This window comes from Nonomuraea sp. B1E8 (assembly GCF_039871515.1).
Classification (GTDB): Bacteria; Actinomycetota; Actinomycetes; order Streptosporangiales; family Streptosporangiaceae; genus Nonomuraea.
In genome coordinates, this window is record NZ_JBDPLS010000008.1 from 1 (window position 1) to 55,962 (window position 55,962).

At 71.8% G+C, this 55,962-nt stretch carries 55 protein-coding genes and 1 pseudogene (1 of these 56 only partly in view); 37 read left to right on the top strand and 19 right to left on the bottom strand.

Going from position 1 to position 55,962, the window contains the following annotated elements; genetic code table 11:
* Positions 1–264, top strand: a pseudogene (locus tag ABGA98_RS25315) (hypothetical protein); the annotation flags it as partial.
* 115 nt (positions 265–379) lie between these two features.
* Here ABGA98_RS25315 and ABGA98_RS25320 read toward each other — a convergent pair.
* The 3 genes from ABGA98_RS25320 to ABGA98_RS25330 form a co-directional block, all read right to left on the bottom strand.
* Positions 380–517, bottom strand: coding sequence for a hypothetical protein (locus ABGA98_RS25320; RefSeq protein ID WP_347620891.1), 138 nt, complete (start codon positions 515–517; stop codon positions 380–382).
* 202 nt (positions 518–719) lie between these two features.
* A complete protein-coding gene (locus ABGA98_RS25325; protein ID WP_347620892.1) occupies positions 720–1,352 on the bottom strand; it encodes a TetR/AcrR family transcriptional regulator in 633 nt (210 codons plus the stop codon).
* On the bottom strand, positions 1,349–2,854 hold the full coding sequence (locus ABGA98_RS25330; protein ID WP_347620893.1) for an FAD-dependent monooxygenase: 1,506 nt from the start codon (positions 2,852–2,854) through the stop codon (positions 1,349–1,351). The genes ABGA98_RS25325 and ABGA98_RS25330 overlap by 4 nt, the downstream gene beginning before the upstream one ends.
* Positions 2,855–3,022: 168 nt before the next feature.
* On the opposite strand from ABGA98_RS25330, the gene ABGA98_RS25335 reads away from it, so the two are divergent.
* Both ABGA98_RS25335 and ABGA98_RS25340 read left to right on the top strand, forming a co-directional pair.
* A complete protein-coding gene (locus ABGA98_RS25335; protein ID WP_347620894.1) occupies positions 3,023–3,448 on the top strand; it encodes a CocE/NonD family hydrolase in 426 nt (141 codons plus the stop codon).
* A gap of 48 nt (positions 3,449–3,496) precedes the next feature.
* Positions 3,497–3,643: a hypothetical protein gene (locus ABGA98_RS25340; protein WP_347620895.1), complete on the top strand. Its 147-nt coding sequence runs from the start codon at positions 3,497–3,499 to the stop codon at positions 3,641–3,643.
* 45 nt (positions 3,644–3,688) lie between these two features.
* On the opposite strand, the gene ABGA98_RS25345 is transcribed toward ABGA98_RS25340, so the two are convergent.
* From ABGA98_RS25345 to ABGA98_RS25360, 4 genes are all read right to left on the bottom strand, one after another.
* Positions 3,689–3,955: a hypothetical protein gene (locus ABGA98_RS25345; protein ID WP_347620896.1), complete on the bottom strand. Its 267-nt coding sequence runs from the start codon at positions 3,953–3,955 to the stop codon at positions 3,689–3,691.
* A 69-nt stretch (positions 3,956–4,024) separates the two neighbouring features.
* On the bottom strand, positions 4,025–4,876 hold the full coding sequence (locus tag ABGA98_RS25350) for a helix-turn-helix transcriptional regulator (RefSeq protein WP_347620897.1): 852 nt from the start codon (positions 4,874–4,876) through the stop codon (positions 4,025–4,027).
* 57 nt (positions 4,877–4,933) lie between these two features.
* Positions 4,934–5,194: a hypothetical protein gene (locus ABGA98_RS25355; protein WP_347620898.1), complete on the bottom strand. Its 261-nt coding sequence runs from the start codon at positions 5,192–5,194 to the stop codon at positions 4,934–4,936.
* Positions 5,195–5,380: 186 nt separating this feature from the next.
* On the bottom strand, positions 5,381–6,181 hold the full coding sequence (locus ABGA98_RS25360; RefSeq protein ID WP_347620899.1) for a GNAT family N-acetyltransferase: 801 nt from the start codon (positions 6,179–6,181) through the stop codon (positions 5,381–5,383).
* Between the two features lie 63 nt (positions 6,182–6,244).
* On the opposite strand from ABGA98_RS25360, the gene ABGA98_RS25365 reads away from it, so the two are divergent.
* On the top strand, positions 6,245–7,228 hold the full coding sequence (locus tag ABGA98_RS25365) for an ROK family protein (RefSeq protein ID WP_347620900.1): 984 nt from the start codon (positions 6,245–6,247) through the stop codon (positions 7,226–7,228).
* Here ABGA98_RS25365 and ABGA98_RS25370 read toward each other — a convergent pair.
* The 7 genes from ABGA98_RS25370 to ABGA98_RS25400 all read right to left on the bottom strand — a co-directional run bounded on the left by ABGA98_RS25370 (position 7,184) and on the right by ABGA98_RS25400 (position 17,648).
* Entirely contained in the window at positions 7,184–8,989 is a 1,806-nt protein-coding gene (locus tag ABGA98_RS25370; protein WP_347621294.1) for an acyclic terpene utilization AtuA family protein, read from the bottom strand. The two genes, ABGA98_RS25365 and ABGA98_RS25370, sit on opposite strands and share 45 nt — an antisense overlap.
* On the bottom strand, positions 8,986–9,756 hold the full coding sequence (locus ABGA98_RS25375) for an enoyl-CoA hydratase-related protein (protein WP_347620901.1): 771 nt from the start codon (positions 9,754–9,756) through the stop codon (positions 8,986–8,988). Before ABGA98_RS25375 ends, ABGA98_RS25370 begins: the two co-directional genes overlap by 4 nt.
* Entirely contained in the window at positions 9,753–11,660 is a 1,908-nt protein-coding gene (locus ABGA98_RS25380; RefSeq protein WP_347620902.1) for a biotin carboxylase N-terminal domain-containing protein, read from the bottom strand. The genes ABGA98_RS25375 and ABGA98_RS25380 overlap by 4 nt, the downstream gene beginning before the upstream one ends.
* A complete protein-coding gene (locus tag ABGA98_RS25385) occupies positions 11,657–13,246 on the bottom strand; it encodes a carboxyl transferase domain-containing protein (RefSeq protein ID WP_347620903.1) in 1,590 nt (529 codons plus the stop codon). The genes ABGA98_RS25380 and ABGA98_RS25385 overlap by 4 nt, the downstream gene beginning before the upstream one ends.
* Positions 13,247–13,313: 67 nt before the next feature.
* Positions 13,314–13,463 carry a TetR family transcriptional regulator gene (locus ABGA98_RS25390; protein WP_347620904.1) on the bottom strand — a complete coding sequence of 50 codons (150 nt, stop codon included), beginning with the start codon at positions 13,461–13,463 and terminating at the stop codon, positions 13,314–13,316.
* Between the two features lie 86 nt (positions 13,464–13,549).
* Positions 13,550–16,108 (bottom strand): protein kinase, encoded by a 2,559-nt coding sequence (locus tag ABGA98_RS25395; protein WP_347620905.1) that lies wholly within the window; start codon positions 16,106–16,108, stop codon positions 13,550–13,552.
* A 178-nt stretch (positions 16,109–16,286) separates the two neighbouring features.
* A complete protein-coding gene (locus ABGA98_RS25400; RefSeq protein ID WP_347620906.1) occupies positions 16,287–17,648 on the bottom strand; it encodes an FAD-linked oxidase C-terminal domain-containing protein in 1,362 nt (453 codons plus the stop codon).
* Positions 17,649–17,757: 109 nt separating this feature from the next.
* On the opposite strand from ABGA98_RS25400, the gene ABGA98_RS25405 reads away from it, so the two are divergent.
* A complete protein-coding gene (locus ABGA98_RS25405; protein WP_347620907.1) occupies positions 17,758–18,309 on the top strand; it encodes a hypothetical protein in 552 nt (183 codons plus the stop codon).
* 1 nt (position 18,310) lies between these two features.
* Here ABGA98_RS25405 and ABGA98_RS25410 read toward each other — a convergent pair whose 3' ends face one another.
* A complete protein-coding gene (locus tag ABGA98_RS25410; RefSeq protein ID WP_347620908.1) occupies positions 18,311–19,516 on the bottom strand; it encodes an aminotransferase class I/II-fold pyridoxal phosphate-dependent enzyme in 1,206 nt (401 codons plus the stop codon).
* A 202-nt stretch (positions 19,517–19,718) separates the two neighbouring features.
* On the opposite strand from ABGA98_RS25410, the gene ctaD reads away from it, so the two are divergent.
* The 8 genes from ctaD (at position 19,719) to ABGA98_RS25450 (ending at position 29,041) form a co-directional block, all read left to right on the top strand.
* Positions 19,719–21,470 (top strand): cytochrome c oxidase subunit I, encoded by a 1,752-nt coding sequence (gene ctaD / locus ABGA98_RS25415; protein WP_347620909.1) that lies wholly within the window; start codon positions 19,719–19,721, stop codon positions 21,468–21,470.
* 65 nt (positions 21,471–21,535) lie between these two features.
* Entirely contained in the window at positions 21,536–21,769 is a 234-nt protein-coding gene (locus ABGA98_RS25420; protein ID WP_347620910.1) for a hypothetical protein, read from the top strand.
* Positions 21,770–21,774: 5 nt separating this feature from the next.
* Complete coding sequence (frdA, locus tag ABGA98_RS25425; protein ID WP_347620911.1) at positions 21,775–23,508, top strand: fumarate reductase (quinol) flavoprotein subunit; 1,734 nt, start codon at positions 21,775–21,777, stop codon at positions 23,506–23,508.
* 54 nt (positions 23,509–23,562) lie between these two features.
* The gene (gene sdhB / locus ABGA98_RS25430) at positions 23,563–24,324 is read left to right on the top strand and encodes a succinate dehydrogenase iron-sulfur subunit (protein ID WP_347620912.1); all 762 of its coding nucleotides are present in this window, start codon (positions 23,563–23,565) and stop codon (positions 24,322–24,324) included.
* On the top strand, positions 24,321–24,749 hold the full coding sequence (locus tag ABGA98_RS25435) for a hypothetical protein (protein WP_347620913.1): 429 nt from the start codon (positions 24,321–24,323) through the stop codon (positions 24,747–24,749). Before sdhB ends, ABGA98_RS25435 begins: the two co-directional genes overlap by 4 nt.
* Complete coding sequence (frdD, locus tag ABGA98_RS25440; RefSeq protein ID WP_347620914.1) at positions 24,746–25,087, top strand: fumarate reductase subunit FrdD; 342 nt, start codon at positions 24,746–24,748, stop codon at positions 25,085–25,087. Before ABGA98_RS25435 ends, frdD begins: the two co-directional genes overlap by 4 nt.
* A gap of 210 nt (positions 25,088–25,297) precedes the next feature.
* Positions 25,298–27,952: an immune inhibitor A domain-containing protein gene (locus ABGA98_RS25445; RefSeq protein WP_347620915.1), complete on the top strand. Its 2,655-nt coding sequence runs from the start codon at positions 25,298–25,300 to the stop codon at positions 27,950–27,952.
* A gap of 150 nt (positions 27,953–28,102) precedes the next feature.
* Positions 28,103–29,041 (top strand): diacylglycerol kinase family protein, encoded by a 939-nt coding sequence (locus ABGA98_RS25450; protein ID WP_347620916.1) that lies wholly within the window; start codon positions 28,103–28,105, stop codon positions 29,039–29,041.
* 28 nt (positions 29,042–29,069) lie between these two features.
* Here the strand turns inward: ABGA98_RS25450 and ABGA98_RS25455 are convergent, their stop codons facing one another.
* Positions 29,070–29,858, bottom strand: a complete 789-nt coding sequence (locus ABGA98_RS25455) for an SWIM zinc finger family protein (protein ID WP_347620917.1) — start codon at positions 29,856–29,858, stop codon at positions 29,070–29,072.
* Positions 29,859–29,860: 2 nt separating this feature from the next.
* Positions 29,861–32,938 carry a DEAD/DEAH box helicase gene (locus ABGA98_RS25460; RefSeq protein WP_347620918.1) on the bottom strand — a complete coding sequence of 1,026 codons (3,078 nt, stop codon included), beginning with the start codon at positions 32,936–32,938 and terminating at the stop codon, positions 29,861–29,863.
* 148 nt (positions 32,939–33,086) lie between these two features.
* On the opposite strand from ABGA98_RS25460, the gene ABGA98_RS25465 reads away from it, so the two are divergent.
* The 9 genes from ABGA98_RS25465 to ABGA98_RS25505 all read left to right on the top strand — a co-directional run bounded on the left by ABGA98_RS25465 (position 33,087) and on the right by ABGA98_RS25505 (position 39,744).
* Positions 33,087–33,254 carry a hypothetical protein gene (locus ABGA98_RS25465; RefSeq protein ID WP_347620919.1) on the top strand — a complete coding sequence of 56 codons (168 nt, stop codon included), beginning with the start codon at positions 33,087–33,089 and terminating at the stop codon, positions 33,252–33,254.
* A 76-nt stretch (positions 33,255–33,330) separates the two neighbouring features.
* The gene (locus tag ABGA98_RS25470) at positions 33,331–33,711 is read left to right on the top strand and encodes a phage holin family protein (RefSeq protein ID WP_347620920.1); all 381 of its coding nucleotides are present in this window, start codon (positions 33,331–33,333) and stop codon (positions 33,709–33,711) included.
* Positions 33,708–34,628, top strand: coding sequence for a DUF3618 domain-containing protein (locus ABGA98_RS25475; protein WP_347620921.1), 921 nt, complete (start codon positions 33,708–33,710; stop codon positions 34,626–34,628). Before ABGA98_RS25470 ends, ABGA98_RS25475 begins: the two co-directional genes overlap by 4 nt.
* Positions 34,629–34,700: 72 nt before the next feature.
* A complete protein-coding gene (locus tag ABGA98_RS25480; protein WP_347620922.1) occupies positions 34,701–35,408 on the top strand; it encodes a DUF1838 family protein in 708 nt (235 codons plus the stop codon).
* Entirely contained in the window at positions 35,405–35,824 is a 420-nt protein-coding gene (locus tag ABGA98_RS25485; RefSeq protein WP_347620923.1) for an HIT domain-containing protein, read from the top strand. The genes ABGA98_RS25480 and ABGA98_RS25485 overlap by 4 nt, the downstream gene beginning before the upstream one ends.
* 11 nt (positions 35,825–35,835) lie before the next feature.
* Positions 35,836–37,017: a histidine kinase gene (locus ABGA98_RS25490; protein WP_347620924.1), complete on the top strand. Its 1,182-nt coding sequence runs from the start codon at positions 35,836–35,838 to the stop codon at positions 37,015–37,017.
* A 33-nt stretch (positions 37,018–37,050) separates the two neighbouring features.
* Positions 37,051–37,800 (top strand): LytTR family DNA-binding domain-containing protein, encoded by a 750-nt coding sequence (locus ABGA98_RS25495; protein WP_347620925.1) that lies wholly within the window; start codon positions 37,051–37,053, stop codon positions 37,798–37,800.
* Positions 37,797–38,225 (top strand): hypothetical protein, encoded by a 429-nt coding sequence (locus tag ABGA98_RS25500; RefSeq protein ID WP_347620926.1) that lies wholly within the window; start codon positions 37,797–37,799, stop codon positions 38,223–38,225. Before ABGA98_RS25495 ends, ABGA98_RS25500 begins: the two co-directional genes overlap by 4 nt.
* A 31-nt stretch (positions 38,226–38,256) precedes the next feature.
* Positions 38,257–39,744 (top strand): cation acetate symporter, encoded by a 1,488-nt coding sequence (locus ABGA98_RS25505; protein WP_347620927.1) that lies wholly within the window; start codon positions 38,257–38,259, stop codon positions 39,742–39,744.
* Positions 39,745–39,811: 67 nt separating this feature from the next.
* Here the strand turns inward: ABGA98_RS25505 and ABGA98_RS25510 are convergent, their stop codons facing one another.
* Entirely contained in the window at positions 39,812–40,342 is a 531-nt protein-coding gene (locus tag ABGA98_RS25510) for an HD domain-containing protein (protein WP_347620928.1), read from the bottom strand.
* Positions 40,343–40,569: 227 nt separating this feature from the next.
* Between ABGA98_RS25510 and ABGA98_RS25515 the strand changes: the two genes are divergently transcribed.
* The 12 genes from ABGA98_RS25515 to ABGA98_RS25570 all read left to right on the top strand — a co-directional run bounded on the left by ABGA98_RS25515 (position 40,570) and on the right by ABGA98_RS25570 (position 51,877).
* Positions 40,570–41,484 (top strand): phosphate/phosphite/phosphonate ABC transporter substrate-binding protein, encoded by a 915-nt coding sequence (locus tag ABGA98_RS25515; protein WP_347620929.1) that lies wholly within the window; start codon positions 40,570–40,572, stop codon positions 41,482–41,484.
* Positions 41,481–42,242 (top strand): phosphonate ABC transporter ATP-binding protein, encoded by a 762-nt coding sequence (gene phnC / locus ABGA98_RS25520; RefSeq protein ID WP_347620930.1) that lies wholly within the window; start codon positions 41,481–41,483, stop codon positions 42,240–42,242. The genes ABGA98_RS25515 and phnC overlap by 4 nt, the downstream gene beginning before the upstream one ends.
* Complete coding sequence (gene phnE / locus ABGA98_RS25525; protein ID WP_347620931.1) at positions 42,239–43,957, top strand: phosphonate ABC transporter, permease protein PhnE; 1,719 nt, start codon at positions 42,239–42,241, stop codon at positions 43,955–43,957. Before phnC ends, phnE begins: the two co-directional genes overlap by 4 nt.
* An 83-nt stretch (positions 43,958–44,040) precedes the next feature.
* Complete coding sequence (locus ABGA98_RS25530; protein ID WP_347620932.1) at positions 44,041–44,760, top strand: GntR family transcriptional regulator; 720 nt, start codon at positions 44,041–44,043, stop codon at positions 44,758–44,760.
* Entirely contained in the window at positions 44,757–45,197 is a 441-nt protein-coding gene (gene phnG / locus ABGA98_RS25535; RefSeq protein WP_347620933.1) for a phosphonate C-P lyase system protein PhnG, read from the top strand. The genes ABGA98_RS25530 and phnG overlap by 4 nt, the downstream gene beginning before the upstream one ends.
* Complete coding sequence (gene phnH, locus ABGA98_RS25540; protein WP_347620934.1) at positions 45,194–46,078, top strand: phosphonate C-P lyase system protein PhnH; 885 nt, start codon at positions 45,194–45,196, stop codon at positions 46,076–46,078. The genes phnG and phnH overlap by 4 nt, the downstream gene beginning before the upstream one ends.
* On the top strand, positions 46,078–47,364 hold the full coding sequence (locus ABGA98_RS25545) for a carbon-phosphorus lyase complex subunit PhnI (RefSeq protein WP_347620935.1): 1,287 nt from the start codon (positions 46,078–46,080) through the stop codon (positions 47,362–47,364). The genes phnH and ABGA98_RS25545 overlap by 1 nt, the downstream gene beginning before the upstream one ends.
* Positions 47,361–48,212 (top strand): alpha-D-ribose 1-methylphosphonate 5-phosphate C-P-lyase PhnJ, encoded by an 852-nt coding sequence (locus ABGA98_RS25550; RefSeq protein WP_347620936.1) that lies wholly within the window; start codon positions 47,361–47,363, stop codon positions 48,210–48,212. Before ABGA98_RS25545 ends, ABGA98_RS25550 begins: the two co-directional genes overlap by 4 nt.
* A complete protein-coding gene (locus tag ABGA98_RS25555; RefSeq protein WP_347620937.1) occupies positions 48,209–49,045 on the top strand; it encodes an ATP-binding cassette domain-containing protein in 837 nt (278 codons plus the stop codon). Before ABGA98_RS25550 ends, ABGA98_RS25555 begins: the two co-directional genes overlap by 4 nt.
* The gene (locus ABGA98_RS25560; RefSeq protein WP_347620938.1) at positions 49,042–49,797 is read left to right on the top strand and encodes an ATP-binding cassette domain-containing protein; all 756 of its coding nucleotides are present in this window, start codon (positions 49,042–49,044) and stop codon (positions 49,795–49,797) included. The genes ABGA98_RS25555 and ABGA98_RS25560 overlap by 4 nt, the downstream gene beginning before the upstream one ends.
* Positions 49,794–50,969, top strand: coding sequence for an alpha-D-ribose 1-methylphosphonate 5-triphosphate diphosphatase (locus ABGA98_RS25565; protein ID WP_347620939.1), 1,176 nt, complete (start codon positions 49,794–49,796; stop codon positions 50,967–50,969). The genes ABGA98_RS25560 and ABGA98_RS25565 overlap by 4 nt, the downstream gene beginning before the upstream one ends.
* 23 nt (positions 50,970–50,992) lie before the next feature.
* Positions 50,993–51,877 (top strand): inositol monophosphatase family protein, encoded by an 885-nt coding sequence (locus ABGA98_RS25570; RefSeq protein WP_347620940.1) that lies wholly within the window; start codon positions 50,993–50,995, stop codon positions 51,875–51,877.
* Positions 51,878–51,889: 12 nt separating this feature from the next.
* Here the strand turns inward: ABGA98_RS25570 and ABGA98_RS25575 are convergent, their stop codons facing one another.
* On the bottom strand, positions 51,890–52,882 hold the full coding sequence (locus ABGA98_RS25575; protein ID WP_347620941.1) for a LacI family DNA-binding transcriptional regulator: 993 nt from the start codon (positions 52,880–52,882) through the stop codon (positions 51,890–51,892).
* 50 nt (positions 52,883–52,932) lie between these two features.
* On the opposite strand from ABGA98_RS25575, the gene ABGA98_RS25580 reads away from it, so the two are divergent.
* The 3 genes from ABGA98_RS25580 to ABGA98_RS25590 all read left to right on the top strand — a co-directional run.
* Positions 52,933–54,090, top strand: coding sequence for a PLP-dependent aspartate aminotransferase family protein (locus ABGA98_RS25580; RefSeq protein WP_347620942.1), 1,158 nt, complete (start codon positions 52,933–52,935; stop codon positions 54,088–54,090).
* A gap of 136 nt (positions 54,091–54,226) precedes the next feature.
* On the top strand, positions 54,227–55,480 hold the full coding sequence (locus ABGA98_RS25585; protein WP_347620943.1) for a sugar ABC transporter substrate-binding protein: 1,254 nt from the start codon (positions 54,227–54,229) through the stop codon (positions 55,478–55,480).
* Positions 55,477–55,962: the 5' portion of a sugar ABC transporter permease gene (locus ABGA98_RS25590; RefSeq protein WP_347620944.1), read on the top strand. 423 nt of this gene lie beyond the right edge of the window; the window shows 486 of its 909 coding nt (coding positions 1–486); its start codon is at positions 55,477–55,479; its stop codon lies off the right edge, out of view. The genes ABGA98_RS25585 and ABGA98_RS25590 overlap by 4 nt, the downstream gene beginning before the upstream one ends.

A 55,962-nucleotide genomic window follows, 5' to 3' on the forward strand; every position in this document is an offset into this window, starting at 1 on the left:
GGCAAGGTCGACGCTCTGGACGGCAGGGTGGGGTCGGTGGAGACGAAGGTCGACGCCCTGGACGGCAAGGTCGACGCTCTGGACGGCAGGGTGGGGTCGGTGGAGACGAAGGTCGACGCCCTGGACGCCAAGGTCGACGCCAAGTTCGCAGAGACCGACCGCAGGCTCGACAAGCTGGAGAGCAAGGTCGACGGGCTGCAGGGGACGCAGCTCGAGATGATGGACATACTCGTCGCGATCCAGCGCAAGCTCGACGTGAACTGACTCCAAGCCCCTCCCGGAGGGCGGGCCCGCAAACGATGCGGACCCGCCCTCCGTGTGCTCAGGACCCCCTGGCCGGGCACCCGGCAACCGGACGATCCGTCCGGATGGGCCGGCGTCAGGATCCGGCCGCCGTCCCCTTCAGCCGGTAGGGCAGCAGGACCACCCCGGACGTGTACGCCCTGGTCTCGATGAGGTCGAACATCGACCGGGTGCCCTCCCGGAACAGCAGGCCGTCGCCGCCCGCCCGGCCCACGAAGAAACGGGTGCACCCAGAGCCGGAACTCGTCGAGCAGGCCGTGGTCCATCAGGGTGTGCGAGAGGTGGCGTATCCGCGCGGAGCGGGTCGCCGGCGGCGCCCGGTCCCGCTCCGCTCCTCCTTCGCCGCGTTCGTCGACGCCCGGACCGCGCTGCGCTCAGGACGGGCCGACGCCGCGCTGGTGGACAGGGCCTTCGCGTTAGGCGGTCGGCTGCTCGGTGAACTGGGCGAGACCCGCTTGACGAAAGAGTCTGCGTAGGTAGCGGCCGATCTCTTCGGGGCTCGGCTCGCCGGGTTCTAGGACGAGGCGGTGGATGATCGCCCCGGCCATCATGTCGAGCAGGACGTCGATGTCGGAGGTGGGGTCGAGCACGCCTTCGTCCTGCGCCCGGCGGAGCAGCGCGCGCGAGCGTTCACGTCGGGGGAGTACGTGGTGTTTCCAGTACGCCTCCAGCAGCGCCGGATGGTTGGAACCAGCGCCGAGCAACCGCGCGGACAGCGCCCGGTAACGGGGATCGGCCAGCGCCTCACCCCACCGCGGCAGCAGCGTTTCGAGCAGCTTGGGTAGTTCGCTGGCCGCGCGCACTGGCGCCACGCCCGGGATGTCGTCCCGGGCCTTCTCGATCGCGTCCGCGAGCAGGTCCTCCTTGGACCTCCAACGCTTGTAGACGGTCACCTTCGCGACGCCCGCGCGCTTGGCGATGCCCTCCATGCTGGTCTGGTCGATACCACGCTCGATGAGCAGGTCGACGGCCGCGCGCAGGATCGCGGCGTCGGCGTTGGGGTCGCGGGGACGTCCCGGGCCCCTGCGCGGCGTCGTCTGGGCGGTCATCGGTCCATCCCGGTGCGCAGCGAGTCAGTGAACCACCGGTGCAACGCGTCGGGTTCGTCGCCCCGCCAGCCCAAGTGCCCGTCGGGACGGATCAACTGCGGCGAACGCGGCGCGCCGGTGGCGAACAGGGTGGTGAGGTCCTGCCCGAGACGTTCGCGGGCCGCGTCCTGGAGTGCGGCGACGTCGGTGCCGGGGCGAGCGAGCAGGACCCAGGCGGGGCACAGTTCGGTGTAGAGCCGCGTCGGGCTCCCGTCGGCGCGAGTGCATGCGCGGTCCGGAACGCGGTCGCCCGGCCGGGGCTGACGGCCTCGGCCACCGAGCGGGCCTTTCCTGTAGCTCACCCACAGTTGCGACGCCGTGCGGGTCGCCTGGCGCTGCACTCGGGGCGAGTTGAGCAGCGGAACGAAGATCCGGTCACGGACGAACCGGGCCGCCGCTCCCTCACCCACCAGGATCTTGGTGTTCGTCGTGGTGGTACGCAGGACTTCGGTGGCCAGCGGACGCCGCTCGGCGGCGTAGGTGTCCAGCAGCGGCTGGCCCGCTTTGCCGCGCACGACCAGCGCCAGCTTCCATGCCAGGTTCTCGGCGTCGCCGATGCCGGTGTTCATGCCCTGGCCGCCGATGGGGCTGTGGATGTGCGCGGCGTCACCGGCCAGCAGGACGTGGCCGTTGCGGTAGTCGGCCGCGAGCCTGCGGTGGATGCGGAAGACCGAGGTCCAGACGACATCACGGATACTCACCCCGGTCTCTCCGGCACGTTCGGGAAGCATGCGCTCCAAGCGCGCGACGATGTCGGCCTCGTCGAGGCGCCGATCCAGGACCGGCACGTCGGCCATGAGCCGCCACAGGTCATCCTTGCCATCCGCGTCTGGCATGGGGATCGCCAGGAGCAGGCCGTCGCGGTGGAAGAACCCTGCCGACACTGTCCGGTCCCGGTCCCAGTCGGCGTGAACATCGGCCAGGAGGAACTGTTCCACGACCGACACCCCGGGAAAGTCGATCCCGGCGGCTTCGCGCACGGTGCTGTGCGCGCCGTCGCACCCGGCGAGCCATCCCGCCTGCCCGTGCGTACCATCGGCGAACTCGACCCTCACCCCGTCGTGGTCTTGCGTCGCTGCAGTGACCGTCCTGTCCCACTCGACCTTGCCGCCCAACTCGCCGAGTCGTCGCCGCAGTCGTTCCTCGATCTGGGCCTGGGAGACGAACAGCGCTTGCACCGACTGCCGGTCGTCCGGCGCGAACCGCATCGTCGCGATCGGCCGTGAACGTACGTGCATCCGCATCCCGACCGGCGACAGCGAACGTTCACGAAGGTCACCGACGGCCCCTATACGTTCGAGCACCTCCACGCCGCGCGCGTGCAGGATGTTCGCCCGCGACGTCGAGGACGGGGTGTGCGCACGGTCCACGACCCGCACGCCGATCCCCTGCGCGGCCAGCCCACAGGCCAAGGTCAACCCCGTCGGCCCCGCCCCGACGACCAGCACGTCCACGCGCTCCATATCGCCTCCAATTTTCATACGCATACGGCTTCGTATGGAATATAGTTCGCCCCCATGGGCCTGGACAACCGGCGCCCCAGCGCATAAGGCGAAGCCCCATGCTCGTTGGCCTCCTGTCAGCTCGCCGAGCTGTACCGCTGGAGGCCTGCGCGAAAGACCGGTGAGAGCGTGCTGACCGGGCGCGACGACGTCCTGACCTACACCGGCGAGCCGCTGCCGGCCGATCTGGAGGTCATCGGTGTCCCCGCCGCCGAGTTGCACGTGACCTCCAGCCTCGCGCACACCGACTTCTACGTGCGCGTCAGCGACACGGCGCCCTCAGGCACGATCACCCATGTCTCCGACGCGCTGCGCAGGTTCGCCGCCGACCGGCCGATCGATGGACGGATCGAGATCGAGCTGGCGCCCGTCGCCCACCGGTTCAAGCGCGGCCATCGCGTTCGCGTGCAGGTCGCCAGCGCTGCCTATCCGCGCTGGGACCGCAACCCCGGCACCGGAAAGCCACCCGCCACCGCGAACACGACGCGCACGGCCGACCAGCAGATTCACCACAATCCCAGTCGTCCGTCGGCCATCGTGCTGCCGGTCGCCTGAGGCGGCGAACCGCGCTGCTCTCGCCGCTCGGGCCGCCGACGCCGCGTGGTGGACAGGGCCTTCGCGGACTTCGCGCCGCAGCGCGGATTTCCGGGCCATGTGGCCATCCGCGGCGAACGGGTGGCCTGGCGGCGCGGCGGCGGTGTCGGACCGGCGGAGGTGCTGTGGCTGGACCGCAGGGTGGCGGGGCGCTGACCTGGGCAGGCAGGGCGGCGACGGGGAGCCGGGCCGGGGCCTGACCTAGGCCGGCAGGGCGGCGAGGAGGAAGGCGAGCCGGGCGGCGGCGGACTCGACGTCTTCCGAGGTGCCCAGGCGGTAGCCCCAGGAGGTGATGAACGCGCCCTCGTCGGAGCAGGTCACGGTCTCGGCGAGGGTGGCGGAGAAACGGTTGCGGACCGACACGTAGGCAGGGTCGCTGGACAGGGCGAGGCTCTGGACCGACAGGTCCGCGTGACGACCCGCGTGCCAGGCGAACCGCTCGAGGCAGAGCGCGGTATCAAGCATCATGCGTCACCTCCGCAACGTCTCGCGACAGAATTGCACGATCTTGGGTCGGGAGGCAAGCAATTGCTGCGGTTAATGTGCGGTTTGTTGCCGGTAATCGTGAAGAACCCTGATGATGACCTCCCGCCCGGACTCCTCGAACTCGGCCACCTTCGCGAAGTCGTCGAACGCCCGGACGTAGAAGGCGATGTCGTCGGGGTCGCGCAGGATGAGGTCCTTGGTCATGGTGGCCACGCCGACCATGGAATCGTTGTAGATCCAGAAGCCGTTGACCGGGTTGGACGGGAACTCGGCGTCGAAGGGGATCACGCCGAACTCCACGTTCGGCAGCGTGCTGACGGCCAGCAGGCGGTCGAGCTGGCCGCGCATGACCTCGGGCGGCGCCAGGAGGGTGCGGAGCGTGGACTCCGACACCACGAACCGGAACGTCCTCGTGCGGTCGTAGAGGATCTCCTGGCGCTGCATGCGCACCCTGACCGCCGCGTCGATCTGGTCGGCGGCGCTGTAGAGGCGCTTGACCTTGCGGAACACGTGCCTGGCGTATTCGGAGGTCTGCAGCAGGCCCACGACGATGCCGGGCTCGAACACCCGGAACAGCTTGGTGCGCGCCTCCAGGTCACGGACGTCCTCCTGGAGGGCGGCCAGCCCGCTGCGGTGGCGCTGCTTCCAGTCGTCGTGCCGTTCGAGCAGCGCGATCGCCTGCCGGATCAGCTCGTCGGTCGTGTCGGGCGAGGCGCGTACGGCCTGCGCCCACACGACCACGTCGTCCTCGGTGGCGGTCTGCCTGGCGTTCTCCAGGCGCGAGACCTTGGACGGTTGCCAGCGCAGCAGCTCGGCCAGCTCCTTGCCGGACAGCCGGGCTGCCTCGCGCAGCTGGCGTAATTGGCTGCCGAGGTCGACCCGCGCCTGCTGAAAGGACGTCACGCCGCAAGAGGCTAGCCCTGCTTGCGTCGATCATGCCAGTGGGGTACGCGATTGTGATCAACCGGTGGCCGTGGGTGTTCCTCCGCAGGTGGGGAAAGCGGTTGCCGGGCCGTCGGTCAGGACCCGGCGGGCGATTTCGGTGATGAGCTCGCGGGGCACCTCGACGGCGCCCTCGCCGTCGAGCACGTCGCGGAGGTCCGCGAGCGCCTCCGCGTCGGTGACCTGGAGGCCCTGGACGACGATGGTGCCGCGGTCGGTCTCGTACAGGGTGGGACAGGCGCCCGCCTCTGAGGTGGACCCGAGGAACCGCATACGCATGACGATCCTTCCCCGATGAAAGATGCAATTGCGCGCAATTGTATGGCTCGGGAGCCTATATGTGATCGTTTCTCCGAAAATCGTGATATCTAGTCAATTGAGCGCGCCGTCCACGAAGTCCTGGGCCCGCTCGAATCGGTCAGAATGATGCTCTGGTGGGACCCTGTGCCGGCCCCGCGAACCGGGTCAACCGAGCGCCTGCATGAAGGGGAGGAACTGGCGTGAGCGGTCACCGGGCAGGTCGTCGCCGCGCACCATGAACGCGACCTCCCACGGCCGGCCGATGCCGTGCTCGCCCGCCCACCGGATCATGGACTCGTGGGCCAGGTCGAAGTCCATCCGCACCTGGCCGCCCGCGTCGAGCGCCAGGTCGCCGATCAGGGCCCGCGCGGTCTCCTCGTCGCCGGCCACGACCGGGCCGATCACGGTGTCGTCGTCGTTGCGCCAGCACTGGCCGAAACCGCCGGCCGCCACCCTGACCCGCTCGCCGAACGTGAACATCCGCCGCAGCGCCGCCGATCTGTCCATGCCGAACACCTCGGCGTCGAGCGCGAGGATGGCGTCGAGGTCCGCTTCTGTGGCGGGACGGGTCAGGCCCGAGGGCTCACCCGCGAAGACGCCCGTGTGCTTGGCCACCCGGCCGACCGTCCGGAAGCCGAGCTGCTCGTAGAGCGGCCGGCCCTGCCCGGTTGCGTGGAGGAAGACGGTGCGGTCGCCGGCCCGGTCGAGCACGTGCCGCATGAGCGCGCGGCCGAGGCCCTGCCTGGAGTAGCGGGACGCGGTGAGCACCATGCTGATCACGGCGTGCCCGTCGCCGTAGGGGGTCAGGACGTTGCACGCGGCCAGGCCGTCGCCGTCAGGGGCGTCGATGCCGTACGGCTCGCCGATCTCGAACAGCAGGCGCCACTTGTGCTCCTCGGGCGGCCAGTCGCGGTCTTTGGCCAGGCGGACGCAGTCGTCAAGGTCGTCGATGGTGAGGCGGCGCATGGGACCTCATCCTTCTGCATCGGCGGGCATGATCTCAAAAGGTTTCTGCAGCAGGATGAAGGCATGGAGTGCGTTGTAGCGGTCGATGTCGGCGGCACCACCATGAAAGGCGGACTTGTCGCCTGCGACGGGACATGTCTGTATGTCGAGCGGCGGCCTACGCCGCGCGCCGAAGGCCCTGAGCACGTGGTCGCGGCCGTCTCCGCCTTCGTCGCCGACCTCGCCCGGCCCCGGCCCGGAACACGCCCGCTGGCGGTGGGGCTGGTGGTGCCCGGTCTCGTCACGGCGGACCGGGCCGTCTTCTCGGCCGCGTTCGGCTGGCGGGACGTGCCCGCGTCGTCGTTCACGGACGTGGACCTGCCGGTGGCGCTCGGGCACGACGTGCGCGCGACCGGGGAGGCGGAGCTGGCCTACGGAGCGGGCGGGGACGACGTCCTCTACCTGCCCATCGGTACGGGCATCGCGGGCGCGGTGGTCCTGTCCGGGTCGCTGTACGGGGGCGCCGCAGGATGGGCCGGGCAGATCGGGCACATCCCGGTACGGCCCGGCGGGGCGGCCTGCGGGTGCGGGCAGCGGGGCTGCCTGGCGGCGTACGCGTCGGGCGGCGCGGTCGCGGCCCGGTACGGCGCCGGCGCCGGCGCCGGCGGGGCCGAGGAGGTGGTGCGGCGAGCCTCGGAGGGAGACGCGGCGGCCGGTCGGGTGTGGGACACGGCCGTGGAGGCGCTCGCCCTGGCGCTGGCCACGTACACGCGGCTGCTGGACCCGGCGGCCGTCGTCATCGGCGGCGGGGTCTCCCACGCGGGCGACGCCCTGATCGTCCCCCTCCGAGCCCGCCTGTCAACCCTCCTGTCCCCCCACCCGCCGTCCCCGCCGCGGAAACCGTCCCGGCCACCCGAGGAGCCGTCCCCGCCGGCCCGGAGGGTGCCGGAGGTCAGGGCGTCGGCGCTCGGGGCGCGGGCGGGGCTGCTGGGCGCGGGGCTGCTGGGGTGGCGGATGGCCGGCTCAGTCCAGGAGCGCCACGGGGACGTGCAGGGGCCGGGCGCGTAGCTCCTCGCCCAGCGCCTTGGCCTGCGGGTCCATGCGCGGGCTCGCCGCGACACCATGGCCCAGGAGCCCGTGGACGACGAAGTTGAGCGCCTTGAGGTTCGGCAGCTCGTAGCGGTCGATGCGGTACGCGGCCAGATGCGGCAGGAGGCGCTTGAGACGGTCAGGGGTCAAGGTGGCGGCCAGCCACGCGTAGCGGTCCCGCGTCCCGGCCCAGACTCCCAGGTTGGCGTTGCCGCCCTTGTCGCCGGAACGCGCACCCACGATGCGTCCCAGCGGCATCCACACGGTCTCCTCCCCACCCGCCACGCCGTCCGCGTGCGCGCCCTTCTCGTGTGCGGCGCCCGCCGGGGCGAGGTGGGCCGCGCCGGGCGCCGGGACCGAGGCACGGCCTGCGGTGTGCTGAGGGGCGGCGGGGTCGAAGGGCTCCGACGTGAGCGGGGGCTCCGGGGCGGGGAGGGAGGACGGGGGGTGAGGGCCGGCGGGGACGGCGGGGACGGGTATCTCCGCGCCGTTCACGAAGACCTGCGGGCGGACGTCCGAGGCCGGGACCAGGACCGGCCAGTAGATCCCGTACGGCGTGGCGTTGCCGGGCGGGGTGAGGCCGTAGAAGCCCGGGTAACTGGCCAGCCCCGTCTCCACCACGGCAGAGGAGAAGGCCCGCCCCGCCGTGCGTTCGTCGGCGTCCATGACCGTGATCCGCAGCAGGCCGGACTCCGTGAGCGTCACGTCCACCGCGTCGAACGACTCGCGCGGGATCCGTGCCCAGACGGCCTCCTCCGCCACCCGGGCCTTGGCCTCCACGTCGAGCCCCGTGAGGACGAGGGTCATGGTGTTCCGGTAGCCGCCCAGGTGGTTGACGGCGACCTTGAGGGTGCCGGGCGGCGGCTCGCCCCGGACGCCGGAGACCAGCACCCGGTCGGGCCCGTCGTCGGCGAGCGTGATCGTGTCGAACCTGGCCACCACGTCGGGGCCGAGATAGCGGGGGCCGCCCAGCTCGTACACCAGCTGGGCGGTGACCGTGCCGACCGAGACCAGGCCGCCCGTGCCGGGATGCTTGGTGATCACGGAGGATCCGTCCGGGCGGAGCTCCGCGAGCGGGAAGCCGCAACGGGCCAGATCAGGTACGTCCTGGAAGAACGGATAGTTGCCGCCCGTGGCCTGGCAGCCGCATTCGATGATGTGCCCGGCGACCACCGATCCCGCCAGCGGGTCGAGGTCTGCGGGACCCCAGCCGTACCGCCAGATGCCGGGCCCGGTCACCAGGGCGGCGTCGGTGACGCGGCCGGTCACCACCACGTCCGCGCCCGCCGACAGGGCGGCGGCGATCGGGCGGCCGCCCAGGTAGGCGTTCGCGGTCAGCGGGGCGGCGTCGAGGCGCTCGCCGGTGTCGGCGTTGACGAGGTCGAGGGGCGTGCCGGCGAGGTCGTCGCCGGTGACGTAAGCGACCGAGGGGGACAGGCCGAGGCGGGCGGCCAGCTCGTGCACGGCCTCCGCGCACCCGGCCGGGTCGAGACCGCCCGCGTTCGTCACGATCTTGATGCCCCGGTCGAGGCAGGGGCCGAGAACGTCCTCCAGCTGCCGCAGGAACGTCGGCGCGTAGCCGGGGCGGCCCTTGAGCCGGTTGCCGGCCAGGATCAGCATGGTGAGCTCGGCGAGCCAGTCGCCGGTCAGCACGTCGATCGGCCCGCCCTCGACCATCTCCCTGGCCGCGGAGAGCCGGTCGCCGTAGAAGCCGCTGCAGTTGGCGACGCGCAGGGTCATCGCGTGGCCCACGTGGGCGGCCGCTTCTCCATGTACGCGGCGATGCCCTCCTGGCCCTCCTCCGAGGTGAAACGCTCGGCGGACAGCGTGGTCATCTGCCGCAGCCCTTCAGAGAAGGACATCGCCGGCACCTGCCTGACCAGCTGCTTGGTGAGGGCCAGCGCCTCGGGAGCCCCCTTGATCAGCAGGTCGGCGTAGCGGGCGACCGCCGCGTCCAGCTCCTCCTCCGGCACGGCCTTGGAGATCAACCCGATCTCCGCGGCCCTGGCGGCGTCGAAGACCTCGCCGGTCAGGAAGTATTCGGCGGCGGCCCTGGGGTCGAGCCTGCGCAGCACCGGCACCGAGATCATCGCGGGCACCACGCCGAGGCGTACCTCCGTGAACGCGAACGACGCCGTCACCGGCGCGACCGCGAAGTCGCAGGCCGCCACCAGGCCGAGGCCGCCCGCCCGCGCGGTGCCGTTGAGCCGGCAGATCACCGGCTTCGGGCTCTCCCAGATGAGCGTGAGGATCTCCGGGAACGACGCCGTCACCGGCGCTTCCGGCTTGCCGTCGGCCGCGCGCTGCTCCTTGATGTCGGCCCCCGAGCAGAACACCCTGCCCGTGGCCGTCAGCACGATCACCCTGGCCGCCGGCTCGGCCAGCGCCCAGTCGAGCCGCTCCCGCAACTCGCCCAGCAGGCGGACGGACAGGGCGTTGCGGTTGGGCGGCGAGTCCAGCGTGATGGTCGCTACGCCCGCCGCCAGGTCCTGGTGGACCAGGTTCATGTGCTCTCCTCCTGAATGATCGCCAGCACGGCTCCCGCCTCGACCTGCCGGCCTTTCTCCACGTGTACGCCGGACACCACGCCGTTGACGGGGGCGGCGACCCGGTGCTCCATCTTCATGGCCTCGAGCACCAGCACCGGCTGCCCCTTGGCGACCCGGTCGCCGGTCGCCACCTCGACGCGCAGCACGCTACCCGGCATGGGGGCCAGCAGGGACCCCGGCGCGACGTGCTCGGCCGGCTCGGGCAGCCGGGGGAGCGGGGTCAGCACGGCGCAGCCGCCCGCGTGGTCGACGTAGACCTTCGGGTCGCCGTCGTACCGGGCCACCTCGAAGGTGTGGCGGACGCCGTCGCGTTCGAGGACGACGGTGTCCGGTTCGGCGCTGAGCACGGTGATGTTCTCAGGGAGCGGGTCGTACACGGTCTCGGCCTCGGCGAAGCGGGCGCGGCGGGGCTGGGAACGCACGTTGCGCCAGCCGCTCGGCAGCCCGGCCAGCACGCGGGCGTCGCGCCGGTTGGCGGCGGCCAGGGCGAGGGCGGCGGCCAGCGCGGGCAACTCGCCCGCCGTCGCGCCCGCCGCCCCGGCAGGTTCGGGCTCGGGGCGGGTGGGGGCGCCGTGGACGGGGCCGTCGGGGTCGAGGAATCCGGTATGAGTGTCACCGGACAGAAAAGCTGGATTTGTCAGGATCCGTACGAGCAAGTCGCGATTAGTGGTGACCCCGTGGAGCTTCGCCCGCCGCAGCGCCGTCGCCAGCCGCCGCACCGCCTGCGCCCGCGTCGAGCCGTGCGCAACCACCTTGGCCAGCATCGCGTCGTAGTGCGGCGACACCACGGACCCCGACTCGACGCCCGCGTCCACGCGCACGTCCCCGGGCACCTCGAACCGCCGCAACACCCCCGTCTGCGGGAGGTAGCCGTCGTCCTCCGCGTACAGCCGCGCCTCGACCGCGTGCCCCGCGGGCTCGGGAGGGCTCGCCGGCAGCGCCGCGCCCTCGGCGATCTCCAGCTGGAGCCGGACGAGATCGACGTCGTGGACCAGCTCGGTCACGGGGTGCTCGACCTGGAGCCGGGTGTTCATCTCGAGGAAGGCCACCCGGTCGCCCTTGACCAGGAACTCCACCGTCCCGGCCCCGACGTGGCCGACCGCCCGCGCGGCCCTGACGGCGGCCTCGAACAGGCGCTCCCTCAGCCCGGCGGAGATCCCGGGCGAGGGGCACTCCTCGACGACCTTCTGGTGCCGCCGCTGCACGCTGCACTCGCGCTCGCCCAGCGCCCACACGGTGCCGTGCCGGTCGGCCAGCACCTGGACCTCGACGTGCCGGGCCGCCTCCAGCAGCGGCTCCACGAACACGGCGCCGTCGCCGAAGGCCGCCGCCGCCTCCCGCTCCGCCGACTCGATCTCCCGCGCGAGCTCGCCCGGCTCGCGCACGACGCGCATGCCCCGGCCGCCGCCACCGGCGGACGCCTTCACCAGCAGCGGGAACTCGCCAGGAGCGGCCGGGTCGAGCGACGGCAGCACCGGCACCCCGGCCTGCGCCATCAGCCGCTTGGCCGCGACCTTGGAGCCCATGGCCGCGATGGCCGCCGGCGGCGGGCCGACCCACACCAGCCCGGCGTCGAGCACGGCCTGCGCGAACCCGGCGTTCTCCGACAGGAAGCCGTACCCGGGGTGCACGGCGTCCGCCCCGGCGGCGCGGCAGGCGGCCAGGACGAGCCCGGTGTCCAGGTACGTCTCCGAGGGATGCGCGCCCGGCAGGCGTACCGCGAGATCGGCCTCGGCCACGTGCGGCGCGTCCGCGTCGGGGTCGGAGTACACCGCGACCGTCGAGATGCCGAGCGAGCGGCAGGTGCGGAAGACGCGGCGGGCGATCTCGCCCCGGTTCGCGACGAGCAGGCGGCTGATCACGGGCGGAACACCCCGAATCCCGCCGGCTCCGGCACCGGCGCGCTGTTGATCGCCGACAGGCACATGCCCAGCACGGTACGCGTGTCGCGCGGATCGATGACCCCGTCGTCGTAGAGGCGCCCCGACAGGAAGAACGCCAGCGACTCGGCCTCGATCTGGGCCTCCACCATCGCGCGCATCGCCGCGTCGGCCTCCTCGTCGTAGACCTGCCCCTTCGCCTGCGCCGACGCCCGGCCCACGATGGACAGCACGCCGGCGAGCTGCGCGGGCCCCATCACCGCCGACTTGGCGCTCGGCCAGCTGAACAGGAAGCGGGGGTCGTAGGCCCGCCCGCACATGCCGTAGTTGCCCGCGCCGTACGACGCGCCCATGACGATCGTCAGATGGGGAACCGTCGAGTTGGACACCGCGTTGATCATCATCGCGCCGTGCTTGATGATGCCGCCCTGCTCGTAGTCCTTGCCGACCATGTAGCCGGTCGTGTTCTGCAGGAAGAGGAGCGGCGTGCGCGACTGGTTCGCCAGCTGGATGAACTGCGCGGCCTTCTGCGACTCCTCGCTGAACAGCACGCCCTGGGCGTTGGCCAGCACGCCGACCGGATAGCCGTGGATCCGCGCCCAGCCCGTCACCAGCGAGACGCCGTACGCCGGTTTGAACTCCTCGAACTCGCTGCCGTCCACCACCCGCGCGATCACCTCCCGGGGGTCGAACGGCACCTTCAGATCCTCGGGGACGATGCCAAGCAGCTCGTCCGCCGGATAGGCCGGCTCCCGCGCGGGCAGCGGGACGGCGCCCCGCTTGCGCCAGTTGAGCGAGCGCACGATCGAGCGCCCGATGCGCAGCGCGTCGTGCTCGTCCTGCGCCAGGTGGTCGGCGAGCCCGCTCACCCTGGCGTGCATCTCCGCCCCGCCCAGCGACTCGTCGTCGGACTCCTCGCCGGTCGCCATCTTGACCAGCGGCGGCCCGCCCAGGAAGACCTTGGCCCGCTCGCGCACCATCACCACGTAGTCGCTCATCCCGGGCACGTAGGCGCCGCCGGCGGTGGAGTTGCCGAAGACGAGCGCGACGGTCGGGACGCCCGCCGCCGACAGCCGCGTCAGGTCGCGGAAGATCTGCCCGCCGGGGATGAAGATCTCCTTCTGCGTCGGCAGGTCCGCGCCGCCGCTCTCGACCAGGTTCACGTACGGCAGGCGGTTGCGCAGCGCGATGTCCGCCGCGCGCAGGGACTTCCTCAGCGTCCACGGGTTGGAGGCGCCGCCGCGCACGGTGGGATCGTTCGCCGTGATCACGCACTCGACGCCCTCGATCACGCCGATCCCTGAGACCATGCTCGCCCCGACGGGGAAGTCGCTGCCCCACGCGGCGAGTGGCGACAGCTCCAGGAAGGGGGAGTCGGCGTCGACCAGCAGCTCGACGCGTTCGCGTGCGAGCAGCTTGCCCCGCGCGCGGTGCCGCTCGACGTACTTCCCGCCGCCCCCGCCCACCGCCCTGGCGTGCTCGGCGTCCAGTTCGGCCAGCTTGGCCAGCATCGACGCGCGGCGCCGCTGATGTTCCTCGCTCGCGGGGTCGAGCCCGCTCCTGATCATGCGCCCTCCTCCGGGCGCGGCGAAGGTGACGTGTACGTCAACCCGATCGCCCGCGCCCACAACCGCGTCAGATGGTCGAGACCCCCGCCCGCACGCACACGTCGTCGACCCGCACGGCGTCGTATCCGTGCTCCTCGAACGCCTCGCGCCCGGCCTGCGGCAACGCGGCCCGCGTGCGCCTCTCCCTGGAGGTGGCCGCCGGAGACTTGACGATCACGTCAGCCACGCTAGCGCACGGGAGCGCTCAGGTCACCGGGCACGGCGGCTCCGCGCGAACCCGTACGCGCGGGGCCGGCCGCCGGGTCAGCTGCAGTGGCTCCAGCCGGACTTCCAGCTCTGCGAGCCCCACGAACCGCCCCAGATCACGCACTTCTTCTTCGCCGCCAGCCTGACCGGGCCCGCGTACGCCGAGAACCTGCCCGGGTTGCTCGCCTTGCCGCCCTCCTTGACCTGGAGCAGCGCGTTCATCTGCACCTTGCCCGGCCACACCATGCGCGACATCGTGACCACGCAGTTCTTGCCCGACTTCGCGTTGTACGCGAGGTGGATCGTGGCGCTGCTGCCCAGCGCGTGCGAGTCGATGACCTTGTAGCCGGAGCCGCACACCTTGGCCACGCTGTACGGGTTCTTCTTCGGAGCGACCTTCCTGGGCGCGGCGGCCTGCTTGGGCCGCTTGTACGCCGGGATGGTCCGCGTGGGGCCCGCGGTGGGGCGCACGGTCGGCTCCGCGTTGGGCTCGACCATCGTCTTCTTCTTTTTCCTGGTCGGAGTGGGCGTCGGTTGCGGCCTGCGCGTCTGCGGGACCGGCGGCGGGGTGTAGCGGTTGGGCGGCGGGGTGACGGTCTTCTTGGGCTTCCTGGGCTTCTTGGTCGTCGGGTCGATGTCCAGGGTGGGAACCGGCACCGTCTCCATCGGGGTGACGGAGGCGGGCGGCTTGCCGGGCTGCCCGGCGCCCGAGCCGTCACCCGGGGTGCTGGTCGTGGAGTTGCCCACCGGTACGACCGGGACTTCCTGGCTGTTCGCCTGCACCACGACGGCGCCGACGACCACGAGCAGGGCCGCGGCGGCGGCGCCGGAAAGCGCGAGGGTCAGCGTGCGGCGCTGCTTGGCGGGCGGGCCGTCACCCGGCCTCGGCGAGCCGCCGGGAGCGCCCTGCTGGAACCCGCCGCCCGGGGGCATGCCGGGGCCGTGCGGCGGCATGCCGGCTCCGGCGCCCTGCGGGCCACCCTGCTGGCCGCCCTGCTGGCTGCCCTGGGGCGCCCCCGGATACGGGGAGCCAGGCGGTCCCTGGGGCGCGACACGCGGGCCTTGGGGCTGCTGCGGGCGTTGGGGACCTTGGGGGCCGTTCTGGGGGGCTCCCGTTCCGGGCATCGCCGGCTGCTGTCCGCCCGGGGATCCGGCCGGATGGTGCGGTCCAACGGGACCGCCGCCGGAGTGCGGGGCGTTGTGCGCCATACCTGCCTGAGAGGGGCCTGCCTGAGAGGGGCCCGCCTGGGCCGGGACATGGGGGACAGGTCCGCTGAGCCCTGGATTGTGACCGGTCCCGGGGACCGGGCCGCTCTGCCCGGGGTTGCCCTGGCCCGGGACGTTCGGGATGGGCCCGCTGAGTCCCGGGGTGTGGCCTGGGCCCGGTACGGGGCCGCTCTGGCCAGGGTGGTGCACGCTCTGGCCCTGCCCGGGGATGGGGCCGCTCTGGCCCGGGTTGCCCTGGCCGGGGACGTTCGGGATGGGCCCGCTGAGGCCGGGGTTGTGGCCGGCGCCCGGGACGGGGTTGCCCTGGCCGTGCTGGGCGGCCGCGGGAGGCGTGACGTACTGGCCGGTCTGCGGGGGCCCCACGGGCTGCGGGCCGGTCTGGAGCGGGCCGCCCACGAGGTTTGGGCCGGTCGGCTGCGTCCAGGGGCCGGGGTAGACGTCCTCCGAGGGAGCCTCCTCGCCACCCTGACCGGTCTCGGCTTCGGGACGGCCGCCCTCCGGCTGCTCCGGCTGCTCCGGCGCAGCGGACTGGGCGGCGCCGAACTGCCGGCCGACCGGTTCGATGGCGGACTTCGGGGCCGGCTGGCCGGTGAGGTTGACGATGAGCTCGTCGGCGGAGGGTCGCTGCGCCGGGTCCTTGGACAGGCAGGCCGCCACCAGCTCGGCGAGCACGCCCTCCATCCTGCCGAGCTCCGGCTCCTCGTTCAGGATGCGGTTCATCACCACGGGGATGGAGTCCGCGCCGAACGCGGGTTTGCCCGTCGCCGCGAACACCATCGTGACGCCCCAGGCGAACACGTCCGCGGCCTCCGACACGGCCGCGCCGGTGAGCTGCTCGGGCGCCAGGTACGACGGCGTCCCCATGGCCATGCCCGTGGCCGTCGCACCAGGGGAGTCGAGCGCGCGGGCGATGCCGAAGTCGATCACGACGGGCCCCTCGGGGCCCATGAGCACGTTGGCGGGCTTGAAGTCGCGGTGCAGGATGCCGGCGCGGTGGATGGCGGCGAGAGCGGTGGCCGTGCTGATGGCGAGCCGTTCGAGTGCCGCGCCCCGCCGCGGCCCCTCGTTGATGACCAGCTCGCGCAGCGAGGGCCCGGGGACGAACTCGCTCACGATGTACGGGCGGCTGCCCTCCAGGTCGGCGTGGAGCACGGGGGCGGTGCAGAACCTGGCCACCCGCTGCGCCACCGCGACCTCGCGCAGGAACCTCGTCCTGGCGTCCGTGTCGGCGACCAGGGCGTTGTGCAGCAGCTTGACGGCGACCTGTTCCCCCGAGTCGCTCTCGCCAAGATAGACGATCCCCTGGCCGCCCTCGCCGAGCCGGGCGACGATGTCATACGTCCCCAGCCGCCGCGGATCGTCCGCCTCCAGCGGCTGGAACTGATTCACGTCGGACCCCCATTACAACCCAGTAGATGAGGCAAAACGCTACCAGCGAGACCGTTGGGGCGTCTGCCGGACCTATCAGAACCTTCACGTTTTGATGTAGTAAGTCAGGGTTCCTTCGCAGGTAGCGTGCTCCGCGACCCCCAAGGTCACGGCTTGATGAAGCCAAGGTCACCTTTGGTCAAATGGCTTTGCCCGGGTTCAGGAGGCCGAGCGGGTCGAAGACCGCCTTGATGCCCCGCTGCACCTCCGTGGCGACCGGTCCCGCCTCGAGGGCCAGCCAGCGCTGCTTGAGCAGGCCGACGCCGTGCTCGCCGGTCAGGGTGCCGCCGAGCTCCAGCGCGTGCGTGAACACCTCGTCCGCCGCGGCCCACACTTCGGGGGGCGGTTCGATGGTGCCGTGCTCGAAGATGAAGACCGGATGCAGGTTGCCGTCCCCCGCGTGCGCGACCGTGGCGATCCGCACCCCGTGCCGCGCCGCCGCGGCCTCGATCGCGGTGATCATGTCGGGCAGCACGGAACGCGGCACGCACACGTCCTCGACCAGGCACGCGCCCTGCCGCTCCTTGGCCTGGTAGGCGAGCCTGCGCAGGCCGATCAGCTCCTCGGCCTCCTGCGGGCTGGAGGAGACGGCCACGAACGACGCGCCGTTCTCCATGCACAGCTCCTCCATGCGCGCGGCCATCGCCTGGCCGTCCGTCGCGTCCGACTGGCCGATCAGCATGGCCTGGGTCGACGCCTCGAGGCCGATGTTGCGCCACTCGTCGATGGCCTCGAGCGTGGCCCGGTCGAGCAGCTCCATGAGCGAGGGCTGGCAGCCGGCCGCCATGATCGCCGACACGGCGGCGCCCGCGTCGCGCAGCGAGCCGAACTCCGCGGCGAAGGTGGCCGGAGGAGCGACGGGCGCGCGGCGCAACCGTACCGTGGCCGCCGTGATCACGCCCAGGGTGCCCTCCGAGCCCACGAACAGGCCGGTCAGGTCGTAGCCCGTGACGCCCTTCATCGTGCGGCGGCCGGTGTCGAGGATCCGCCCGTCGGCCAGCACGACCTCGAGACCGAGCGCCGAGTCCCTGGTCACGCCGTACTTGACGCAGCGCAGCCCGCCGGCGTTGGTGGCCAGGTTGCCGCCGATCGTGGAGATCTCGTACGACGACGGGTCGGGCGCGTACATCAGGCCGTGCTCCCTGGCGGCCTTGTCCAGGTCGGCGGTGATGACGCCGGGTTCGACGACGGCGATCTCGTCGGCGGGGGAGAGCTCGCGGATCGCGGTCATCCTGGCCATCGACAGGATGACCGAGCCGTCGCCGGCCACGGAGGCGCCCGCCAGGCCGGTGCCCGCGCCGCGCGGCACCACCGGCACCCGGTGCTCGGTGGCCCACGTCATGGTGGTCACCACGTCGTCGCGGGAGGCGGCGAGCACCACCCCGGCCGGCTTGCCCGGCTCCAGGAACGTCCGGTCGCGGGCATAGGAGTCGATCACGTCCGGATCGGTCAGGACGCGGCCTTCGGGCAGAGAGCTCACCAACGCATCAATCGGTCTCACACCATGCACCTTATGGGCAAATCCCCGCTATCCGGAGGGGGGCCCTCGAGTGCGGTTTGCGCAGGCCGTGGCTTGGGGCCAAACTGCCCGGGTGAAAGTCAGGTGCCCGGTGTGTTCGGAGACCGACCAGGTCGTAGCGGTCCCCGGAGCGGTCGCCGCGGGGACCACGTACAAGATCGGACGGGTGCGGTTGCCCGGGGCGCGCGAGGTGGCCGATCTGCCGATGGCGGCGACCCTGGGCGCCTCGAAGCACGTCATGAGCCGCACGCAGCTCGCGGTCTGGTTGTCGTTCCCCAGCCGCCACTACACGCCGTGGGCCAGGAACCAGGGCTACATCCTGCTGCTCCTGGCGGCCCTGGCCCACCTCGTCATGTCGCTGGTCATCGCGATGGGCCAGGACCCCAACTGGGGTGAGGTGCTGCTCGCGCCGTTCTGCCTGACGGGCCTGTTCTGGGGGCTCGGCCTGCTGAACGTGCTCGGTTCGTACGGCGCCCGCAAGCGCGACGACAGCGAGGCTCCGGCCAGGGAGAAGGCCATGGCCGTGTGGGAGAAGCTGTGCTACTGCGCCCGCGACAACGCCGTGTTCGAGCCGGGGGTCGGCGTCTCGTTCCATCCGAGCGAGACGCGCGAGTACATCTTCGGCTTCCGGTCGGGCCGCTGACTCAGCCCCGCTCCTCCGCCACCAGGCGCACGCAGACGGCCAGGCCGTTGATGGCCTGCTCCAGCTCGTCGAGCTCGGGGTAGGTCGGCGCGATCCTGATGGTGCGGTCGCCGGGGTCGTCGCCGTAGGGATGGGTGGCGCCCGCGGGGGTCAGCGCGATGCCCGCGGCCTTGGCCCTGGCCACCACCTCGGCGGCGTGCGGCACCTCCAGGCTGATGAAGTAGCCGCCCTTGGGGCTCGTCCAGGTGGCCAGGTCGCCGAGCTGCTCGGTCAGCACCTTGTCGACCAGCTCGAACTTCGGCCCGATCAGCTCGGCGTGCCGGCGCATGTGGGCGGCGACCCCGGCGCCGTCGCGGAGGAACTCCACGTGCCGGAGCTGGTTGAGCTTGTCGGGGCCGATGGACTGCTTGGCGGTGTTGTGCAGGAACCACTCGACGTTCGCCGGTGAGGAGCCGAAGAACGACACGCCCGCGCCCGCCAGCGTCACCTTCGAGGTGGAGGCGTAGACGAACACGCGGTCGGCGTTGCCCTGCTCGGCGCTGAGCGCGAGCAGGTCGGCCAGCTCGGCCGGGGTGTCGGTGAGGTGGTGCACCGCGTAGGCGTTGTCCCAGAAGATCCGGAAGTCGGGGGCGGCCGTGGGCATGGCGGCCAGCCTGCGCACGGTCTCGTCGCTGTAGACGACGCCGGACGGGTTGCTGTACTTCGGCACGCACCACATGCCCTTGACGCTGGTGTCGGAGGCGACCAGGCGTTCCACGACGTCCATGTCGGGCCCGCCGGCGTTCATCGGGACGGGCACCATCGTGATCCCGAACCGCTCACAGATCGTGAAATGCCGGTCGTATCCCGGCACCGGGCACAGGAACGTGACCTTCGGCTCCTCCACCCACCGGCGCGCGGCGCCCGGCGGCGGCGTCAGCAGCGCGTGCACGATCGTGTCGTGCATCAGCGCCAGGCTGGCGTTGCCGCCCACGACGAGCTGACCGGCGGGCACCTGCACCAGCGGGGCGAACAGCTCGCGCAGCTCGGGCAGGCCCTGCAGGTTGCCGTAGTTGCGGCCGTCGGTGCCGTCGGCCGCGCGGTAGGACGTGGGGAGTTTGAGCATGTCGTTGGAGAGATCGAGCTGGCGCGGCGACGGCTTGCCCCTGGTGAGGTCGAGCTTGAGCCCTCTCTGGACGAGGGCGGCGTAGTCACGCTGAGCGGTCACGAGATCTCCTCCATGTCGGTCCGGTTACGAAGGATAGAAGACGCCGCCACGTGGACCGGCACCGATCCGCGATATGGACGCTCGCGCGTTTCGGAAAGTCCAAGTTTTGCCGCACATGGTAAAGAACGGCTTCCCGAGCGGCGGTCGTTCCGTGCAATGGGTAGATCGGGGCAGTTGGCACTCCGCACTGGAGGGAGCGGCCGTGACGACCGTTCGCGAACCCTCGGTCGAACAGGTCAGGCGCCGGCACGCCGGGACCGTGATCGCCTCCTGGCTGTCGACGACCGACCACAAGGTCATCGGCTACCTCTACCTGATCACGTCGTTCGGGTTCTTCCTCGTGGCGGGCGTCATGGCCATGATCATCCGGGCCGAGCTCGCCGGGCCGGGACTGCAGCTGGTCAGCCAGCACCAGTACAACCAGCTGTTCACCATCCACGGCACGATCATGCTGCTGCTCTTCGCCACCCCGCTGTTCGCCGGGTTCACCAACGTGATCATGCCGTTGCAGATCGGCGCGCCCGACGTGGCCTTCCCCCGGCTGAACGCGGTGGCGTACTGGTTGTTCCTGTTCGGCGGGCTGATGGTGCTGGCCGGGTTCTTCACCCCCGGCGGGGCGGCCGACTTCGGGTGGTTCGCGTACACGCCGCTGTCGTCGTCCATCTACTCGCCGCAGGTCGGCGGCGATCTGTGGATCATGGGGCTGGCGCTGTCGGGGCTCGGCACGATCCTCGGCGCGGTCAACTTCATCACCACGATCATCGCCATGCGGGCGCCGGGCATGACGATGTTCCGGATGCCGATCTTCTGCTGGAACGCGCTGCTGACCTCGATGATGGTGCTGCTGGCGTTCCCCGTGCTCGCCGCCGCGCTGCTCGTGCTCGAGTCGGATCGCAAGCTGGGCACGCAGGTCTTCCTGGCCGAGAACGGCGGGCCGCTGCTCTGGCAGCACCTGTTCTGGTTCTTCGGCCACCCAGAGGTCTACATCATCGCGCTGCCGTTCTTCGGCATCATCACCGAGGTCATCCCGGTCTTCAGCCGCAAGCCCATCTTCGGCTACCTGGGGCTGGTCGGCGCCACCATCGCCATCGCCGGGTTGTCGATGACGGTCTGGGCGCACCACATGTTCGCGACCGGGCAGGTGCTGCTGCCGTTCTTCTCGTTCATGACGTTCCTCATCGCGGTGCCGACGGGCGTGAAGTTCTTCAACTGGATCGGCACCATGTGGCGCGGGCACCTGAGCTTCGAGTCGCCGATGTTGTTCTCGGTCGGCTTCCTGGTGACGTTCCTCCTGGGCGGCCTGACGGGCGTCATCCTGGCCTCGCCGCCGCTCGACTTCCACATCAGCGACACCTACTTCGTCGTGGCGCACTTCCACTACGTGGTGTTCGGCACGGTGGTGTTCGCCATGTTCGCCGGGTTCTACTTCTGGTGGCCGAAGATGACCGGCCGCATGCTCGACGACAGGCTGGGCAAGCTGCACTTCTGGACCCTGTTCATCGGTTTCCACATGACGTTCCTCGTGCAGCACTGGCTGGGGCAGATCGGCATGCCCAGGAGGTACGCCGACTACAGCGCCGCGGACGGCTTCACCTTCCTCAACGAGGTCTCGTCCGTCGGCGCGTTCCTGCTCGGTGCCTCGACGCTGCCGTTCCTCTACAACGTGTTCAAGACCGCGAGGGGCGCGCCCAAGGTCACGCTCGACGACCCGTGGGGTTACGGCAACTCGCTGGAGTGGGCCACGAGCTGCCCGCCGCCGCGGCACAACTTCACGTTCATGCCGCCGATCCGCTCCGAGAGGCCCGCATTCGACCTGCACTATCCGCGGGAGCGTACGAACGTGCCGCCCGAGGTGGGCCCCGAGGTGGGCCCTGAGGTGGGCCCTGAGGTGGGCCCTGAGGTGGGCAGGGCCGGCGCCCCCGAGCTCCGGCCCGGCGAGGGTACGGGCGACTGACCTTTCCCGAACCGTGACGTGGTGCTTGTGTGGAGGTGACGTTTCGCCTATCTAGGAGATCGGCGATGACCGGCACGAAGATCCCCTTCGACCCCGAGACGGCTCCCTGCGGGAAGAAGTCCAGGGGTGAACGCCTCATCGACGACGACGAGTACGGCCTGGTGATCCGCGACCAGTTCTTCGACTGCGGCTGCCGCATGATCCGGCACGAGTACCACGACGGCAGCATCCACCTGTCCGCCATCCGCCACGACGGCAAGCGGGTGAAGGACCCGATCCAGCCCGACCACGGGAAGTGACGTACATGATCGACGTGCTCATCGTCGGAGGAGGCGGAGCGGGCCTGCGGGCGGCGGTCGCGGTCGCCGAGGTGGATCCCGCCCTCAAGGTGGCGGTCGCGTCCAAGGTCTATCCGATGCGCAGCCACACGGTCTCCGCCGAGGGCGGCGCCGCCGGGGTGATCGGCCTCGACGACACCCTCGACGAGCACTGCTACGACACCGTCTCGGGCGGGGACTGGCTGCCCGACCAGGACGCGGTCGAGGCGTTCGTGGAGGAGGCGCCGCGCGAGCTGATGCAGCTGGAGCACTGGGGCTGCCCGTGGAGCCGCGAGCCGGACGGGCGGGTGGCGGTGCGCCCGTTCGGCGGGATGAAGAAGATGCGCACCTGGTACGCCGCCGACAAGACCGGCTTCCACCTCCTGCACACCCTCTTCCAAACAACCCTGAAATATCAGGACATCATCAGGTATGACGAGTGGTTCGTCACCAAGCTCGTCGTCGACGACGGCCGCGTCCACGGCGTCGTGGCCGTCGAGATCAGGACCGGCCGCATCGAGACCATCCCCGCCAGGACCGTCATCCTGGCCACCGGCGGCTGCGGCCGCGCCTTCCCCTTCACCACGAACGCCTCCATCAAGACCGGCGACGGCATGGCCCTCGCCTACCGGGCGGGAGCGCCACTGAAGGACATGGAGTTCGTCCAGTACCACCCGACCGGCCTGCCGTTCACGGGCATCCTCATCACCGAGGCGGCCAGGGCGGAGGGCGGCTGGCTGATCAACAAGGACGGCTACCGCTACCTGCAGGACTACGACCTCGGCACCCCCACGCCCACGCCGAAGCTGCGCAGCATGGAGCTGGGCCCGCGCGACCGGCTCTCCCAGGCGTTCGTGCACGAGCAGGAGCAGGGCCGCACCGTGGACACGCCGTACGGCCCGGTCGTCCACCTGGACCTGCGCCACCTCGGGGCGGGCAAGATCGACGACCGCATCCCGTTCGTCCGCGAGCTGTGCCGCAGCTACCAGAACCTCGACCCGGCCACCGACCTGATCCCGGTGCGCCCGGTCGTGCACTACATGATGGGCGGCGTCCACACCGACATCGACGGCGCCACCCCCGTCGCCGGGCTGTACGCGGCCGGGGAGACGGCCTGCGTCAGCATCAACGGGGCCAACCGGCTCGGCTCCAACTCCCTGCCCGAGATCCTCGTCTTCGGCCGGCGCGCGGGCGTCGCCGCCGCCGGGTTCGCGAGGTCGCACAGGAACGGCGAGCCGTCCTGCGTACGCGCTCAGGGGGAGGACGAGCGGCGGCGGTTGGAACGCGCGCGCGGGGGCAGCGGGCACGGAGAGCGGATCGCCGGCCTGCGCGAGCAGATGCAGCACACGCTCGAAGGAGCGGCGGGCATCTACCGCACGGGTGACGCGCTGGCCAAGGCCGCCGACACGCTGGCCGAGCTGCGCGAGCGCGCCGAGGAGGCCCGCATCGACGACACGAGCACGACGTTCAACACCGAGCTGATCAACCTGCGGGAGCTGCACGCCATGCTGGAGGTCGCGCAGACGATCGTGGCCTGCGCGCTGAACAGGCGGGAGTCGCGCGGCGCGCACCAGCGCACCGACTTTCCCGCCAGGGACGACGAGGCGTTCCTGGCGCACTCGCTGGTGCACCGCGCCCCCGACGGCACGCCGTCCGTCGGCCTGCTCCCCGTGACGATCACCCGATGGCCCCCGGGAGAAAGGGTGTACGGCCGTGACTGAGGGGCGCAGCGGAGCACGCCGCCCGCGGAGCGAATGAGGAGGGTGAAGGAACCGATGAGCCCGTCTGAACCCGGCGTGACCGAGGCCGCGCAGACCAGGACGCTGCGGATGGAGGTGTCCCGGTACCGGCCGGGGGAGGACGACGAGCCGGTGCTCCAGGGATACGACGTGCCGCTCATGCCCGACTGGGCCGTGCTCGACGGTCTCAACTACATCAAGGACCAGCTCGACGGCAGCCTGTCCTACCGCTGGTCGTGCCGGATGGGCGTGTGCGGCTCGTGCGGCATGACCGTCAACGGCGAGCCCCGGCTGACCTGCGGCACCTTCCTCACCGAGTACGGCGACGGCCCGGTGCGGATCGAGCCGCTGAAGGGGTTTCCCGTCATCAGGGACCTGGTCGTGGACATCGACGACTTCCTGGCCAAGCTGTCGTCGGTGCGGCCCTGGCTGGTCAGGGAGGGCGAGGACCTGCCGCTGACCACCGAGTACGCCCAGACGCCCGAGCAGCTGGAGGCGTACAGGCAGTACAGCATGTGCATCAACTGCCTGCTGTGCTACTCGGCCTGCCCGGTCTACGTGCTCGAACCCGACTTCCTCGGTCCGGCCGCCATCGCCCTCGCCCAGCGCTACAACCTCGACTCGCGCGACATGGGCGACCGGTTCGACGTGCTCAACCTGGAGGACGCCGTGTGGGGCTGCACGTTCGTCGGCGAATGCACCCAGGTCTGCCCCAAGCACGTGGATCCGGCCGAGGCCATCCAGCGGTACAAGCTGACCGCCGCCCTGCGCTCGGTGCTGCCGTGGAGCAGGCGATGACGTCCAAGGAGAAGGTGACCCCGAGCGCCGCCGTACGCACCGCCTCGGCCGCCTACCGGCCGCGGACCGACCGGCTGTGGTTCGCCCGCAGCCGCCGCTACACCCTCTTCGTGCTGCGCGAGCTGACCAGCGTCTTCGTGGCGTGGGCGATCGTCTTCACGCTGATGCTCGTGGACGCGGTGCTCGGCGGGTCGTTGCGGGACTTCGCCGCGCTGGCCTCCCGGCCCTGGATGATCGCGCTCAACGTCGTCGCCCTGGCCGCGACCGCCTTCCACGCGATCACGTTCCTCAACCTGGCGCCCAAGGCCACCGTCGTCCGGCTTGACGGCTGGCGGGTGCCCGCCTGGATGATCCAGGGCGGCAACCATTCGGCCTGGCTGCTGATCTCCGTGCTGATCGCCTATTTCGTCCTGAGGTCGCCATGAAGCGCACGCCCGAGCCGTATCTGTGGTTGTTGTTCAGCGGCGGGGGCGTGGTGGCGGCGCTCGTGCTGCCGGTGCTGGTGCTGCTGTTCGGGGTGCTCATGCCGCTCGGCGTCGTCGACTGGCCCGCCGTCGATCATTTGCGCGCGCTGCTCGACGGCGTGGTCGTACGGGCCGCGCTGCTCGTGGTCGTGACGCTGTGTCTTTTTCACGCGGCCCACCGTATTCGTTTCACCAGTGAAGAGCTGTTCGGCATCGCGAAGTTCGATCGGGCACTGGCGGTGATCTGCTACGGGGCGGCGCTGGCGGGCGTGGCCGTGGCCCTGTGGGTGATGGCCTGATGTCGTAGTTTGATCACGTTTCAACAATTCCCTTTACGACCCGTTTAGTCACCCTCTAACGTCCGGCATTGCACACCCTATGGCCATGCGCCCGGCGACCCCGGGCAGAAAGGGTTCCTGGTGCCACGTACAAAGCGCCTGTTAGCAACGCTTCCCGCGGTCGCCCTTCTCGGCGCCGCCCTGACCGTTCCCCCCGCGCAAGCGTCGTCGGTGGCGGTTTACGAGCCCGCAGCCTCGGACTTCTACATCAACTACGCTCCGCCAAGGGTCGCGGAAGATCCGAAGGAGCCCAAGCTCGAAGATCCGAAGGCGCGCTCGCTCACCCCGGCGCAGAAGTTCGACAGGAAGTTCAGCAGCGGTAACCCCGCGGCCGGCCGCATTCTCGCCGCGCGCGAGAAGGAGGCCATGAGAACCGGCCGAAACCCCGCTGAATGGATCTTCAAGAAGTCCAAGCAGACCCGTACGGCCAAGCTCCTGACGCTCCTCGTCGAGTTCAACGAGCAGGCCAACGACGACTTCTCCGGATTCAACCGGCTGCGCACGGTCGGCAGCGCCCCCGACGACTGCGTCGTCGAGCCGCCGGGAACGCTCCTGAACGGCCCCCTGCACAACAACATCCCCGACCCGGCCACGCTGCCGCACAAGGACAACAACTCCTTCTGGGTCGAGGACTTCAGCACCGAGCACTTCAACAAGATGCTCTACACGGACAAGGGCATCACCGAGCGGGTGCGCCCCGACCTGAAGGACCCCCGCGACGGCAAGCCCGGCATCGACATCTCCGGCTTCACGATGAAGAAGATGTACGAGGAGATGTCGAAGGGCGCCTACTCCGTCACCGGCGAGGCGGTCGGCTGGGTCAAGGTTCCCCACTCCGAGGCCTGGTACGGCGCCGCGGCCTGCGGCGGCGCTCCCCAGGACATGTCCGGCCACCCCGACAACCAGCTCGGCGCCCAGCAGCTCCCGATCGACTCGGTGAACGCGCTCGTCCAGGCCCAGCCGGACTTCCCCTGGGCCGACTACGATGTGGAGGACGTCTCCGACGCCGACGGCGACGGCAACTTCCAGGAGCCCGACGGCGTCATCGACCACCTGGTGCTGGTGCACGCCGGTAAGGACAAGTCGTCCGACGGCGGAGCCGAGGGCACCTACGCCATCTGGGCCCACTCCAGCGCGGTCGCCGGCGGCTACACCGTCCCCGGCACCGACAAGAAGATCTCCAACTACATCGTGCAGCCCGAGGACTCCGGCGTCGGCGTCTTCGCCCACGAGTACGGCCACGACCTCGGCCTGCCCGACCTGTACGACACCTCGGGAGCGGGCAGCTCGGCCGTGGACTTCTGGGACCTGATGTCCAGCGGCTCCCACTCCGGCCCGATCTTCCAGTCGATGCCCACCCACATGGGCCTGTGGGACAAGTGGGTGCTCGGCTGGGCGAACCCGAAGGTGTTCGACCCCGGTGACCGCTCCAAGCTCGTCACCGTCGGCCAGACCTCGCGCACGCCCAAGCTGACCGAGGACGGCGTCCGGGTCAACCTCGCCTCCGCGCCGCTGAAGATGATCGAGCCGCACAGCGGGTCGAACGCCTGGTGGACCGGCCTGGACCAGGAGTGGGCCAACATCGGCCTCACCCGCGACGTGCCCGTCCCCGAGGGCGCCGACGTGCGGTTCTGGATGTGGAACAACTACGAGATCGAGTCCGACTGGGACTTCGGCTTCGTCGAGGTCTCCACCGACGGCGGCGCGACGTGGACCCAGCAGAAGGTCTTCGACGAGGCCGGCAACGAGATCACCACGCCCGACGACTACCCGGACCCGAACAAGAACCTCGCCACGTTCGGCAACAAGAAGTACGGCATCACCGGCAACACCGACGGCTGGCGGCACGACTACGTCAACCTGACGCCGTTCGCCGGGCAGACGATCAAGCTGCGGCTGACGTACAACACCGACGCGGCCTTCATGCCGCGCGGCTGGCACGCCGACGACTTCGAGCTCACCAACGACGGCACGTCCGTGTGGAGCGACGACGTCGAGGGAGGGGACAACGGCTGGCACGCCACGGGTGGCACGTTCACCAACACCAGCGGCCAGGGCTGGACCCGCAACAACGGCGAGCGCGAGGTCTCCCGCTTCTACCTGGCGGAGTGGCGTAACTTCGACGGGTTCGACAAGGGCCTGCAGTACACCTACGACACCGACTACTCCCGTGACGGGGCGTGGAAGGTGCAGAAGATCAAGTACAACGCGCCCGGCCTGCTCGTCTGGTACCGCGACTCCACCTACGTCAACAACCACGTGACCGCCGACATCACGGGCCCGCCGAGCCTCGGCCCGAAGGGCAGCCTGCTGGTCGTGGACTCCCACTACGAGCCGCTGCGCCGCACGGGCACCGCGGCCGAGAAGGACCCGACGCTCAACAAGAACCTCCCGGGCCGCGCCCAGACCTCGAACGCCGCGTTCGGGTTCGGCAAGACGTACCCGTTCAAGGAGTGCCTGGAGGCGGCGGACGAGCCGTTCAGCGAGTACTGCACGGACTTCGAGGCGCAGAAGGGCGTCAAGACCTTCACCGACGCGAAGACCTGGTACCCGGGCATCGAGCTGATCGACAACGGGCTGTACTACCGCGACTTCGACGCCTCCGCGGTCGTGCCGTCGAAGGGCGACCAGGAGTACACCACGCGCGTGGTGCACCAGGACGGCACCCCCGCCACCGAGCTGTACGGCCAGGTGGCCGCGGGCTCGGTGCTCGGCACCGGCAACCCCGGTGACGAGGGCAAGGCGCTGGGCGTGCAGTTCCAGCTGCTCAGCCCGCTGCCGGGCAACCTGGGCGCCATCGTCCGGGTGGTCCCGCCGAAGAAGTGACCCGCGGGGCCGGCCGTCCCCAGCGGCCGGCCCACGCCGCGCCTCCGGCCGGCCGCGTCCGGCGGCCGGCTTCCGCGACCTGAACCTCCGGCCGGCCCGCGTCCAGCGGGCGGCCGAAGGTAGCGGTTCGTGCGCCTACGATTGATGACCATGACCGAACTGCGCACCAAGGACGAGCACACCGAGGCGATCCGGAGAGATCGCCGGGTGGCGGTCGTGGTGAACACGCGCTCGCGCCGCGGCCGGCGGCACTATTTCGAGGTGATCGAGCAGATCCACAACCTCGGGTTCGAGCCGCTGGCGGAGCTGTCGGTCTACAACCCCAAGCGGCTGCGCGAGCTGCTCGACACCGCCCTGGCCACCGAGCCCGACCTGCTCATCGTGGGCGGCGGCGACGGCACGCTCTCCTCGGCGGTGCGGCACGTGGCCCACCGCGACGTGGCGCTCGGCGTGCTGCCGCTGGGCACCACCAACAACTTCGCCCGCAGCCTCGGCCTCCCCCTCGACCTCGCCGGGGCGATCAAGGTGTTCGACACCGGCAAGGTGGCCGACATCGATCTCGGCCTGGCGGACGACCGGCCGTTCGCCAACCTGGCCAGCTTCGGGGTGTCGGTCGAGGTGGCGGGCAAGGTCAAGCCGTGGCTCAAGCGCATCGTGGGGCGTCCCGCCTATCCGCTGACGGCGCTGACGATCCTGCCGGGCCACACGCCGTTCCGCGCCTACATCACCGTCGAGGGGCAGCGGCACGAGCTCCTCACCCACCAGCTCAACATCGCCAACGGCCGCTTCCACGGCGGCTGGCAGGTCGCCAGGGACATCAGCATCGACAACGGCATGCTGGTGGCCTACCAGCTCGGGTCGGGCAAGAAGCTGCGGCTGCTGGGCGAGACCCTGCTCAGGGCCACCACCGGGCGCTGGCGCAGCCTCGCAGGGGGCCCGTTCGTGACGGGCCGCGAGATGCTCCTGGAGACCGATCCGCCGATGGCCGCCGACGTCGACGGCGAGGTGCGGCTGCGCACGCCCATCAGGCTGCGGGTGGTCCCCAACGGGGTGCGCGTCATGGTGCCGTCCTCGTTCGAGGACAACTGAGCCGCCACCCGACCACGCCGCCCTGGCTTCAGGCGTCGCCCAGGCGCCGGTAGGCGGGCTCCAGCGCGCCCGCCAGATCGGCCGGCGGAGGGAAGACGCGCAGGAGGAGGTCGGGGGCGGCGGCGGACGGGCGCCGCTCGGGGCGGTGGGCCGTCGCGCCGGGCGCGTAGAAGTCGGCCAGGCGGTCGGCGAACGGCACGTCGTCCACGCGCAGCGCGTCCGCCGTGGCGTCCGGGGCGTCGTCCGCCAGCGAGCCGAGCAGTTGCTCGCGGGTGCGCCCGCGCCAGGCCAGCACCAGGAACGGGTCGTCGTCGAACGACTCGGCCAGCAGATAGAGCACGGCCGACAGGTGCTTGCACGGGAAACCCCAGTCGGGGCACGAGCACTCCATGTCGAGGTCACGCGGGAACAGGTCGATCCCGAGCGCGGCGAACACCTCCTCGATCTCGGCCGGCATCTCCCCGGCCAGCAGCTTGGCCCGGTGCACGGCCTGCGCCGCGATCGACTCCTCGACGGCGGCCCAGCGCGACTCGCCGTACGCCTCGATCCTGATCACGACGTCGTACGGGTCGCGCCGCGAGCCCTGCACGGCGGCCCGCACCTCCCCGGCCGCCAGGTCGATCGACAGGACCTGGCCCTGCCGGGCGTAGGCGCGGCCGCGCGAGAGCCGTCCCTTGTCGCAGACGCGCTCCAGGATGTCGATGAACCGCCGCGACCACCACGTGGAGCCGATGCTGCCCCGCCGCGTGCGGGCCTTGATGCCGCCCTCGACCCTGATCGGCCGGGCGCCGTCGTACCAGTCCTCGAACCGGGCCATGCTCAGCCCACCCCCTCCGCCGTCAGCCGGAACACCTCGCGCAGCTCGTCGGTGGACAGGTCGGTGAGCCAGTCCTCGCCGGCCCCGACCACCCGCTCGGCCAGGGCCTTCTTGCGCTCGATCATCTGGTCGACGCGTTCTTCGAGGGTGCCCGCGCAGATGAGCTTGCGCACCTGTACGTTCTTGCGCTGCCCGATGCGGAACGCGCGGTCGGTGGCCTGGTCCTCGACGGCCGGGTTCCACCAGCGGTCGACGTGGACGACGTGGTTGGCGGCGGTGAGGTTGAGGCCGACGCCGGCCGCCTTGAGCGAGAGCACGAACAACATCGGCTCGTCGTCGTTCTGGAACCGGTCGACCAGGCGGTCGCGGGTCTTCTTCGGCAGCCCGCCGTGCAGCCAGAGGACGGTCGTGCCGAGCCGCTGGGCCAGGTACGGCTGGAGCATGGTGCCGAACTCCGCGTACTGCGTGAAAAGCAGTGCTTTTTCGCCTTCTGCCAGGATTTCTTCGGACAGCTCCTCCAACCGGGCCAGCTTGCCCGACCTGCCCGACAGGCGGGAGCCGTCCTTGAGCAGGTGGGCCGGATGGTTGCAGACCTGCTTGAGCCTGGCCATGGCCGACAACACCAGGCCGCGCCGCTCGATGCCCTCGCTGTCGTCGATCCTGGCCAGCATGTCGTCGACGACCGCCTGGTAGAGCGTGGCCTGTTCCGTGGTGAGCGGGCACCACTCCTTGATCTCCAGCTTTTCCGGCAAATCCGAGATGATGGATTTATCGGTTTTGAGGCGGCGGAGGATGAACGGACCCGTCGCCCGCTTGAGCGCCCTGGCCGCCTGCTCGTCCTGCCGCGCCTCGATGGGCTCCTGGAACCTCGTCCTGAACCGCGTACGCGGCCCCAGCAGGCCCGGGTTGGCGAACTCCATGATCGACCAGAGCTCGGCCAGATGGTTCTCGACCGGGGTGCCCGTCAGTGCCAGCCGGGTGCCCGTGGGGATCGACCGTACGGCCTGGGCCTGCAACGTCCCGCTGTTCTTGATCGCCTGCGCCTCGTCGCACACGACCCTGCGCCATTCGTGCCGCCGGAGCGTCTCCAGGTCGCGCTGCGCGGTGCCGTACGTGGTGATCACCAGGTCGGCGCGCTCGATCTCCGCGGGGTCGCGGCCGCTGCCGTGGTGCACGTAGACGCGCAGCCCGGGCGCGAACCTGGCCGCCTCCCGCTGCCAGTTGCCGACCAGCGACATCGGGCACACCAGCAGCGTCGGGGCAGCGGCCCGCTCGTGCACGAGCAGCGCCAGCGTGGTGATCGTCTTGCCCAGCCCCATGTCGTCGGCCAGCACGCCGCCCAGGCCCAGCTCCGACAGGAAGCTCAGCCAGGCCAGGCCCCGCTCCTGGTAGGGCCGCAGGGTGGCGTCCAGTCCCGCCGGCGTGGCCAGCGGCGTCAGCCGCCGCTCGGCCTGCCCGGACAGCAGGTCGCCGAGCACGCCGTCGGCGTCGACCTCCAGCAGCGGCAGCTCGGCGTCATCGGCCCGCACGACGTGACGCAGCAGGTCGGCGGCGCTCGCCTCGCCCGTACGGGCGCCCTCGACGGCCTTGAGCGCCGCCTTGAGCTGCCGGTCGTCCAGCTCCACCCACTGGCCGCGCACCCGGACCAGCGGCACCTTGAGCCGGGCCAGCTCGGCCAGCTCCGCCTCACTGATCGTCTCGTCGCCCACCGCCAGGTCGACGCGGAAGTCGACCAGCTCCCGCATCCCGAACCCCTGGGCCGCGGCCGCCTTCTGCGCCTTGGTCCTCGTGGTGAGCTTCAGCCCCAGCTTCGTACGCCCCGCCCAGCGCGGCAACTGCACGCCGAACCCGGCCGCCTGCAACAGCGGCGCCGCCTGCCTGAGGAACCCGAACGCGCCCGCGGTGTCCAGGGCCAGCTCGCTCGGCTGGGGGACGCGTAGGGCGCGGTCCAGCTCGGGATAGAGCCTGACCGCCCGCCCCAGCCCGGCCAGCAGCTCCCGTCGCGGTTTCCCCGGGAACCCGGCCGGGCCGCTCTCGCTCCACACCCTGGCGGCGGGAACGTACAGGCTGGGGTCGTCGGCGGCCTGCAACGCCAGCTCCACCCGCCACCCATCGGCCTCGACGTCGGCGCCGGCGGCGGTGTCGGCGGGGGTGTCGGCGGGCTCCAGGAGACGGAAGCACACCCGCGCCGCACCCTCGGCCGTCGTCACCGCGTCGTGCCACTTCTCGAGCTCCTGCCGCAGCTCGGGCACGTCGGGACAGGCCGGATCGTCGCCGGTCAGCGCGGCCAGCCAGCGCTCCCGTGGCGCGCGCGGCCCTGCGGTGAGGGGCTCGGCCAGGGTCTGCCTGACCAGCGCGTCGGTGAACGTCTCGAGCGCCTCGCGCAGGACGTCCGCGGAGGGACGTTCGGTACGGGAGGCGCGGCAGGCGGGGGGCATCGCCAGCGCCAGCTCCCGGAAATATCCGGCATCCACCCCCGTCAACACCGGCCACCACACCGCCCGCGCCGTTTCAAGGGAGGGGATGAGCCTGGGGATGACCCGGCCCCGGCGTACCAGGTCGCGGGCGAAGGCGGCGACGGCGGCCCAGTGGCGCAGGGTCGCGGTGCCCGCGTGCCCGTCCAGCGTCGGCAGGGCCACGGCGGCGGGTGGCACCACGGCGGGAACCTGCCAGAGCCGCAGCCGTGGCCGGGTCACCTCCGCCAGCCGCCCGGTCTCCGGCGAGGGCAGGGGCTCCTTGGCCGAGCCGGGCAGGAGCAGCTCCAGCGTCCGCGACGGCGGGTCGTCGAGCCCGAGGGCGGCGGCGACCACGGACCCGGAAGCGGCGTGCGGGTGCGGGCGTGCCCCCGCGCCCCGGCCCGCGCCTCCGCCCCGACCCGTGCGCCCGTCCGCGCCCGCGCCTCCGCCCCGGCTCGTGCGCCCGTCCTGGGGCGTTGGCTCGCCCTGGCTCGTGCGGCTGTCCTGGCTGGTGGGCCCGTCGTGGCTCGTGGGCGCGGGTCGGGGTGGGGAGGGCTCGTCGGCGTCCGTGATCTCGGCCCAGAAGGCGAGCCCGTCGCCGGCCCAAACTCCGTGTACCCGCACCCTGGCAGGTTACCGCCGCCGCGGGGCCTCCGCCCGCATCGCGGCACCCGCCACGGGGGCGCGCTCGTCTCGTACGCCGCCCCGCCCGCGCGGCATGACGCGCTGGCTCGGCCGCGTGGACGCGGCCGGGCGCGCGTAGCATGGAAGTATGAACCCTCCCGGATCGTGGTGCGAGCGTCCCAAGCCGCAGGCTCCCTCGTGCGAGCTCCCGTCCCCGTGGAGCAAGCCGAAGCAGCCGGGCAACTGGTGCGAGGCCGACAGGAACGACCCCGTGGTGTCCGTCCTGCGCTTCGTCCTCAAGGCCGCCAAGCGGTAGTCCCGCGCGCCATCAACGGGTGATAGAAGGCCGGTTGTCTGGGTAGTCGCCTTCCGCAGCGGAGGAGGCGATCGTCGTGAACGACACCCACAAGCTGGTCAACGACCTCTCCGAGCAGGTCTCCCGACTGGTCAAGGACGAACTGCGCCTGGCCAGGATCGAGCTCCAGGAGAAGGGCAGGCACGCGGGGTTCGGCGCGGGGCTGGTCGGCGCGGCGGGCGTGACCGCGCTGTTCGGCGCCGGCGCGCTCGTGGCCGCCGTCATCATGCTGCTCGCCCTGGTCCTGCCCGGCTGGGTGGCCGCCGCGATCGTCGCGGTGGTCCTGTTCGTAGTCGCCGCCGTACTCGGCCTGACCGGCAGGAAACAGGTGAAACGAGCCACCCCGCCGGTCCCGAGGGAAACCTTCGCGAGCGTCAGGGCCGACATCGACATGGTCAAGGAGAAGGCGCGCCGATGAGCGAGACCGATCCCGGATACACCGGGGAGCAGCACGCAGGAGACGTCGGCGCGCACAGAGCGACCGTGGGAACGTCGACGGAGCGCGAGTCCATCAACGTCCCCCCGACGAGAGCGGGCGCGGCGGAGAACGCGAGGCAGGCCGAGGCCGCCCGCGAGGAACACGAGACCTTCATCCCCGAAGCTCCCGTCGCCGACGAGCGGACCGAGGCCACGGAAAGCCGGCGGACGGAGGAGGAGTCGCTGAAGGGGGAGAGCGGCGCGGACGGTGAGGAAGGGGACGACGTGCGCAAGGACATCCAGAAGACCCGGAGAGATCTGGGCGAAACCGTCAGCGCGCTGGCGGGCAAGGCCGACGTGAGGTCCAGGGCGAGCCATGCCGCGCAGGCGGTCAAGGGCAAGGCGAGCCATGCGGCGGAGACGGCCAGGGGCAGGGCCGGTCACGCGGCCGAGACGGCCAGGGGCCGGGCCGGTCACGCGGCGGAGACGGCCAGGGGCCGGGCCGGTCACGCGGCGGAGACGGCCAAGGGCAAGGTGGGTCACGTGGCGGAGACGGCCAGGGGCCGGGCCGGTCACGCGGCCGAGACGGCCAAGGGGCGGGCGGCCGGCGCGGCCGCGACGGTCAGGGGCAAGGCGTCGGACGTGGCGGGCAGGGTTCGCGAGAGCGCTCCTGAGGCCAGGGACGTCGCGACGCAGGCGAGGAAGCGGCCCGTGCTGCTCGTCGCCGCCGTCGGCGCCGTGATCGGCTTCATGGTGCGCCGGATGATGATGAAGCGGCGCGCGCGGAGGCAGGCGGCCCGGCCCTGGTCGACGATGAGGCGGCGCGCGCAGAACGAAGCGGCCCGGCTCCGGTTGACGACGAGGCGGTGTGCGCGGAGGAACCGGGTCGCCCTGCCCCGGTGGGGCAGGAAGGCGTGACGTTCAGGGTGCGGGAGGGAGCAGGGCCCGGCACAGGACGGTGAGCGTGGTCGCGGGCTAGGCTCCGGAGTCATGGACTTCATCCGGGTGCGCGCGTCCGCCGACGGGGCGGAGACGATCTCCTACTGGACCGGCGACGTCTACGGGTGGCAGGACGACGACGGCCCCCACCACCTGTTCGGGTTCGAGGGGCTCAACGTGGCCAGGGCGGTGCGGGCCGACGGCGGCTGGCAGCTGCTGACCAGGGAGGCAGCCCTCTACCTCGACCCGAAGACCCGCCAGGTGCTCGACACCTGGGACAACCCGCTGACCGGGCGGGCGGTCGAGGTGCAGCACGTCTTCAACGACCCGGTCAACCAGCGGCTCGGCGCCTACCCGGTGCCGGAGACGCGCCTCGGCGACCAGGTAGTCTACAACGTCGACATCCGGCTGGCCTACCCCTCGCCGCTCAAGGTCGCCGACTATCCGGACAACTCCGCGAGCGACACGTACCGCGCGATGGAGTTGTTCCAGTTCTTCGCCGCCGCGAAAGACCTCGACTCCGGCGCGCCCGGCGTGCCGTGCGTGTTCTCGTGGTGCCGGGTCTCGCCGTGGTTGCCGTGGATGGCGATGGGGCGGCGCGGAGGCGGGCTCGTCTACCACTGCAGGGGCGCCAAGGTGGCCGAGGTGCCGCGGCGGCTGAGCGAGCGGGTGGGCGAGCGGTTCCTGCACGCGCCGGCGGAGTGGTCGGGCCCCAACATGACGAGCTGGACGGCGTTCGCGGACCGGGCCGGCCGGTGAGCGCCGACCTGTTCTGCGAGATCATCGCGGGTGAGCGGCCGGCCCACGTGGTGGACTCCGACGACGTGGCCGTCTCCTTCCTCGACGCGCGTCCCGTCTTCAAGGGCCATGTGCTGGTCGTGCCGCGGGTCCACGTGGAGACGCTCGCCGACCTCGCCGACGTGGGCCCGTTCTTCGAGCGGGTGCGGGCCGTGGCGGGGGCGGTGGAGGAGGGGCTGCAGGCCGGCGGGACGTTCGTCGCCATGAACAACCGCATCAGCCAGAGCGTGGCCCACCTGCACGTGCACGTGGTGCCGCGCAACAAGAAGGACGGCCTGCGGGGCTTCTTCTGGCCGCGGACGAAATACGCCTCCGCCGAGGAGGCCGCCTCCTACGCCGGCGCGATCGCCGCCGCCCTGCGGCGCACGCCTGAGTAAGCTCAGGCCGCGTGGAATACCTCGTCGGGGTCGCCGTCGTGGCCGTGATCGTCAGCGTGCCCGCGATCGTGTTGTGGCGGGTCATGCGGGGCCGCAGAGAGCTGGGCACCAGCCCGGCGGAGCGGGCCACGTTCGAGACCCTGCACACCGCCTCCCTGGCCGGGCCGCCGCTGCGGGCCGGTCTGACCGCCGACGGCGCCGAGCGTGCCTCCCGGCACCTGCGCGCCCTGCTCGGCTCCGCCGCCGTCGCGATCACCGACGGTGAGCGGCTGCTCGTCTACGACGGCGCGGGCGACGACCACCACGCCGACGCGGCTTTCGAGCACGCGGCGGCGACCCTCCAGGACGGCCGCACCCAGGTGCTGACCATCGATTGCGACCTGCTCGAATGCCCGATCAGGCAGGCCGTGGTCGTGCCGCTCACGACCGACGACCGCGTGGTCGGCACGCTGGCCGCCTACGGGCAGAGCGCCTCGGCCGGGCTGGTCAGGGCCGCGCAGGAGGTGGCCGGCTGGGTCGATTCGCAACTGGAGCTGGCCGAGCTGGACCGCTCGCGCACGCTGCTCATGGAGGCCGAGGTGCGGGCGCTGCGGGCGCAGATCTCCCCGCACTTCATCTACAACTCCCTGACCACGATCGCCTCCTTCGTCCGCACCGACCCCGAGCGGGCCAGGGAGCTGCTGCTGGAGTTCGCCGACTTCACCCGCTACTCCTTCCGCCGGCACGGCGAGTTCACCACGCTCGCGGAGGAGCTGCGCTCGATCGACCGGTACCTGATCCTGGAGCGGGCCAGGTTCGGTGACCAGCTCCAGGTCACGCTCCGCATCGCGCCCGAGGTGCTGCCGGTCGCGGTGCCGTTCCTGTGCCTGCAGCCGCTGGTCGAGAACGCCGTCAGGCACGGCCTGGAGAGCCGCAACGGCGTCGGCCGCATCACGATCATCGCCGAGGACGCCGGCGCCGAGTGCCGCATCAGCGTCGAGGACGACGGGCTCGGCATGGACCCCGACAGGCTGCGGCGCATCCTCGCAGGTGACATCGCTCCCAAGGGCGGCGTCGGGCTGGCGAACGTGGACGAGCGGCTGCGTCACGTGTACGGCGACGAGTACGGCCTGGCCGTCGAGACCGGCAACGGCGCGGGCACCAAGGTCAACATCAGGTTGCCGAAATATCACCCGGGCGTCTCTGCCCGTTGACCTCGCTCTTCCTTGTCGGTTTTATCACTGTCTATGGCACTACTACGGGTCCTCGCGGTCGATGACGAGCTGCCGGCCCTCGAAGACCTGTCCTACCTCCTCCGCGCCGATCCCCGCATCGGCGAGGTGGCGACCGCGCGGGACGGCGCGGCGGCGCTGCGCCTGCTGGACCGGGCCATCGCCGACGGCAGGCCGATCGACGCGGTGTTCCTCGACATCCGGATGCGCGGGCTCGACGGCGTGGTGCTCGGGCGGCTGCTGTCGCAGTTCGCGAACCCGCCGCGCGTGGTGTTCGTGACGGCGTACGAGGAGCACGCGGTGGACGCGTTCGAGATCAAGGCGGAGGACTACCTGCTCAAGCCCGTCCGGCCGGAACGGCTGGCCGAGGCGATCAGGCGCGTGGCGGTCTCGGCCGACGTGCCCGTGGAGGGCGGCGAGTCGGACACGATCCCGGTCGAGCTGGGCGGGGTCACGCGTTTCGTGTCCAGCGCCGACGTCATCTACGTGGAGGCGCAGGGCGACTACGCGCGGCTGCACACGGCCGGGGGCAGCCACCTCGTGCGCATCCCGCTGGCCACCCTGGAGGAACGGTGGGCCTCGGCCGGGTTCATGCGGGTGCACCGCAGCCACCTGGTGGCCGTCAAGCACATCGAGGAACTGCACATCGACTCGGGCAGGTGCACGGTCCGGGTCGGCGACACCGAGATCCCGGTCAGCCGCCGCCACACGCGCGAGCTGCGCGACCTGCTGGTGCGCCGGGCCAGGAAGGGCAGGCCGGAATGAGCCAGGAGCCCCGCCGCCAGGATTCCCGCCCGGTCCGCAGGACGCCCCTGTCGCGGGAGAACATCTCGCGGCGGGTCACCGTGACGAGCCCGCGCACCGCCGCCGCCCGCCGGCCCCGCTACCCGGCCACCCTGGAGATCGACGAGCAGACCCGGCTCGGCGAGGTCTACATGCGCTCGCTGCTGCGCACCCAGTTCAGGCTGGCGCTGTTCGTGTGCACGGTGCTGGCCTGCGTGATCGGCGGGCTGCCGCTGCTGTTCCTGCTGATCCCCGACCTGAGCGAGGTGCGCCTGCTGGGCGTGCCGCTCGCGTGGGCGGTGCTGGCGGGCCTGATCTACCCGGCCTTCGTCATCGGCGCCTGGCTGTACGTGCGGCAGGCGGAGCGCAACGAACGCCACTTCGCCGAACTGGTCGAACGCCGATGAGCCGGGGCGCCCCCGGGGCGGAGCCGGGCCCATGAGCCTGACGGCGGTGCTGGTGGTCGTGGTCGCGGCCGTCCTCATCGGAGCGTTCGGGATCAGGGTCTCGCGCACCACCTCCGACTTCTACGTCGCCTCCCGTACGGTCAGCCCGCTCTGGAACGCCTCCGCCATCGGCGGCGAATACCTGTCGGCGGCCTCCTTCCTCGGGATCGCCGGGCTCATCCTGTCCTTCGGCGTGGACATGCTCTGGCTGCCCGTCGGCTGGACCGGGGGTTACCTGGTGCTGCTGGTGCTGGTGTCGGCGCCGCTGCGGCGCTCGGGGGCGTACACGCTGCCGGACTTCGCCGAGGCCAGGCTCGAGTCGATGACCGTGCGCCGCACCGCGAGCGTGCTCGTCGTGCTGATCGGCGGGCTCTACCTGATGCCGCAGTTCCAGAGCGCGGGCCTGGTGCTGCGGACCATCACCGGCGCGCCCGTGTGGGCCGGCGGGCTGCTGGTCGCGGGTGTCGTCGCGGTGAACGTGCTGTCGGGAGGCATGCGGTCGATCACGTTCGTGCAGGCGTTCCAGTACTGGCTCAAGCTGACCGCGCTGGCCGTGCCGCTGGTGTTCCTGCTGATGGCGTGGAAGGCCGACGGCGCCCCCGGGGTCACCGCGCTGGACGCGGCCACCTGGCAGGTGCCGCTGGGCGGCGGCAAGGAGTACGGGGTGTACACGACGTACTCGCTGATCCTGGCCACCTTCCTCGGCACCATGGGGCTGCCGCACGTGCTCGTGCGGTTCTACACCAATCCCGACGGGCGGGCCGCGCGCCGCACGACGCTGGTGGTGCTGACGCTGCTGGGCGCGTTCTACCTGCTGCCCGCCGTGTACGGGTGGCTGGGCCGCATCTACGCGCCCGACCTGGTGCGTACGGACGCGGTCGTGCTCGCCCTGCCCTCCCGCATGATCGGCGGCCCGCTGGGCGACCTGCTGACGGCGCTCGTCACGGCGGGGGCGTTCGCGGCGTTCCTGTCCACCTCGTCGGGGCTGACCGTGTCCGTGGCGGGCGTGATCGCGCAGGACCTGCTCAAGGGCGGGGTGCGCTCGTTCAGGATCGCCACGCTGATGGCGGTGGCGGTGCCGCTGGCCCTGGCGTTGTGGGCGCGGGCGCTGCCCGTGGCGGACGTGGTGGGGCTGGCGTTCGCGGTGGCGGCCTCGTCGTTCTGCCCGCTGCTCGTGCTGGGCATCTGGTGGCGGCGGCTGAGCACCACGGGGGCGCTTGCCGGGCTGTTCGTGGGCGGCGGGCTGGCCTGCGCGGCGGTGCTCGTCACGATCACGGCCGGGCCGTTCGAAGGGCCTGCGGGGGCGCTGCTGGCCCAGCCGGCGGCGTGGACGGTGCCGATCGCGTTCGCGGTGATGGTGTCGGTGTCGTTCCTGACGCCCGACCGGGTGCCGCTCGGCGTGGCCAGGACGATGGTCCGGCTGCACACGCCCGAGGCCCTCGACCTCGACCGCGGCGACTGGCGGCCCCGCTCGCCGTGAGAAGCGGCGCGCGGGGGGCGGGCTCAGGAGCCGGCCCGCGGCGGCGGCCCGCGGTGGAGCCGTGCTCTCAGGCGGACATGACCCGCTCGTACGCGGCGGCCAGCTCGCCCATGGGCAGCACCGGGCCGCTCGGATCCTTGGCGGCGTCGTCCCACAGGCGCAGCGAGATCGCGTCCGCCGACCACGGATGCGCCTCGAACGCCGCCGCCTCCTCCCGCGACATCGGCCCGCCCTGGGCGCGCAGCGTGCACACCGACACCGGGCTCAGCGTGTCGTGGTAGGCCGGGTCCACCGCGACCAGATACCGCTTGGCCGCCACGTGCCGCTCGATGGCCCAGGCCGAGCGCTCGGTCAGGTGGTCGCGGGCGAACGCGGCCCCGGCCCGCTCGTGCGGCAGGCCGCGGTGCCGTTCGGCGACGGGGCGGGCGCGGCCCACGTCGTGGAAGGCGGCGGCCAGTACGAGCTCGTCGTCCGCGCCGGCGGCCACCGCGTGCGCGGCGGTCTGGAGCGCGTGCGTGCGCTGGTCGACGGCCTCGCCGCCGTACGGGAGGTCGGCGAGGCCGTCGAAAAGCCGGTGAAGTTCGGCCCGAGAAAGCATGATTAATCCTCTTTGCAGGGTCTTGTGATCGCATGATGGGGCGGCTTCCATGACCGGAGGATGACGGGACGGTGGCCGTGCACCGGCGGCGGGGCGACGGGCGGGTGGGTTCGCCGGGTGTTAACCCCCCGGTTCGTGCACCGTCAGACACGTCTGACCTGCTCATCACAGTCGGCGACCAGCGTGGCGGCTCGTACGAGGTTCCCGCGAAGGCTCGGAGACTCCCTGTGAAACGAACCCTGACCGCCCTGGCCATGCTCGGCACGCTCGCGGCGGCGGGCTGCTCCTCCGCCAGCGGCAGCACCGGCGACACGCTGCGCTTCGCGGCCGTGCCGGTCGAGCAGAACATCGACCCCACCGCCGAGTACAAGGACATCATCGCCCTGATCGAGAAGAACACCGGCAAGAAGGTGGAGTTCGTCCGGTCGACCGACTACAACGCGGTCATCGAGGGCATGGTGTCCGGCAAGATCGACCTGGCCGAGTTCGGGCCGCTGTCGTACGTGCTCGCGAAGAGCAACGGCGCCAAGATCACCCCGATCGCGTCGATGGTCGAGAAGGGCGGGCAGCCGACGTACCGAAGCTTCGGCATCGTCCCCGCGAACAGCGAGATCACCGGCATCGACGGCTTCAAGGGCGCGAAGGTCTGCTTCGTCGATCCCGGCTCCACCTCCGGCTACCTCTTCCCCAGCCAGGGCCTGATGGGCGCGGGCATCGACCCGAAGACCGGCATCGACGCCGTCATGGCGGGCGGGCACGACAACTCCGTGTTGTCGGTCGCCGCCGGCAAGTGCGAGGCCGGCTTCGCCGAGAACGCCATGGTCGAGCACATCCTCATCGACAAGGGCAAGCTCAGGCCCGGCCAGGTCAAGGTGGTGTGGAAGTCCGCCCCGATCCCCATGTCGCCCGTCGCCATGCGCGACGAGCTGCCCGCCGATCTCAAGGCCAAGCTGACCCGGACCTTCACGAAGGACGCCACCAAGGACCGGCTCGTGCAGCTCGGCATCTGCAAGGACGCCGCCTCGTGCCGCGTGACGGCCGACCCGTCCGTCTGGGGCTTCCAGCCGGTCACCGACGCGACCTTCGACCCCGTACGCCAGGTGTGCGCGGCCACCCGCAACGAGAAGTGCTCAGCGGCGTGACGGGCCCGATCGTCGAGACGCGCCGTCTGGTCAAGACCTTCGGCGACGTGCGGGCCTGCGCCGGCATCGACCTGACCGTCCACCCCGGCGAGATCGTCGCCCTGCTGGGCCCGTCGGGATCCGGCAAGTCCACGCTGCTGCGCCACCTCAACGGGCTGACCAGGCCGGACTCCGGCCACGTCACCGTGCTGGGCGTCGACGCGGCGTCCGCCTCGGGCAGGGAGCTGCGCGAGCTGCGCCGCCGCGTCGGCGTCGTCTTCCAGCAGTTCAACCTGGTCGGACGGCTCACCGTGCTGGAGAACGTGCTCAGCGGCGCCCTCGGGCGGGTGCGCGGCCCCCGGTACGGCATCGTCACCTGGCCCAGAGCCGTACGGGCCGAGGCCTTCGGACACCTGGACCGCGTCGGGCTGGCCGACCGGGCCTACCAGCGGGCGGGCAGCCTGTCGGGCGGCCAGCAGCAACGCGTCGCCATCGCGCGCGCCCTGCTGCAGCGGCCCGAACTGATGCTCGCCGACGAGCCCGTCGCCTCCCTCGACCCGGAGACCGCCGGTTCGGTCATGGACCTGCTGGTACGCGTGTGCCGGGAGGACGGCCTGACCATGGTGTGCACCCTGCACCAGATCGAGCTGGCGCTGCAGTGGACCCGGCGGGTGGTCGGACTGCGGCACGGGGAGATCCGCCTGGACGAGCCCACGAACCTGCTCGACGCCGTACGGCTGCGCGGGCTGTACCTGTCCGACCCCGTGACGGTGCCATGACGCGCGCCCGCCCCGCCCTCACCGCGACGCCCGCCCGCCCCCACTCGGGGCCCGCCTCCGCCGTGTCTCCGGCGTCTCCGGCGTCACCGTCCGGCGGAGGGCCGCCCGCCCGGCCGGACGCGGCTCAGCGCCTCCGCCCGCCCAGAACCGGGCGGCGGGCCGCGGCCTGGGGATTCCCGACCGTCTCCGTGGGGCTCGGCGTGCTCGCCCTCGACCGGCTCGGCGTCGGGATCGGCGGGCTGATCGAGGGCTTCGGGGAGGTCGCCGCGCTGCTGGCGCGGGCCTGGCCGCCGACCCTGTCCGACCCCGCGACGACGCTCGCCCACGTGCTCGACACGCTCTGGATGGCCCTCGCGGGAACCGCGCTGGCGACCGTGCTCGCCGCCGTGCTCGGCGTGCTGGCCGCCTCCCCGGTCAGGACCGCCAGGTCGGCGGCGCTCGCGGTGATCGTCGCCTGCCGGGCCATCCCCGACGTGGTCTTCGCGGTGTTCTTCGTGGCCGCCGTCGGCATCGGGCCGCTGCCCGGCGTGCTGGCGCTCGGCCTGCACTCGGTGGGCATGCTGGGCAAACTGTTCGCCGAGGCGGTCGAACAGGCCGACACCGGCGTGCGCGAAGCCGTCGCGGGCACCGGGGCCGGCCCCGCGCAGCGGCTGCTGGCGGGCGTGCTGCCGCAGGTCGCGCCCGCCTGGATCGCGGCCATCCTCTACCGCCTGGACATCAACTTCCGCGGGTCCGTGCTGCTGGGCGCCGTCGGCGCGGGCGGCATCGGGCTCGACCTGAAGACCGCGTTCGGGTTCACCGACTACCAGGAGGCCACCGGGCTCGCGCTCGTCACGGTGGCCGTGGTGCTGCTCGTCGAAGCGGTCTCCGTGACACTGCGCGGGCAGCTGCTGGGCGCGGGACGTATCGGCTCCGTCCCGGCCGGAGGCGGCACCCGCGTGCCATGGACGCGCGGCCGGCTCGCCGTGCACCTGGCCGGGTGGGGCGGGCTGGTCCTGGCAACGGTGGCGTTCTGGCAGGTCGGGGCGAGCCCGGCCGCGCTGGCCGACGCGGCCGGCGGCTCCCTGCGGGCGCTCGGCGACTTCTTCCCGCCCGACTTCGCACCGGTGGCGGGCCTGCTCGGCGAAGGGCTGGCCGAGACGGCCGCGATCGCGCTCGGCGCGACCTTCCTCGGCACGCTCGCCGGCGTGCCGCTGGGCCTGGCCGCCGCACGGGCCGTCGCCCCCAACGACGGCGTGCGGCTGGCCGCCCGCACCCTCTGCGTCGGCCTGCGCTCCATCCCCGACCTGCTGCTCGTGCTGGTGTTCGTGGCGGCGTTCGGGCTCATGGACGGGCCGGTCGCGGGCACCCTGGCGCTGGCCGTCTGCACCGCCGCCCTGGTCGCCAAGCTCGTCGCCGACGATGCCGAGGAACTGCGCAGGGGACCGCGCGAAGCCGTGCTGTCGGCGGGCGCGGGCCCCGCGCAGGAGCTGACCGTGGCCGTGCTCGGCCAGCTCACGCCGCGCCTGGCCGCCACCACCCTGTACGCGCTCGACGTCAACCTGCGGGCCTTCTTCATCCTCGGCATCGTCGGCGCGGGCGAACTCGGCTATGCCCTCAGCCAGCACATCAGGGCGCTCAATCACGACGTGGTCACCGCGATCGTGGTGCCCGTGTTCGTGCTGGTCCTGGCCGTGGAGGCGATCTCCGCCCGGCTCAGATCCGTCCTGCGGTGATTTCTTCCATGATGGCCTCCGGGCTCGTGCGGCGTCGCCCGCCGTTCACCCGATGGCCAGACAGGCCGCCGAGGCTGCTTGTCATGACAAGCACGCAGCGCTACCTGGAGATGGCCGACATCCTGGAGGCGGAGCTGGCCCACGTACCCGTGGGCGCGCAGGTGCCGAGCGAGCACGTGCTGGCCGACCGCTTCCAGGTCGGCAGACCCGCCGCCCGCGCGGCCCTGCAGGAACTGGAGCGGCGGCTGCTGGTGCGCCGCGTCCAGGGCGTCGGCACCTTCCGGCGCGGACGCGTGGAGTATGTGATCTCCGCCCACGTCCCGCCGTCGTTCAGCGAGACCGTGCGGCTGGCGGGCGCCGAGCCGGGAGCGCGGCTGGTGAGCTGCGGCGCCCGCCGCGCGGTCGAGCAGGAACGCGCCCGCCTCGGGCTGGCCATCGGCGCCGCCGTGTGGGCGGTCGAGCGGGTGTTCACCGTGAACGGCGAGATCGCCGCGTACGCCACCAGCGTCCTGCCCCGGCGGCCCCTGTTGAACCTGGACCGGGAGCTCGGCGACGAGGTCTCCCTGCACCGGGTGCTGCGCCGCCGCTACGGGCTCACCGTCGTCCGCTCCCGCTACCGGATCAGCCTCGACGTGCCGCCGCCCGGGATCGCCGGGCACCTGACCGGCGGCAGCCGGGGACCCACCTGGCTCGCGGAGAGCGTGAACCGCGCCGCGGGGGGGCCGTGTGTCGAGTACGCGCGGACGTACCTGAGGCCCGACGTCCTCGACGTCACCTTCGAGATCGAAGAGGAAAACCCTTGACAGACGTCCTGACCAGGGAGGAACGCGCCGAGTTGCTCGCCGCCGCCACTCCCGACGAACTGCTGCCCCTCGCCGAGCGCCTGCTCCAGGCCGGCGACCTCGGCGAGCCGGCCGTCCTGCACCCGCCCGAGACCGGGATGGTGATGCTCACCGTGCGCGAGCCGGTGACGGAGGAACGCTTCCACCTCGGGGAGGTGCTGGTCACCTCGTGCACCGTCGAGGTCGCGGGGACGGCGGGCTGGAACATGCGCGGCGGGGACGACCGCGTGGCCGCCCTGGCCGCGGCCCTGCTCGACGCCGTCGCCGCCGCCGGGCTGCCCGCCGCCGGTGAGGTGAACGCCCTCTGCGCGTCCGTCGCCGAGCGGCGGGCCAGGGAGGTGTCCGCCGAATGGGCCGAGGTGTCCGCCACCCGGGTGGCCTTCGAGGAGCTGACATGACCACCGCCCGCCCCGACGGTACCGCCTCCAGCAGCGGCGCTTTCAACGGCGGCGGTCGCAACGGGGTGCCGGACGGGTCGGGGGCGGCAGGGGCCGTCCGCGGGATCGGGGCGCACGTCCGGGCGGTGACGCCCACCGCGGCGCAGGCGCAGGCCGACTTCCGTGCGCTGCTGAACGTCCTGTCCCGTCCCGGCGTGCTGGACACCGTCAAGCGCGCGGACGGTCCGGCCGCGCTCGCCGTGGCTGCCGGGCTGGCCGACGTCGAGGTGCCCACGTCGGTGCTGACCCCTCCCGGCGAGGAGCACTGGGCGCAGGCCCTGCACCTGGCGACGTCGGCCCCGCCCGCACCACCGGAGACGGCACGCATGGTCGTCGCACTCCGCCCACCGTCGGCAGCGGAGATCGCGAGCCTCACCCGTGGCGACGCCCTGCACCCCGAGCACGGCACCCGCCTGATCGCCGCCGTCGGAACCCTGACACCACACCACCATGACCCCGGCGACCGCGACGCTCCCGGCGACCGTCGCGAACCGAGCACCCGGGACCATGACGACCACCAGGGCAACGGTGACCGGCAGGGCAACGGTGACCGGCAGGGCAGCGGTGACCACCAGGGCAACGGCGATCGGCAGGAACACGGCGACCGGCGGGGCCCCTCGGGCGGCCAGGCGGAAGAGGTCGTGCTGGTGCTCAGAGGGCCCGGGGTGCCGGGAGCGCGGCGGGTCCGGGTGACAGGTCTTCCCGCCGGGGTGTTCGCCGCCCTGGCGGAGGCCAACGCGGACTTCCCCGCCGGCGTCGACACCTTCCTCGTCGCTCAGGACGGGACCATCACCGGGCTGCCGCGCAGCACCCGCATCGAGATCGAGAACGGAGACGCCTGATGGGCTACTCAGGGGCCAGCGGCGGCCACGAGGCGATCCTCGCCGCCGAGCGGCTCGTCGAACGCCACCGGTACGGCGGGTCCAGCGCGTGGCTGGCCATCGACCAGATCACCGGGCGGCTGAGGCTGGCCGTGGACCGGATCATGGGGGAGGGCGGCCTATGGGCGCCCGAGCTGGCGGCCAGGGCGCTGCGCCAGGCGGAGGGCGACGTGCAGGAGGCCGCCCAGCTCCTCAGGGCACACCGCTCCACGCTGCCCCGGGTGGCGTACTCGGAGCCGGTGCACGCCGACGAACTACGGATCTCGCGCCGGATCTCGCCCGCGTTCCGCAACCCACCGGGCAGCCAGGTGCTCGGCCGCACGCTCGACTACGTGGGGCGGCTGCTCGACCTCATGCCGGAGGAGCAGGCGAAGGCCCGCTTCCACCACCCTGCCCCCGCACAGGAGCCAGCCCACGCTCACGACTCCGCACACGCACACGCCCACGTCCACGTCCACGGATCAGGGCACGGATCAGGGCACGGATCAGGGCACGGCGCCGGGCACGGTAACGGTCACGCATCCGGCAACGGGAAGGCGCTCAGCCATGGGCACGGTGAAGCGCACGAGCCCGGCAGCGGGCGGGACGGCGGCGACGGGCACGGCGACGGGCACGGCGACGGCGACGGGCCCGATCCCAGGCGACCGCCGCGCCTGCTCGGCCTGCTCCGCTCCATGGGCATGCTGGTCGACAGAGCCGCGGACGGCGACCAGGAGCCGTACGACATCACCCGCTCGCCCGTCCGCCCGGGCGTGCCCAGGTCGGCCCGGCTGACGGCGATGGCCCGCGCCGAGACCGGCGCGCTGGTGCACCTCTGGTACGCGAACACGTTCCAGCCCGGCAGGCACAACCACGAGTTCCCCGGAGAGGTCCGTCACGGCGCGCTGCCGGTGCGGGTACGCCACCCGCTGACCGGCGCGACGGTCACGGTGGCCGAGGTCCGGGTGACGGAGGTGGAGACCATCGACGACCTGGACCGGGCCGAGGAGGACCGTAGCCGGCTGGACCTCGGCTACGGCATGTGCTTCGGCCACAACGAGCGCAAGGCCATCGCCATGGCCGGGCTCGACCTGCTGGTGCACCGCGACGGGGGCCGGTCGAGCCTGGAACAGGAGGTCCTGCTGACCCTGGACGGCATCGAGGCGTCCGGCTTCCTCGAACATCTGAAACTGCCCCATTACGTGGACTTCCGCTCGGTGCTCGACCGCAAGCGCGCGGTTCGCGCGGCCATGGAGGAGGCGCGATGACGATCATGGAGCTGGCGGGCGAGGCGGGTCCGCGCGGCATCTTCGACGAGCTGTCCAAACGCGAGGTGCGCAGGGCAGCGCTCACCGCCGTGGCCGTGCCCGGCTACCAGGTGCCGTTCGGGTCGAGGGAGATGCCGGTCGCCCGGGGCTGGGGCTCGGGCGGGCTGCAGGTGACGCTGGCGCTCGTCGGTCCCGCCGACCGGCTCAAGGTCATCGACCAGGGCGAGGACGGCGGTGTGAACGCGGCCAACCTGCGCCGCCTGGTCTCCGGTCACGTCGGGTGCGCGGAGGAGAGCGACACCCGGGCGGCCGGCGTGATCCAGTCGCGGCACCGCATCCCGGAGACGCCGCTGCGGGCCGACCAGATCCTCGTGCTCCAGGTTCCGGTGCCCGAGCCGCTGCGCGCCGTGGAGCACGACGTGCGCGAACAGCGCAGGATGCACGCCGAGGCCGACTACTCGCGCATGTGGGTCGGCCTGTACGAGGACGTCGTGCGCAACGGCGTCGTCACCAAGACCGCCGGCTACCCGTGCCTGGTGGGCGGCAGGTACCTGATCTCGCCCACGCCGATCCCGAGGTTCGACGTGCCGAAGCTGGACAGGGCCGAGCACCTGACGTTGTTCGGGGCGGGCAGGGAGAAGCGCATCTACGCGGTGCCGCCGCACACCCGGGTGGAGCCGCTCGTCTTCGACGACATCCCGTTCGAGGTCGAGCACACGCCGGGCGCGGCCTGCCGGCACTGCGGCAGCGGCACGGCGTACCTGGTGGAGGTGCCGTCCGCGGACGGCACCGTCGCGTGGGTGTGCAGCGACACGGACTACTGCACGCGTAACAGGGAGGACGGATGAGCTGGGCGTTGAAGGTGGACGGGCTCGGCCTGGTCTACGGCGAGCAGGGGGAGGCCTCCCTGCCCGGCACCGGACCCGAGCACGGCACCTCGGTCTCGCCCGCGACCGGGGCCGTGGTGGCCGCGTGGGACGTCGGGTTCGAGGTCGAGCCCGGGGAGGCGCTGGGCATCGTCGGCGAGTCCGGCTCGGGGAAGTCGACGGTCATGCGCTGCCTGGCCGGCGACGAGCGGCCCAGCAGGGGCACCGCCTACCTGCGCGGCTACGACGACGGCCGCACCGACGTGCTGGCCCTCGACGACGGCGTGCGCCGGCGGCTGAGGATCGACCGCGTCTCCGTCGTCTACCAGGACCCGGCCGCCGGGCTCGACCTGGACACGAGCGCGGGCGGCAACATCGCCGAGCGGCTCACCGCGGCCGGCGGCCGGCACTTCGGCCGCATCCGCGAGCGGGCCGCCGAGCTGCTGGAGCTGACCGAGGTGCCGCTGTCACGGATGGACGACCCGGTGCGCACGTTCTCCGGCGGCATGCGGCAGCGCGTGCAGATCGCCAAGGCGCTGGCCAACCGCCCTCCCGTGCTGCTGCTCGACGAGCCGACCACCGGCCTGGACGCCTCGGTCGCGGCCGGCGTGCTCGACCTGCTGAGAAACCTGCTCGAACGGCTCGGCGTCGCCGCCGTGGTCGTCTCCCACGACTTCGGCGTCATCGAGATGCTGACCAGGAGGGTGATGGTGATGCAACACGGCCGCGTCGTGGAGACGGGCCTCACCGACCAGCTGCTGGAGGACCCGCAGCACCCGTACAGCCAGCGGCTCGTCTCGGCGGCGCGCGGATGAACGTCCTGCGGATCAGGGGACTGGTCAAGTCGTTCACCCTGCACACCATCGACGGCCGCACCGTCGGCGCGCTGCACGGCGTGGATCTCGACGTGGCCGCCGGCGAGCACGTCGCGCTCGCCGGCTCTTCGGGCGCCGGGAAGTCGTCGCTGCTGCGGTGCGTCTACCGGACCTACGTGCCGACGGCCGGCCGGATCCTGCTGCGCACCGCGCAGGGCACGCAGGCCGACCTCGCCGCCCTGCCCGACGCCCAGGTGGCCGACCTGCGGGGCAGGGAGCTGGGCTACGTCTCGCAGTTCCTGCGGGCCGAGCCGCGCCGGGCGGTGCTCGACGTGGTGGCCCGGGCGGGCGCGGCCCGCGGCCTCGGGCTCGACGCGGCCAGGGACGCCGCCGCGGTGGCGCTGCGCAGGCTCGGCATCGACGAGCGCTTGTGGGCCATGCACGCCACCGTCCTGTCAGGCGGCCAGAAGCAGCGCGTCAACCTGGCGGCCGGCACCATCTCGCCGCCCCGGCTGCTGCTCCTCGACGAGCCGGTGTCGGCGCTCGACCCGGTCAACAGGGAGGCCGTCCTGTCCATGATCGCCGACCTGACGGGCGCGGGCGTGGCCGTGCTGTCCGTCTTCCACGACCTCGACGCCATCGACCGGCTCGCCACCCGGGTGGTGGTGCTGGACGACGGCAGGGTGGCCGCCGACGGGCCGCCCGCCACCGTACTGCGTGATTCCACACTGAACCTGGAGGTGGCCCGGTGAGCGTGCTCGCCCATGCCAAGGCCGTACTGCCGGACCGCGTCATCGACGACGCGCTCGTCGTCACCGAGCACGGGCTGGTCACCCACGTGGGGCCCGCCCGCCCCGGCGCCGTGCCCGCCGAGGCCCTGGACGTGCGGGGCGCGCTGGTGCTGCCCGGCATCGTCGACACCCACTCCGACGGGCTGGAGACCGAGCTGCGGCCCCGCCCCGGCGCGGAGTTCGAGGTGGGGTTCGGGGTGTCCAGCTTCGAGGGACGAGTGCGCGCGGCCGGCGTCACCACCGTCTTCCACGGGGTGGCGTTCGAGTCGCACAACCGTAAGGGACGCACGGTCGAGCGGGCGATCCGGCTCGACGCCGCCATCAAGGAGCGCGCCGAGTCGGGGCACGCGATGGTGGACCACCGCGTGCTCTACCGCCTCGACGCCCGCGACCCCGAGGGCCTGGCGGCCCTCCGCACCTGCCTGTCCGGTACGGTCGCCCCGCCGCCGCTGGTGTCCTTCGAGGACCACACGCCGGGGCAGGGACAGTACCGGGACTCGGCGGTGTACCGGCGCTGGCTGGAAGGCACCGAGGGCATCTCTGCCGAGGAGGCGCAGCAGCAGGTGGAGACCCTGGTCGCCGAGCGGGACGCCAGGATCGGGCACCGGGAGGTCGCGCTCGGAAGGCTGGCGGAGTACGCGGCGCTCGGGCGGGCACGCCTGCTCGCGCACGACCCGGTGACGGCGGGGGAGATCGACGTGGCGCTGGCCAACGGGGTGTCCGTGGCCGAGTTCCCCACCACGATGGAGGCCGCCAGGGCGGCCTGTGAGCGCGGGCTGCGCGTGGTGGCCGGCGCGCCGAACGTGCTGCGCGGCGGCTCCCACTCGGGCAACGTCGCGGCGGCCGAGCTGGTGGCGGCAGGGCTGGTGGACGGGCTGTCCAGCGACTACCTGCCGTCGGCCCCGCTGGCGGCGGCGCTGCGGCTGGCCTCGCGGGGAGTGGTGCCGTTGCCGCGCGCGGTGGCCCTGGTCACCTCGGGACCCGCCGCCGTGGCGGGCCTGACCGACCGGGGCGCGCTGGTGCCCGGCCGGCGCGCCGACCTCGTGGTGGTGACGACGGACCGGGGGTGGCCGACCGTACGCATGACGGTCGCCGCCGGTGACCAGGTGCTGCTCGCCGGGGCGGGATCATGACGCCGGAGGGGCGGGAGACGGCGATGCGCGAGCAGCACGAGGGCGGTCCCGGCCGGGGTGCCGGGGTTCCGGCGGAGGCGCATCCCGCGCTGGCCGCCGCGGCCGCCGCCGCGCTGGACGCGTACGCCTCGGCCACCGCCGCGTACGACCGCGTCGCGCTGTCCGCCGTCGTGGCGGACGGCGCCGACGGCACACCCACCATGCGCGTCGACGTGCTCGTCGAGGACGCCGTCCTGGCCGCCCTGACCCCGCACCCCGTCAACGTCCTCACCGAGGAGACCGGCTGGGTGGACAACGGTTCGGCGTTCACGCTGGTCATGGACCCGGTGGACGGCTCGGCCAACGCGGCCGCCGGGGTCCCGCTGTCCGCCTTCTCCGCCGTCGTGGCCGAGGACGGCGTCTTCACCGAGGCGCTGACCGTCTGGCTGGAGACCGGCAGGAGCTGGTGGGCGCGGCGCGGCGTGCCGTCCCCGCTGCGTACGACCGGCCGCACCGAAGCGGCCGGCGCCGCCGTCTCCCTCCTGCGCCCCCACCCCGCCGACCCGGGATCCTCGGCGGCCTGGTGGGAGGTGGCCCGGCGGGCGGCCCGCGTGCGCATCCTGTCCACGAGCTGCCTGGAGGGCGCGCTGGTGGCCCAGGGCGCGACCGACGCGTTCGCCGACGCCGCCACCGACACCCACCGCCTGGTGGACCTCGCCGCCTCGGTGGTGCTGGCGGAGACGGCGGGCGGTGTGGTCAGTGACGTCTTCGGCCGCCCGATCACGCTGGACACCGACCTCACGAAACGCTGGAGCGGCATCGTGGCGGCCACCCCGGACCTGGCCGACGAGCTCGCCGAGATCCTCCGCACCGCCTTCAGCGCCGGTTCCCGGGCCGATTCCCGGGCCGATTCCCGGGCCGGCTCGTAGGCGGGAGGCCGGTCAGGAGGGCGGGAGCTCGCCGGATCCCCTGGCGACGAGCTCCACCGGCACCTTGACCCTGCGGGGCTCCCGGGACGGGTGCAGCAGGAGGTCGACGGCGCTGCGGGCCAGGCGGGTGACGTCGTAGCGGACCACCGTCACCCCGGGGTTGAAGACGCCGGCCAGCGCGAAGTCGTCGAACCCCACGTACGCGGGCCGCTCGGGCCGCTCGCGCAGCGCGTGCAGGATGCCGATCGCGGCCCGGTTGTTGGTGGCGAACAGGGCCGTCGGGGGGTCGGCCAGGTCGAGGAGCCTGCCGACCTCGTACGACACCCGCCGCGGGTCGAACACCCCCCGCACCACGAGCGCGTCGTCGGCTCGCACCCCGGCGGCGCGCAGCGCCTGGCGGTAGCCGGTCGCGCGGTCGTGCACGGAGCTGACGCCGTCGTCGTCGGAGATCAGGCCGATCCGGCGGTGACCGCCGGCGAGCAGGTGCTCGGTCGCCGCCCGGCCGCCGCGCACGTCGTCGAGCATGACGACGTCGGCCGCCTCCAGGCCTAAGGGCACGCGGTCGACGAAGACCGCGGTGAGGCTCGCGTGCCCGGCCAGCCAGGCGTGGTCGGCCGCCGACGGGACGACGATGAGGGAGTCGACGCCGCGCGTGTACATGGACTCGATGAGCATGCGCTCCTTGTCGGGGCTCTCCTCGTACGAGCCGAACACCACCAGCGCCTCATGCTCCGCCGCGGCGGCCTCGACCGCGGCGGCCAGGCGGGAGTAGAACTCGTTGGAGATGTTCTCCATCACCAGCCCGAGCGTCAGCATGGTCGCGCCCCTGGCCAGGCGGGCGGCGGCCTCGTTGCGGCGGTAGCCGAGCGTGCTGATGGAGGTCTGCACCCGCTGCCGCAGCGACGCCCTGACGTGCGGCTCCTGGTTGACGACCCGGGAAACGGTCTTGAGGCTGACGCCCGCGTGCCTGGCCACGTCGGCCATGGTGGGTTTGCGCGGGTTCACTCGCGGGCTCGGCTCCTCGGTCCGTTCCCTCGCTGTCATAGTGTGCCCCCATGGATGACGAATGGATCTGTGGCCGGTTGGGTGAGGACGAGCCGTGGATGCTGGGCGCGGTCAACCCGCCGGTGTTCGAGAACTCGTTGTTCGCGTTCGCGACGGCGGAGGAGCTCGGCGAGGCGGTCAGGAACGAGGACGAGCGCTACGTCTACTGGCGGGGGACCAACCCGACGGTCGATCTCGCTCAGCGTAAGCTGGCCGCGCTCGAGCGGGGAGAGCGGGCCAAGTGTTTCGGCTCGGGCATGGGCGCCATCGCGGCGACGATCTCGTCGCTCGTGTCGGCGGGCGACCACGTGCTGGTGCTGGGCGCGGTCTACGGGCCGACGACTCAGTTCCTGCGCTATCTGGAGAAATTCGGGGTCACGCATACGCACGTGGACGACCTCGCGGGGTGTGACAGCGCTATCAGGGCGAGCACGCGCCTACTCTACTTCGAGTCGCCGTCGTACATGGCCTACGCCGTGGTCGACATCGCCGAGGTGGCCGGGTGGGCGCGGGAGCGCGGGCTGGTGAGCGTGATGGACAACACCTGGTCCACGCCGATCTTCCAGAAGCCGCTCACCATGGGCGTCGACCTGGTGGTGCACTCGCTGTCGAAGTACGCGGGCGGGCACAGCGACCTGGTGGGCGGCGTCGTCGTGGGGCCGTCGCGCCTGATCCGGCCGCTGGCGCTGACCGAGTACCAGCTCTACGGCGCCGCCATGTCGCCGCACGACGCGGCCAAGGTGATCAAGGGGTTGCGGACGCTGCCCGTGCGGATGGCGGCGCACCAGGAGCGAGGGCTGGCGGTGGCGGCCTTCCTGGAGGGGCATTCGGCCGTGCGGGAGGTGAACCATCCGGGGTTGCCGTCGCATCCCGGGCACGCGATCGCGCTGCGGCAGATGTCGGGGTTCTCCAGCCTCTTCAGCTTGGTGCTGGACACGGACTCTCCTCAGGAGGTCGCGGGGTTCCTCGATAGATTGCGATATTTCAGGATCGGCGTGTCGTGGGGAGGCTTCGAGAGCCTGGTGAACGCCCCCGCGCTCTCCACGGAGGAGAGCGTACGCGCCACCATGGGCATCCCCGTCGGCCTCGTCCGGCTCTCGGTCGGCCTGGAACCCGCGGACGAGCTGATCAAGGACCTCGGCCAGGCCCTGGAGGAATCGCTCGCCTGAACGCGGACCCGGCCGGCAGCGCCGGCATATGGCGCCGGCATATGGCGCCGGCGAGTGGGCACCGGCGATTGACCGCTGAACGCGGCTGACCATAGCGTGACTGACAGCGCTGTCTAGAACACGCGGGAGACCTGCCATGAAAACCCCCCTCCTGGCGACCGCGGTCGCCGTCACGCTGGTGCTCGCGGGCTGCGGCTCCGGCTCGTCCTCGGGAGAGGTACGGCTGCGCATGATCGAGAGCCTGACCAGCCCCGACCGCACGAAACTGATCAAGAAACTGATCGCCGACTTCGAGGAGGCCAACCCCGGCGTCGAGGTGGAGCTGATCTCGCCCCCGCTCGACAGCGCCGACCAGAAGATCCTGCAGATCCTCCAGACCGAGAAGGACCTGGACGTGCTGGAGGTCCGCGACCACACGGCCAAGTCGTTCTCCAACAACGGCTGGCTGGCCGAGCTGCCCACCACCGGCTGGTCCGGCTGGTCCGACCTGACCGAGCTGGCCCAGAAGAAGGCGGTCGAGGTCGGCGGCAAGCCCTACCTCATCCCGTACGGGTTCTACCAGCGCACGCTGTTCTACCGTACGGACTGGGGCATGAGCCGGCCGCCGGCCACCTGGCAGGAGCTCTACGAGGCCGGCAAGAAGATGACCACGGGCGACCGGTTCGGCTACTCGTTCAGGGGCGGCAAGGGCGGCGCCGACTACGCGGTCATGATGGTCAGCGCGTACAACGGCGAGAAGCTCGACCCCGAGAAGTCGTTCTTCCTGAAGGACAAGAGCACGATCTTCTCCACCCCCGAGGCGGCCGAGGCCATGGAGCTCTTCGTCAAGATCTTCAAGGAGACCTCGCCGCCCGACTCGGTGTCGTGGGGCTTCCCCGAGATGGTGCAGGGCTTCACCTCGGGCGTCACCGGCATGCTCATCCAGGACCCGGAGGTGATCAAGTCGGTGGAGGAGAGCGGCGTCACGGCCTGGTCCACCGCCCCCATTCCCAAGGGTCCCACCGGCTACGCCTTCCAGCCCGTCGGCTACGCGGGGTGGGGCGCGACCTCCTTCAGCAAGCACCCGAAGGAGGCGGTCAAGCTGGTGCAGTTCCTGTCGGAGTCCGAGCAGAGCATCGCCTTCGCCAAGGGCAACTCGCTCATCCCGATCTCCAAGCAGGCCCAGAACGACCCGCAGTTCTCGCAGGGCGCGTGGAAGGCGTACCTGGAGGCGCAGCAGGACCCCAAGCAGGTCATCACGATCAGGCCGGTGGACTATCCGGGCTGGAGCCAGTTCATCGTCGACTCCGACCGTGACATCCAGGCGTTGATCACCGGCAAGAAGACCGTCGCCGAGGTGCTCAAGTCGTGGGACGCCTTCTGGACGGACCAGGCGAAGAAGGTCTCTTGAGCACGGCACGCACCGCCGCGGGACGCACCTTCACGATCCGCAGGGCACGGTTCATCCTGCTGTGCCTGCTGCCCGGCGTGGTGTTCGTGGCGCTGTTCACGTACTACCCGATGATCCGCGGCGCGGTGATCGCCTTCCAGCGCTACAACCTGTACGACCTGACCTCGACGCCGTTCGCCGGCCTGGAGAACTTCCGGGCCGTGCTGGCCGAGGACCGGTTCTGGACGGCGCTGCGCAACACCGGCACGTGGGTGGCCGTGTCGCTGTTCTTCCAGTTCTTCCTCGGCTTCGGGCTGGCGCTGCTGCTGCGCAGGCACTTCCGCGGCCGCGGCCTCTACCAGGCGTGGGTGTTCTTCCCGTGGGCCATGTCGGGGTTCCTCATCGGGCTGCTGTGGCGGTGGATGTTCAACGGCCAGTTCGGCGTGATCAACGATCTGCTGCTCAAGGCGGGCGTCATCGACGAGCGCATCGGCTTCCTCGCC

Coding starts and splice junctions, on each gene's coding strand:
- ABGA98_RS25325 (WP_347620892.1), bottom strand. CDS start 1,352: ATGACCGCCCAGACGACGCCGCGCAGGGGCCCGGGACGTCCCCGCGAC.
- ABGA98_RS25330 (WP_347620893.1), bottom strand. CDS start 2,854: ATGGAGCGCGTGGACGTGCTGGTCGTCGGGGCGGGGCCGACGGGGTTG.
- ABGA98_RS25345 (WP_347620896.1), bottom strand. CDS start 3,955: ATGATGCTTGATACCGCGCTCTGCCTCGAGCGGTTCGCCTGGCACGCG.
- ABGA98_RS25355 (WP_347620898.1), bottom strand. CDS start 5,194: ATGCGTATGCGGTTCCTCGGGTCCACCTCAGAGGCGGGCGCCTGTCCC.
- ABGA98_RS25360 (WP_347620899.1), bottom strand. CDS start 6,181: ATGCGCCGCCTCACCATCGACGACCTTGACGACTGCGTCCGCCTGGCC.
- ABGA98_RS25365 (WP_347620900.1), top strand. CDS start 6,245: ATGGAGTGCGTTGTAGCGGTCGATGTCGGCGGCACCACCATGAAAGGC.
- ABGA98_RS25370 (WP_347621294.1), bottom strand. CDS start 8,989: ATGACCCTGCGCGTCGCCAACTGCAGCGGCTTCTACGGCGACCGGCTC.
- ABGA98_RS25375 (WP_347620901.1), bottom strand. CDS start 9,756: ATGAACCTGGTCCACCAGGACCTGGCGGCGGGCGTAGCGACCATCACG.
- ABGA98_RS25385 (WP_347620903.1), bottom strand. CDS start 13,246: ATGATCAGGAGCGGGCTCGACCCCGCGAGCGAGGAACATCAGCGGCGC.
- ABGA98_RS25420 (WP_347620910.1), top strand. CDS start 21,536: ATGACCGGCACGAAGATCCCCTTCGACCCCGAGACGGCTCCCTGCGGG.
- frdA (WP_347620911.1), top strand. CDS start 21,775: ATGATCGACGTGCTCATCGTCGGAGGAGGCGGAGCGGGCCTGCGGGCG.
- sdhB (WP_347620912.1), top strand. CDS start 23,563: ATGAGCCCGTCTGAACCCGGCGTGACCGAGGCCGCGCAGACCAGGACG.
- ABGA98_RS25435 (WP_347620913.1), top strand. CDS start 24,321: ATGACGTCCAAGGAGAAGGTGACCCCGAGCGCCGCCGTACGCACCGCC.
- frdD (WP_347620914.1), top strand. CDS start 24,746: ATGAAGCGCACGCCCGAGCCGTATCTGTGGTTGTTGTTCAGCGGCGGG.
- ABGA98_RS25450 (WP_347620916.1), top strand. CDS start 28,103: ATGACCGAACTGCGCACCAAGGACGAGCACACCGAGGCGATCCGGAGA.
- ABGA98_RS25455 (WP_347620917.1), bottom strand. CDS start 29,858: ATGGCCCGGTTCGAGGACTGGTACGACGGCGCCCGGCCGATCAGGGTC.
- ABGA98_RS25465 (WP_347620919.1), top strand. CDS start 33,087: ATGAACCCTCCCGGATCGTGGTGCGAGCGTCCCAAGCCGCAGGCTCCC.
- ABGA98_RS25475 (WP_347620921.1), top strand. CDS start 33,708: ATGAGCGAGACCGATCCCGGATACACCGGGGAGCAGCACGCAGGAGAC.
- ABGA98_RS25480 (WP_347620922.1), top strand. CDS start 34,701: ATGGACTTCATCCGGGTGCGCGCGTCCGCCGACGGGGCGGAGACGATC.
- ABGA98_RS25495 (WP_347620925.1), top strand. CDS start 37,051: ATGGCACTACTACGGGTCCTCGCGGTCGATGACGAGCTGCCGGCCCTC.
- ABGA98_RS25500 (WP_347620926.1), top strand. CDS start 37,797: ATGAGCCAGGAGCCCCGCCGCCAGGATTCCCGCCCGGTCCGCAGGACG.
- ABGA98_RS25505 (WP_347620927.1), top strand. CDS start 38,257: ATGAGCCTGACGGCGGTGCTGGTGGTCGTGGTCGCGGCCGTCCTCATC.
- ABGA98_RS25510 (WP_347620928.1), bottom strand. CDS start 40,342: ATGCTTTCTCGGGCCGAACTTCACCGGCTTTTCGACGGCCTCGCCGAC.
- phnE (WP_347620931.1), top strand. CDS start 42,239: ATGACGCGCGCCCGCCCCGCCCTCACCGCGACGCCCGCCCGCCCCCAC.
- ABGA98_RS25530 (WP_347620932.1), top strand. CDS start 44,041: ATGACAAGCACGCAGCGCTACCTGGAGATGGCCGACATCCTGGAGGCG.
- phnH (WP_347620934.1), top strand. CDS start 45,194: ATGACCACCGCCCGCCCCGACGGTACCGCCTCCAGCAGCGGCGCTTTC.
- ABGA98_RS25545 (WP_347620935.1), top strand. CDS start 46,078: ATGGGCTACTCAGGGGCCAGCGGCGGCCACGAGGCGATCCTCGCCGCC.
- ABGA98_RS25550 (WP_347620936.1), top strand. CDS start 47,361: ATGACGATCATGGAGCTGGCGGGCGAGGCGGGTCCGCGCGGCATCTTC.
- ABGA98_RS25555 (WP_347620937.1), top strand. CDS start 48,209: ATGAGCTGGGCGTTGAAGGTGGACGGGCTCGGCCTGGTCTACGGCGAG.
- ABGA98_RS25560 (WP_347620938.1), top strand. CDS start 49,042: ATGAACGTCCTGCGGATCAGGGGACTGGTCAAGTCGTTCACCCTGCAC.
- ABGA98_RS25570 (WP_347620940.1), top strand. CDS start 50,993: ATGCGCGAGCAGCACGAGGGCGGTCCCGGCCGGGGTGCCGGGGTTCCG.
- ABGA98_RS25580 (WP_347620942.1), top strand. CDS start 52,933: ATGGATGACGAATGGATCTGTGGCCGGTTGGGTGAGGACGAGCCGTGG.
- ABGA98_RS25585 (WP_347620943.1), top strand. CDS start 54,227: ATGAAAACCCCCCTCCTGGCGACCGCGGTCGCCGTCACGCTGGTGCTC.